Genomic DNA, 47,188 nt, shown 5'->3' with positions numbered 1-47,188 from the left:
TCTACTAACCCCACGCGACCTGATTCTTGTAACAACACATAAGCTCGCGTTGCATTGTTGGTGGCTACCAATTCTACGGGTTTATCTTCCCGGTCTGGTGTTCCTACGGGAATGTTAGCACGCAATAAATCTGAGCTACTGCCTGCTTCGATTACTGATTCGGGTGCATGGGCATTGATAATCCCAATCGCATCGGCTGTTTCTTTCGCCACTAAAGCCAGTTCCACACAAGTGGGAGTCAACTGGATTGGGGTGCTTTCTTTTTCGACAATTTCCGAATCCGTTGGTAGTGGATTCATCTGTTCTTTTTGTCGTCGAATTAAGACGATTTCAGCTTCGCCCAGAACCACTATATTGGGAACTTTGATGGCAATTTCATAGCGATTGTCTCCCAATTCAACAGAGCGTTCGGGGATTAAAATGCCGGGATAGGATTTATCTCCCACTCGAAACTCCACCGCCAAGTCTTCAAACGAACTGCCAATATCATTGAAATCGTTGAGGAAATTACTCCCATTGAGGACAACAACAGGTTCGTTATTACTAAACGTGAGTTCTGCTTGTTGCAGAACGGGTGGTGCCAGTGGGTCAGCAGGTCCAGGTGGTGGGGTATCCAGAACTGCGGTCACAGAAGGGATTCCTTCAGCGGTGAGTTCGACTCCGGCTGTTGTGACTACAGGTAAACCGACTTGGGGAATGCCGATGATTTCGAGGTCGGTTTGCAGATATTTAGCTAAGTAAGCCAACAGGTAGGTTGTGGCAACGAATTGACCGTATGTTAGAGCGGCTACACTGAACCACCCCGCATGGGCGATAAAAGAGCTAGTTGCGAGACTCAGGTTGCCAGCTAAGTTGATTCCTCCAACGGTGCGAGTTGTCAATTGACTAGCGGTGATTTGTGAGATTCCGGTTTCAACAAATCCTAAAGTGCCTAACCCGGCAGAAGGCCATGTCAACACTGCATACTGACCGCTGGCTAAAATCCCATTAAACGGCCAGGAAGTGGTTCGGATGGTGCCTTTTTCGTCTACGACACCTGCTTCTTCAATCGACCAAGTAGGATTCCATGTGCCGGTTTCATCTGGGAGGGAGCTTTTTCGCAGGAACAACACTTCGCTACCAGCAGACAAACCAGCAGGAGCGGGAATTGCCAGTTGAGCGGGTTGAGTGAGGGGTTCATCACCTAAATTCAAGCTGAAGGCACCCACTAAATCCAAACTTTCCGGTAGGGGTAGTGAGAGAGACTCTCGAAGTAAGGGGGTGAGACTGACAGCGGTTTCGGCTTCTAACCCACCGGGAGGAATCATCACCAGTGAGCCATCAACGGCTTCAACGACTCCCCCTTCTTCTCCCAATGTCACGGAACCGGCTAAGGGTTTCTGGATTGAGATGGGTATTGTCACCATCTGCGCTCCATGAATCATCGTAATGGTGGCCTCTCCTTCATCGAGTGCGGTGACTAAGCCATCTTCATCCACTTCCAGCAAGTCCGGATGGCTCACAAAGTAGCGGGTTCCGGTTTCTGTGGCGGTGATATTGGGTCGTGATTCCAACTCGTTAATGGTGAGGGAGAGTTGTCGAGTGGTTCCGGCGACTAGAGTGAGACTGTCGGGATAGGGGTCTAACCCATAAAATTCAGCTAGTGCCTGATTCAATTCTGCATCGTTTTCTGGGACTAAATTACCGACCCGAATGGCCTTGACTCCCATTAATCTGCCCGCATCTTCGGAAATTAAGTGGAGTACGTGACTGTTTCCAGCCAGGGAATTTCCCAATATTTGTTCTAAAGTCTGACGGTCTAACTCAAAACTTCCATCGGCTTGCAAGTATGCAGTTATATCGACAAATTCCTCTACTGGAGTTTCATCAAATCCAGCCCGTAACCGGATAATTGGACTGGCATCGGTAATACTTCCTCGTACTACTGGATTGAAGGGTTCGTTGCCACTATTGTCGGAGAACAATTGTGCTGTAACTATCGGGGGTTCTTTATCTGAATTGGGCGGTTCTATCTGAACTTCATTGAGGATTTCCCGTCCCACCTCAGAATCGCGCCAATCTGAATCCGGAGCAATCACTTCATACAGGTTAGTCACGATTCCGGTAGCACCAGACATCTTGAAGGTGATATCGTTAAAGTCAGTATCTCCTCCAGGGGAGCGTAAATCTTCCCAGGCAAATAAGCTTCCATCTCCAGTAACATCAACGAGTTGAGTTTGATGCAACGCGCGTTCGGGGTCAGTGGGAGTTAACGAAAGGAAAGGTTTTTTGCTCCCAGTTGCTTGCGGGTTGTCAAAGAGTTCTTGCAGAGAGCCATCGGGAATTAAAATTAACCCAAACTCGGTTCCTTCAGGTAAAGAAAAAGTTTTCTCTCCTTGTTTGATGCCGCGATTCCAATTGTACTCTTCTAATTTTCCATCGAGTTTGGCTGCTTCTGTAGAGTCGTCCAGGAGAACGTAACCTTCCTCAGAATTGGACAGGGAACGTCTGGCAATTTCTTGGAAGAATTCAGGAGACCCCCATTCATACTCCGAGAGTCCAGCCATATTGAACAAACCCACCGTGCTTTGATAGTAGCCGCCATCGAAGATGTATTCGATGTTAATCGAACCCGTTTCTCCTACGAGGAAAACCCCTTGAGAGAAGTTAGGGAAGGTCGGTTCGATTTGAGGAGCTACAGTTTGAGCAACGACGTTGATGGCGATAGAATTGTTAGAAGAGGGCGATTCCCCATCTTCTAGAACCACTGGTGCGGTTTCTATTGTTGACGATTTGGTTATCGATGAGTTAGATTGTGAAGGGGTATCGATAATAAATTCCGTTGAAGCTGATGGAGTTGTAGAGGTTACTAAGTCTGACTCAGATGAATGGAGAGATGTACTTTCATCTAAGTTCAATTCAGTTTCGGTGGAAATGTCTGAAGAAGTAATTTTTGTGGGATTGAGGGAAGATTCAGAAGAGTCAGAGGTTTCTTCTAAGACAACTGAGTTGCTTGATTCGGACGAAGCGGTAGATTCACCCAGTATATCCTCATCCGATTCGGTGGCGTTAGATTTTGGTTGTTCGCCGCTTTCATCAGGAGATTCGGTCGGCTCAACTGTATCGGAATCGGACTGAATTGAGAAGGAAGTTTCTAAGTTGGATTCGGTCGGTTCAACTGTGTCGGAGTCCGTTCCAGAGTAAGTTTCATCAGAAGATTCGGTTGGTTCAGATGTTTCAGTTGAAACTGAAGTGGATTCTGTTGGATTGGATGTGTCGGAGTTGCCAACAATTGACGGTGAGGTATCGGTTGAAACTGAGGTGGATTCTATTTCGTTGTTGGTCTCGTCAAGTAAGAAAGTTTTTGATTCAGTTTCTTCGAGGCTTGAAGTGGATTCAGTTGGCTCAACTATTGTTTCGTCAGAAAAAATAGTTTCTGATTTAGTTGGTTCGGCAATTGAGGTGGATTCTACTCCACTGTCAGTGTCATCAATGTCAAGGGTTGAATCGGACTGCGCTATTTCCTCACTACTCGGTTCTAATGCGTTCGTTGTTTCTGAAACTTCTTCTAAATCGCTCTGATGTGTCGGTTGGAATAAAGCGGATTGTTCTTGAACGTAAGTGATGATTTCCTGAGCAGTGTCAGTCGTGCGCCAATCTAAATTAGGATTGATTAATTCATCAAGAACTGTGACGGTTCCGGTGGCTCCAAAGAGGGAGAAGATGAGGTCATTGTAATCGCGATCGCTTCCCACATCCACTCGCAAATCTTCCATGACAAATAGGTTGCCTTCTCCAGTGACGTCGGCAATTTGTCCCACATGAAAGGCATCTAATGGATTGGCGGTGGCGAGGGAAAATAAGGGTCGTTTGTTCCCAGTTATTTCGGGATTTTCTTGGACTTCTTCAATCGTTCCATTAGGAACGAGAATGATGCCAAATTTATCTCCAGGCTGCATGGAGAAAGTTTGATTTTCTGAGATTTCTCCTCGATTAAAATTGTTGACTTCTCCTAAGTCTCCGGTAAATTTGGCAGCTTCGGTGGCATCAGAGATGACGATGTAACCTTGTTCGGAATGACTTAATGCTCGCTTGGCGGCTTCTTTAATAAATTCTGCACTTCCGGGGATGAGTGTTTCCATCCCGGTCAAACTAAAAATGCCAATTTCACTTTTGTAAGCACCTCCATCGTAGAGGAATTGGATGCTAACTTTTCCGGGATTGCCAACGAGGAATGTTCCGGAGGTGAAGTCGGTATTTTGGAGGGAGGCAAGTGGTTCGCCGGTGAGGGGATCGATTGCAGAATTTTGATGAGAATTGGGGAGGTTGCCTGAATTAACCCCATTCACCGCGCCTGGGTCTGAAAGCTCGGCATTCCCGACTTCATAAGGGGAATCTATGCGGGGCAAATCGCTGCCAGTTGACGGAGATTCTAAGGGTTTTATTGGGTTGTTAAATGGGTCTGCGGGCTGGTCAGCCAACCCGAATAGTAAAGGGTCTCCCTGGGAGTCAGGGAATAAAGATTCATTGTTTAAATTTGGCATGACGAGTTGCCATCCATGATTGGGGTTTAGATGGTGCTGCGTCCTGTCTTTTTTAAATAAAAAGTAGGATGCCCTGAGTGAATTTGAAATCGCTTGAAAACTACCTTAACAACTCTATTCGGTTTTTACTATCCGCAATTTTACTGAAGTTTTTTGGGAATTTTGGAGAGGTTTTCGTCACGGCGGTGTAAATTTCTCAGTGATTTTACGGAAAACAGGGGCGGTTTTAGCAATTAATTTGATAGATTTTTCTTGACGGGCTGGGGAATTGAGGCGAATTTTAATTCTTTCAAGTTAAGGCAAAGAGTGAGGGAAAACTATTTTTATTTTGGCTCGGTCAATTTTTATTGAGTAATAATACTGAAAAGTGATGCAGGATACACAATGAGTGAGAAAAGGGTGATTTAATCGCGACTGTGGAGTTGGGGGAGTTGACGAGAGAGGAACGACTCGATTGAAAAAGTGGGTGAGGTTAGCGCTCTTGGAGTCGCTTTCATTGACGAAGGATTTTGATTGCGTAAGCGATCGCCCACCAGAATGCGATCGCCCCCATGCGATCCCACCGTGAAATGTTTGCCAGTAGCCAGCTTTAGTTTCTCTTTACCTGCGACGATTCCCACCCAAGTTTGCCAACAACGACACCAGCAGGAACTGAAAATGGCAACATGAGAATCCGATCGCATCGCAACTCATCCTGTCTCGCTCGCGCCCGATATTGCGCTCCAGCTAGTGCGCTGAATCCCAAATCACTACAACCCACCCACAGCAAGCATTTCCAGGGTGAGCAGAAGTCCCCTGAAAAATGCTTTGCTTATAAATAACCCGACATCTGCTCACCCCTGCCCCAACGCATCCAGGCACGAGAGAGCGATCGCCATTGCACGGGAACGCGATCGCACGGGAACGCGATCGCCATTGCACGGATCCATCACCACATTTATGCCGATCGTCCCAACCCCGACAATGGTGCAACAAATTTCCGTCAAATCCCCGAAACCCAGTCAAAGCAATAACTTCAAGGGTGAACACAAGTCCCCTAAAAAATGCTTTCCTTATAAATACACCGACTTGTGTTCACCCTGCCTCAAAGCTGTCATGTTGGATCCTGAAGCGTGGCAACCAGAATGCGATCGCCTAACTCACTCATGGATCCACAACCAGATTCGTGCCGCCGATCGCTCGCAGCAGCAACAACGCGATCGCAACTACCCGAACGCGATCGCATCCAACAGGCGATCGCATCTCAGTCATGGCTCCACACCCAGATTGGTGCCGCCGATCGCATCGCAATAACCAGAACGCGATCGCATCAAATCACGGATCCCTTTCGCCAACATCCCCGCCGCACTCAGCCAATGGTGCAACAAATTTCTGCTAAATCGCTGTAACCCAATCAGAGCAAGCATTCCCAGGGTGAGCAGAAGTCCCCTAAAAAATGCTTTCCTTATAAATACACCGACTTGTGTTCACCCCGATCCAACGGCAAAAAACTGGCTCCCTCTTCCCACCATCACCGGCGACAACCTGCAAGACTTTGCAGTTTCCTCAGCACTCGCCTCAGTTGACCTGCCCGGTGGGTCTAAGCAAAATTTCATTCACGTTCACCCGCTGGGGTTAGGGAAGCGATCGCACTCATCACGAGGGCGCACTCAAATTAACCGCAGAGCGAACCATCAACAATTTCGGTTCAGCTTTCAGAGTGCCATCAGTGTGTTGATATTCCGGCTGCTGTTCGAGTCCTGGCAGTTCCACAAACCCCAGCTTTTCATAGAGTCTAATCGCTTCCGTCTTGCACTCGCTCACCCGCAATAGCATCGGTTTTTCGGGATACTGCCGCAATCCCAGACGTACCAACTCAGTGGCGATTCCCTGTCGCCGGTGAGTGGCTGCCACACATAAATCTGCCAAGTAAGCGCAATCGGGACTCAAACCGAACTGAGCTAAAAACTCCCAGTCCAGCCGCCGCCATTGTTGTTCGGTTTCAATCCAAGTGGGCTGACCGATGATGGAAGCGCAGGCTAACGGTTGCACTACTGCAAAAGCGATCGCCCGCTCATTCTCGAACGCCCCCAGCACGGTTCCGGTTTGGAAGTAGCGATCGAACATTTCTGCCACCGAGCGCCGCGTCCACCACTGACATGAAGGCGGTTCGGCGAACGCAGCGCGGTAGAGGGCGACCAACTCATCCAGCTTTTCTTGGAAGCGATCGCCATCCAATGTTATCCATGCAATCGAACGGGCAATCATCGGCCTACACCGGCATCGCTTCCTTAACGATTTCAAACCGGCAGACACGACCGAGGAAATCCACCTCCGCGTAGTCCACCGTGAAATCGTGCTTTTTGCGGAGCCACACCTCAGTACCCGGCTCTTTATGCCAGCGGTAGCCTCGGTTGGTATGCTCGCGCACGAGAGTATCCCGGTGAACCAAATCAGTCAACTCTCGCAGGGGTTCTTCCTCCCACAACGCCGAGATATCCTTCGCCAGCACTTCTCGCGGCGGCTTGCAGTTGGCATCGAGCGCAAACCGATTGGCTAACAGCACTTCTTGGGTGGCTTGGTCGATAATCCAGGTCGCGATATTCTTTTCGCCCAAAGCCAGCGCCGCTAACTCTGCATCGCATTCGCCAGAATGATTTGCCAACTCTGCAACTTGTTGTAAAGATAGCATATTGGTTTGACCTCCCCTATGATTTTTTTTGCGTTTTTTTGCGTTTGATTCTGATAGTTGAAAAGCTTGGAAATCTTTTGCAGTAATATTTTGGGGCGAGTCTTCCACCGTTGCCGTGCCCGGACTAACTGACATTTCCACCCAAATGGGAATGAACGGTTTGTTGGGAGTATTGTGGACGAGTTCCACCACATTCTTGCCAAAACATTTTCCCAAATTGGTCAAGTAAGGCAGATAAGACTGATTCAGCTTCCACGCTTCATCCCAACTGCCGACGCGCACCTGGAGCGTATCTCCCTTGATACCCAACCCCACGCATCTAGGAAACAACGGCGAACAAATCGAATGCTCCACACTACACCTCCTTACCGATGGCAATTTTCCGGGCAATCTTCGGAATGATTGGACTTGTCCCCAAACTGTTTTTGCCGCATCTGCTCTAGCTGCTGTACCGGAATCCCCAGCGCTGCCGCCAGCAACGTCACCTCAGTGCAAGCCGGTTCCTCTCCTCGGGCGATCGCTTTCAGCCGATGCAACGGCAAATCCACCAGACTGGCAATTTTTTCCAAGTTTTTATCGCGCAACACTTCCGCAATCGTGGGCAGCGAATCTCCCAAAATCGTCACCCGCGCTGACTCCGAACCGGCTTGCGATCGCAATCGTTCGGCGCGGTCTCGGGCAAGCGATCGCAGCGCATCGATGGTGTCAATTAACCCCTCCAAAGACAGATGCTCGCTGAGTTGTTCGATCGCACTTTGCACCGCCACCTCGGAATCCAAATCGACACTGGCCTCCCACCGTTGCGGCGTGGTGAACTCTGGAGGAATCGGGGGCAAAGCCGCCAGAAACTCGCTCGTTTCCGGGACGCCATGCAGCAAAAAGCTCTCCAATGCCGCCGCCTCCACACCGATCGCGCGAGCCAACAGCGGACGACGCGACACCCAAGGAAACTGCTGACCGAGAAACCACCGGCGCAAAGAACTCGCGCTCGTCACCGGCTCGAATCGATTCAGGTACGCCAACAACGCAGCTTCAGGAGTGCGATCGCCCGGGTGGATGCGATCGCTAAGGTAATTGAGCAAGTCGCGAAGGCGTTGCTGTTGGGATTCTTTGGACTCCACAAAAAACAAGGGCAAAAACGGCTGTTCACCCTCATTCTCTCCACAATTCGCTAAAAACGCAAAGCGCTAAAAGCACATCGGTGGTAAATCTTTCTAATTTCTTAACATTCGCCACTGCACCGCGCTCTTGCCGAAGCAGGGTGAAAGCACTCTGGTTTCCCCGTTTCTCAGGCTATTGACACTTGCACCTTTCCCGTCTAAAATTATGCCATAAACAAAAAGTGCTTTTTGCGCTTTTCGTATTTTGCATAATTGATTCCCGGTTTGAGGGATTCTCTCAGATTGCGAGTTAATTGTTTGCAACGCTTGACTCACAAAAAAAGCGGGGACTATCCCGCTCAACCAATTAAATTACTATTTCCAAACTACCATGAGCATTGCGAAATCCGCTACGGCTGTAGCGTTGAGCCAGCTTCCGCTTGATTTGCGCTTCGAGTACGACTACACCAGTTTCGGCTCGGAGATCCTGCAACGCCAAGCTCAGCAAACTCTTTCCCAGTTCCTCGGCTACGTCCGCCACACCTTCGTGACTGGCCTCGAAATCGGTCGCAGTTTCCGGCACCTTCTTCACCAACTTTGCCTGGAACGCGGCCTTACTGAAGGGGAACACCTGTTCGATCGCTGGCTGGATTCTTCCGATTTCGGTGGCTCCAACTCGATGGCGCGAGCCTTAATCCAAATTTCCGAATGGTTCGACTCGCAGCGCCAACGCATCCAACGCCTCATCCTCAACTCCGTGCAGTCCTGGAGCGTCAGTGCCCTCAAGGAACTGACGAAAATCTCTGACGACCACCTGCTTGTCAAACTCCTCAAAGCAGGCAAGCAAACCGTCAACAGCATCCGCCAAGCCCGGAGCAAATCCATCGTGCTGGGTCAGCCCGTCACAGATGCAGATTGGGAACTCGTTGTCAAGACCTTTGACGCGAACGACGATGCGATCGCCACGCTCAAGGCTGAAGCCGAACGACTCGCCCACGTTTACGAGAACCCGGTGGTGCTAACCGATTACCTCATTGAAGCGATTGGCGACCTGAGCGATTGGGACGTTTCCAAGCTGCTGGCTCCCAAACGCAGCACCCGACCCACCCAGCAAACCCAAGCCATCGCCTCGTTCATCGCCAACAGTGCCGCCCCTGAAGATGCGATCGATGACGATCGCCTGAGTTGGATCGAGCGCGGGTTGGGACTGGATGACGCCGAATCCGAGCAGTTCCGGTCTTGCGTTCAGAACTTAGCTCGTCAAGATGCCCCAGAGGAAGGCGAGGTCATCCGCCAGCACCGCCACGTCCAAAAAGCACTGCAACTGCAAAAACTCGCGCCCACCATTGCGCAACCCCAGCAGAGCGATCGCCTCGTCGAACTCGAACGGCAGGTGCGCGACCTCACCGCCCAACTCAAGGAAGCGGATAAAGCGGCGGCCATTATCAACGGACTGCAAGCCCAGCGCGATCGCCTCGAACGCGAAAACCTGAAACTGCAAGAACTCATTCAGGAGAGCGCCCAGAAAGACCTGCGGATCCACCTGCTCGAACGGCAGCTTGAGGAATTCGAGATGGCGCAATCCGATTCCGTGCTGGAGCAACTCGCCGAGCAAAACCAACAACTCAGCGCCCAACTCGAACAAATGCAGCAGCGCTACGAGGTGTTGGCCTCCGAGATGGCCGCCAAAGAGCGCAGCATGAAATACACCGACAATTCCACGTTGGTGGCTAAAGTCATGTCCTTGGAAGCGCAGTTAGCAGAAGCTCAAAATGCTCTTGTTAACAACAAGCAACAAAAACCCGTTGACCCTGCACAGCTAACCGTTGGCACCTACGTCCGCGTCGTGAAACATGACACTCCCAAATATCGCGATCGCATCGGTCAAATCCTGCAACTGCCGCTCAGTGACGACACTCTGAATCGCTACAAAGTGCGGTTCTCTGGTGAGAAATACCTCGTGACTTGTTACGCCGAGCAAATGCAGCTTGTGGATGCGTTCTTGCCGCCCGCCGACGACTATTTCACCGAAGCGCAAGTTAAGGAAAAAATCTCGCGCATCGCCGATGAAAAACAATCTCAAATCGAGCAATTGCAACAATTTTTGAAGGAAGCGCAAACTGCGATCGCGCAGTACAAAGACCCCGCGAACAACCCTGACCTGTCGCGCACTCAGCAGCAGCTTTCCGACAGCACCCTCAAGCTGCACCAAACGCACCAGCAGTTGCAGCAAATGACCGAACGGTTTAACCAATTGCAGCACGAGAATCAGAAACTCAAGGAGCAGTTGGACTGGGCATCGTCGCCGTTGGGTCAAATGCAACGGCATCAAGAGGGATAGTAAAAGTGAGAGTGAGAACGGTATAGTGAAACTCTCGCGGTGGATAACACTCACATTGAGGTGAGATTATGCAACCGATTACCCAAGCAGATTTAGCCCGATTCCAGGGCACGACGAACTACTACCGCCATTGGCTCAACCAGTTCAAATATACCGATGGCGTCAAGTATCTCGCAGATGCAGCCGAAGCGCATTGGCTGATTGATGCGATCGCCTCCTATCAACGCGACGAACGAGTGACGGGTGACGAGATGTTGCAGGAATTTCAAATCTGGCAACTTTCGGTGTCCGACGGGCGCGGCACGTTAACGCTGCTGCGCGACACCGATGACCCCGTGCTGAGCCAAGACATCGAATACACCGACTTTCCCCTAGATGAAATCAAGCTTTACCTCAGCGGTGGCGTGTTGATGCTGCCGAGCGAATACTAACGCTTTCATCCCGACATTTTCTGGCGGTTGTCTCCCCAGGCAATCGCTCCATCAACCTTGAATAAATTGCCATGAAACAATCAGAAATTAGCTGTTTTGAGACGGGCTGGCAGCAACATAGCGCACCGACTCCCGAAACGAGCATCCCTCAAATTACGCTCGTTCCTGTTGGCATTCCACCCAAAATGCTGGCGGCGTTGCAGGTGCCGAATAAACCCTCAATGCGCTACGTTTGCCTGACTTATCAAGCCACCAATTGCTATGTCGAGCATATCTGCGGTGGGCATACCAATTCGTTCTGGGTTTATTCCGCATTCATCGACCATTTTGCCGTAGCCATTCACCTGATTGGCTGCGATTTAGGCAGTGACGATAGCTATCCAACTTACGGTTTATTGCTCGACCAACAGCAAAACCAAGTGTGGTTGGCGCAGTATTCGCACATCAAAAAGTTCTTGAAAAATTGGCAAAGCTATGCGTATCCCGAACCGAAACTCACTCGCGAACAACAAGAGCAAATCTCGAAGAAAGGTTTTGAAAAGCTCATGCAAAGTGTCAAAGAATTCCGGCAACCTTCACCGAAAGAACTCTCGGCAATCGTGGAAGCGTCAATGCACCAAGAACAAGATGCGATCGCAGCGATTACCGCCTATCTGGATGCGTACCTTCCTGAAGCGATAACCATCGCCCAACGCCGAGTAGCAGCCGCAACCCAAAACCAAGATCGGGAAGTGATGAGTTACCTCAGTTTGCTGCTGGCTCGCTTCCTTAACAAGTATCAAAACAATTGATGCCAAACGTTGCAATTCTATCGTTGCTGATTGGTGTTACTTGGGTTGCCGACCTGCCGGAACCAGTGACACCAATCGCACAGGAAATCAGACCGCATAACACTCACAGAGGAAGAGGGAGAAGAGATGAAAGTTATTACCAAAAATTATCCGAGTCCGCATTTGAATCGTTGGACGACAATGGTGGTGCGTGAAGGCAAACGAGCCTGCATTTATTTGCGAGAATTGGTTGGCTTGAAACCCGGCACGGTGTTTTTGAAACTGACGGACTATTCTTCAGTGCGAGAAGCCCATCAAGCGGCGCGATAACTGCGCGTTAAACACCGCAAGAAAAACGCATTAGAAGTGATGCTGGCTCTCAAGGAAGACTTTAAAACCTTAAATCAAAACTCGAACAAAAAATCGAGAAAAAAAGGTCGATAGACAAGACCCAAACTTGATTTCGCATTGATCTGGAGAATCGCGATGTTTTGGATTGTTTATTACCTGTTTCTAATTGGCGTTGTTAGTTTAGCGATGCGGTTGCGGTTTTATCGAGGGCACTAAAATGCAACAACTTCAGTTCAATTTAGGCACTCACTTTTTGCCTGACGTTGCCGATATCAAAGGGAGCCACCAAGGATTGCATCCGGAAGCGTTACGGTTGCGGCGGGTGTGGGATGCGATCGCGTCCTCTGGGCTGGAGTATTCCAGACCAGAGCTTCCGGCTAAATTGGGAATCGGTCGCGTCCAATTTGCCAGTAGCGTTTACTGGTTGGTGGTTCTCAAGCTGGCAGAGTATCGGCAAACCAGTTTGGTGCCCACTGTTAGAGGTCGTTGGCTGTTTGAAGAGTTTGACCCCTATTTGGAATATCCAGAAACCCCTTGGCTGCTGCATTACTAGGGATTGGAACCGCCGTGCAAGATGCCAGCGTGGTGGTGGCTTTTTAACCCGTTGAACCAGCGCGAGTTTGAGGAAGATGTGGTGCGATCGCAACTGGCTGATTTCCTCCAGACCCAAACCCAACGGCGCAATTCAGCAGCCACCGCGCAGAAAGATTTGGCGATAATTTTAACTTGCTACCAACCCCCCAAACGTTTTGCTGTGGGTCGAGCGAGTTTGTTCAGTCCGCTCAAACTGATTCGCTCGACTCAACTCGAATATTTCAAGCGCTCTGGCAAGAAGGGATTTTATACTCAATATTCCTTTGCGTTCAATCAACGTCGCGTTCCTAGCAAATGGATCGCGTTGGCAACCGTGCAGTATGCCGCTCGACACAGAACCGAGCAAATCCCCCTCGCAGAACTCACCTACAAAGCGAACAGCCCCGGCCAAATTTTCAAGCTATCCGAGGATGCGATCGCCAACCATTTGGAACGAGCGGAAGGCATCGAATTAATCCTCAATGCGAATCATCGGCTGGAGGTGAAAATCTCGGATCCCTCTCGCCATATTATCGAAGAAATTCCCATAGTTTAGGAGCAATTACAATGTCTCATTCTGAATTTTCTACTGAAACTTTCGAGTCTGGCACTCGCCTCACCTGGAAGCACCGCAACGGCAGCCTGACCGAAATCAATCTCGCTCAAGGTCATGCGCTCGTTCAGTTCACCGAAGTCAGTGGCGCAAAGCATACCGTGCAACTCACCCCGGAAATGATGGCAGCGCTGGTAGCGATCGCGTCACTGGGTTTAACCTAGAATTAGGTGTTTTCTGCTATCCAGCAACAGCAGAAGCCATTGTCAGTTAACAATCTAAGGTATAAGCATTATGGCTAATTTCCAGCGAAAACGGCGCAGTCACCGCCACTCTATTTTACTCTCTCTTGGTTTACTGCTGACCGTTGGGGGCGTCAGCGCCTGTAGCCAATCCACCAACGAGGTTGGAGAAAACGCCACAACCACCCAAACCGACACCGAAAACGTTGCTAGAACTGCTGCAGAAAGCCAAGCGCCGCAAATGCCTGCCACCGCGAATCATCCTGCCCCAACCCACAACGATTTCAAATCGGTGAAAGTATTTTTTCCCGAATCTCCAGACGGGGACGGACAAATTGCCGAAGTCGAACCGGTATGGCGCAGCACCGATCGCATCGATGTGGCTGAATTTGCGATCGAGCAACTGATTGCCGGTCCGAGACCCGAAGAAAAACAACAAGGGTTAACCGACCCCTTCGAGTTTCAAGGAGAATCGAATTGTGGCGGGCAAAATTTCACCATCGGCATTTCCGAACAAGGGGAAGCCACCCTGCAATTTTGTCGCACCGTTCCTTCCGCTGGCGTAGGACAGGATGCGCGAATGACAAAGGCGATCGAAAAGACTCTCAAGCAGTTTTCTACCGTTGATTCTGTCACCATCTTGAATCAATATGGCAACTGTTTTAAAGACCTCAGTGGCAGAAATCTGTGTTTAAAAGAGGAAGACGAACGTCAGGTGAAAGTATTTTTCCCACTGACCTCGGAACAGAGCGATCGCCCCAACGAAGTACAACCCGTGTGGCGCACCACCGATCGCGTGGATGTGGCTGAATTTGCGATCGAGCAACTGGCTGCCGGTCCGCAACCTGACGAAAAACAGCAAGGCTTTATCGACCTCATCAACTTTGATGGGGAATCGATTTGCGGGAACCAAAATTTTACCATTGACATTTCAGAAGGAGGCGAAGCCACCCTGCAATTCTGTCGCACCGTGACCGCATGGGGTGTCGGTCAAGAAGCAAAAATGAAAAAAGCCATCCGCAATACTCTCCAGCAGTTTTCTACCGTCGATGCTGTCACCATTCTCGATAAAAATGGCGACTGCTTCAAGTCGCATACGGAACGGAATCTTTGTTTGGAATAATACCCGTTTTTTGTGGGATTCGTTGTTGCCCGATCGCCCAAAAAATGAGGGAGAATTGCGTGGCAACAACGAACTTTTTTCGGGATGAGAAAGACGAAATTAGTACCGAGGAACCGAGGGATCTACCATTTTTGAATAGGCATCGATTCCCCCAGCGATATTTTTAACGTCGGTGAATCCCTGCGCTTTGAGCCACTGGCACATCTGAGCCGATCGGATACCGTGATGGCACAGCACCAGGGTTTCCGCTTCCGGATCCAAGCGGCTGTAAATTTGACCGGACCATTCGGCAAATTCACTCAACGGCAGGTTATCGAACCCCGCGATCGCGCAGATCGACACTTCACTGGGTTCGCGCACGTCCACCAGTTGCAGGGTTTCCGCGCTTTTCAGCCGTTCGGCGAGTTCTTCTACAGTAATTTGGTCGATGGGTTGACGGGCAAAAGATTGAGACATGGGCTTGCATTACAGGTTAAGAGCAAACAAAACAAGTTCTTCTCTGCAATTGTGCCGCTTTTGTGCATGATTGGCTAGGGTGTTTGTGAAATAAAGCCATAAAACCCGGGCGATTGAAATCGCGCCTGGGCAGGTATTAGCGTAGCCATGCCCGAAGCGGGCTATAGTCCGCATGACAAGGACTATTTTTTAAACGATTCTTTCGGAGGCGATCTTACGCAATTGGCTGCCAATCGCTCGTTTTAACTCTAGGCGATGGTGGGCAATCCCATCGCGGGGAAAACCCGAACTATGAGGGCTGACTCTCGTTAGTTTCGCATTCAGCCAGTCGATTCGCCATTGCTTCTGCATGTCGCCACCATTTCGTGCCCCCAGACCAGACCCGGGAGGGCAAATGGCCGATTGGCGCTGTGAGAGTAAATTTTATCCCTTTATAGGGGACTGCAGGTCGGTATGTTACCCAGCCGATGCGATCGCAGAAAGTGCCGTAATTTTTCCCACATCCCTCGTAGATGCGCGCCTGCACGCTAAACCCGAACCGGGCATCGCTATATTTCACCCACAGGCGATCGATGGTGTGCAAATCCGCGCAGGGAAGTTTGGCCAAATCGTCCTCAAACAGATATCCCCGGGGCGGTTTGCCCACGGCCTGACATAACGCGGCACGAGTTTCTTCGTCGGCCAATTTCCACTTTTTCCTTGCCAACAAGTCCCGCAATTTGGTATAATCAATCCCCACTTCTGAAGTGAGAATATCGGGAGTTTCGTCCGGGGTGGATTGACCTGCCATCAGGGAGAAGAGATTGCCGATCGCCCGCTTGAAGGTTTTTATCGGTTGTGCCGGGGCAGAAGTTGGGGAAACCGGCTGAGGAGAGGGCGATCGCGTTACTGGGCGTGGGGGCGATTGTGTAGCGGGACTCGGCGAAGGAGCGATCGCGGGGGACGGCAAAGGCTCCAGGTCGCGCAACACTTGTGCCGCCGAGGCATAGCGCACGCGCGTCGCAGCTTGCACCATTTTATCCAGAATGCGACCCAGTTCGGCGCTGACGAGCTTATCGGCAGTTAAAAAATCTCGCCAAATCCAGCGATCGCGACCCTCGTCGTATAAATTGGCCGGCGAAACGCCCGTCAGCAAATGCAAGCAAGTCACCCCCAAACTGTAAATATCGCTTGCCGGAACCACCTTACCGCGCGTTTGTTCCGGTGCCATATACTCCGGCGAACCGATAATCGTCCCGGTTTGCATCATCGCCGTGGCACTGAGCAACTTAGCAATCCCAAAATCGATTAAAATTAACTGGCCCTCACCTGCACCCGCCGCACCTGTGCGCCGGATAATATTTGCCGGTTTGATATCCCGGTGGATAATTTGGCGATCGTGAATAAACGCCAAAATCCGCAGCAGATCCGCCAGCGCTTGACGAACCTGCGCCTCTTTAAACGCCCCTCGTTCTTTCAGTTCCCGAGATAACGTCGGTCCGGCGATAAACTCCTGCACTAAATAAAGCCATTGGTTCTGTTCGAAGTGCGCCAGCAGGGTGGGGATTTGCGGATGATGCCCCAACTCGTCCAGACGAACCGCCTCTTGGTAGAATAATTCCTCCGCCTTTTTGATATGGCGCGTCTGCCCTTGGTTGAAGAACAGTTGCTTGACCACGCATTTCGGTTTCGAGGGGATATCCTCATCCAGAGCCAAAAACGTGCGACCAAATCCTCCTTGTCCGATCGCCTGAATCGGACGATAGCGCTCTTTCAGCAACAGTTTGCTGCCACAGGATTGGCAAACCTTCCCCGTTGCCGGGTTTTGCGGTTGCGGACATCCGGGCATGACACAGTAGCTCATGCTGATTTACAATTGCCTGTTGTAGAGTTGATATTAAAAACCGCAGCCAAAACTGCTAGTCATTTCCATAGCATATAGGAATTGGCCGGGGTTGATAGGGTCGCGCCACCAGAGACGCGATCGCGAGGCACACCCCTAGAAATTCCCCGGCAGGCTTGACAAAATTAGACAACTATGGTAATAAACCCAGGTAGAGACCCCGAGGCTAATCTTTTTGGAACTCATAGGTGTAGAAGCTTTGGAACGCCCCCACGGTTTCAAACTGGTAAGCCGGCAGCAACGGCAAAGAAAACTCCGTTCTGTAGACACTCCACAACAGAAAATTTTGCCGTTCGGTACTCTCGCGGATCAGTTCGGCGATTTGAGGTTGCGCCGATTCCAGCGCCGCGACGCACTGACGCTGACCGAGCAGCGCCTTTTCGCAACCTTCTGCTTTTAAATATTCCGTTAGCCGTTCCGTAGCATAGTCATTATAAGCAGACGGACTGGGATTCGTGACCACCATTGCCACCCCTAGTCCCACCAATACCGCCCCTGCCACAGAGGCCACTACATTAAGATTTTTCATGGAACCTGCGTGCCACTCTCTATGCTTTAGATTACCCTAGTTTTTCCGTAAATTCCGCATCCCAGGCACCCCCGCCCAAAAAAAATTTGATTTTTTTTCAAAAGGGGTAGACCGAATCGCCAGACTATGCTAATGTAAAAAATGAACCAAATGGCGAGCGTAGCCAAGGGGTTAAGGCAGTGGATTGTGGTTCCACCATGCGCCGGTTCGAATCCGGTCGTTCGCCCTCCATCTGAAAATCAAAATAGAGACCGGGCTTGTGCCTGGTCTCTATTTTATCGATTCGATTTGCCATCGAACCTCAGAATTTACACCGTTTTTCACCGATTGGGTGAGAGAGGTTTCCGCTTCCCCCTCTTGCTTGTAGAGACGCGATTTATCGCGTCTGTGACCCAGGTCCTACTGTGACAACCTCTAACATCCCAATCGAAAAATGGTATTAGCCCCCGTCGGCGGGCGAAAGCGCGATCGGGCGGGCGCGATTTCCATCCAGTGCGTTTTATCGGCACGCCACCGGAGATGAGATTACACCCCATAATAGGAGCGATACCAGGAGACAAACCGGGGAATGCCCACCTCAAGCGGCGTCGTCGGGCGAAACCCCACATCCCCTTCCAGTTCCTCAATATCCGCATAAGTGGCGGGGACATCTCCCAGTTGCATGGGAAGAAACTCCTTTTGTGCCTTCTCACCCAGACAATCTTCCAGAATTTCGATAAACCGCAGCAATTCCACCGGCTGATTGTTGCCGATATTGTAAATTTTATACGGCACATCCACCGGTGGGGAGTGAAGGTTCGCCCCGGAGGTTTGGGGAATGCGATCGAGAACCCGCACCACCCCAGTAATAATATCGTCCACGTAAGTAAAATCCCGTTTCATCTTGCCATAATTAAACACTGGAATTGGCTTGCCTTCTAAAATCGCTTTCGCGAAGATAAATAATGCCATATCCGGACGACCCCACGGGCCATAAACCGTGAAAAAACGGAGTCCCGTAGTCGGCAACCCATAGAGATAGCTGTAGGTATGTGCCATCAGTTCGTTGGCTTTTTTGGTGGCTGCATACAAACTAATCGGACAGTCTACATTATCGCGAACGGAAAACGGCATTTTGGTATTTGCGCCATAAACCGAACTGGAAGAAGCAAACACCAAATGCTTTACATTTCCGTGACGACAGCCTTCTAAAATGTTGGTAAAGCCGACTAGGTTGCTATCCACATAGGCGTGAGGATTGGTTAAAGAATAGCGTACCCCAGCTTGAGCGGCTAAATTCACCACCCGATCCGGTTGGAACTGGGCAAACAGGTTCGCCATTCCTTGGCGATCGCTCAAGTTTAATTTGCAAAACTGAAACTGCGGGTTTTCTTGCAACTGCGCCAATCGTGCCCGTTTTAAATTCACATCGTAATAATCGTTAAGATTATCCAGACCGACAATCGCTTCCCCCCGCGCCAACAGCCGTTGACACAGATGGAAGCCAATAAAACCCGCAGCGCCCGTGACTAAAATAGGTTTCATTAACGCTTACAAACTCCAGTAGACTATTTTCTCGGGAAAAATAGTGGGTTCAAATGCCGATTTCACATCCATGAAAATCGCCTCCGGATTCATGCAGCGGATTAATTGGTTCGGCGAGAGTTCTAAATACTGGCGATGTGCCACAGCCAGAATTATGGTATCGAGAGCGAAGAGTTCTTCCCAAGGAGCGAGGGTAATGCCATATTGGCGCGAGACTTCTTCCGGATTGGCGATCGGATCGTGAACTAAAGGCGCAATGCCAAAGTTTTGGAGTTCGCGCACGATATCCGGGACGCGAGTATTGCGAGTATCCGGAACATTTTCCTTAAATGTAATCCCCAAAATCCCCACCCGAGCTTTTTTCATGGGTACGTTCTCGTAATTGCTGAGCAGTTTAATCGATCGCTCCGCGATATAGCGCCCCATGTTATCGTTGATGCGACGACCGGCGAGAATCACTTCCGGACGATAGCCCACGGATTTCGCTTTTGCGGTGAGATAATAGGGGTCAACGCCAATACAATGACCGCCCACCAGTCCCGGTTTAAACGGCAAAAAATTCCACTTGGTTCCCGCTGCAGCTAACACTTCGCGACTGGGGATATTCAGGCGATCGAAAATTAACGCCAGCTCGTTCATTAAGGCAATATTCAAATCGCGCTGAATGTTTTCGATGACCTTGGCGGATTCAGCCACTTTAATCGAAGGGGCGCGATAAACCCCCGCATCAATAATCGTTTCATAAACTGTGGCGACCCGTTCTAGGGTTTCTGGATCTTCACCGGAAACCACTTTGACAATCGTCTCCAGTCGGTGTTCTGGATCCCCGGGATTGATACGTTCGGGAGAATAGCCTAATTTGAAATCGATGCCTTGGCGCAAACCAGATTCTCGGGCTAAAATTGCGCCGCAAGTTTCTTCGGTGACGCCGGGATAAACTGTGGATTCGTAAACCACTACCACACCGGGTTGAAGCATGCGCCCGACAATTTCCGAAGCACGGATCAGCGGCGTCAGATCCGGGTAATGATTGGCATCAATGGGAGTGGGAACGGCGATAATAAAAAAATTAATGTGGGTTAAATCGTTAGGGTCGCTGGTGAATTGGAGTGTGGTGGCAGTTAAGTCATCTGCAGAGACTTCACCAGTGATGTCGATTCCCTGTTTGAGGTCGCTTATTTTTTTTGAATTGATATCAAACCCAATGGGATTGGGGAATTTTTTGGCTATGGCGATGGCTAAAGGTAGCCCCACATAACCGAGACCGATAATCGCGATTTTTTCCTGCATGATTTTTCTGGATTACATAGGGGGTTGGAAAGGTAGATGCTCCTAATCTCAGAAAAAAAACGATCGCTTTATTGCAGTTGGAGAAATGGTGGAACTGTTACAGTTCCGAACCTTCGTAAACTTGGGCAGACCGTAAGGTTTTCAATTCAGAAGCGATACCGGGAGTGGGAAAGGGAAGAGTGGATTGTCCGGTATCCGAGAGATCCACTTGCTCGAACCAGAAGAATGCCCCGATCGCCAATGTGCCGATCGCGATCGCACTCGGTAGCGCGATCGCCGGGGATGGGTTAAGGGCGATCGCCATTCCCACAACCCCACAAATGCCGGCCACTTTGTACAGTCGTGCCACCGCTTGCGGTACGCTTAAGCCAATTTTCACCAAGCGATGAGAGCTATGATCCCGACCGCCATCGGTAATTTTCAGTTGGCGACGCAGGCGCGAGAAGGTTACGAGGGTGGTGTCGAAAATCGGTACTGCCAAAATGAATATCGGCACTAACCCGATCCAGGAATATTCCGACGTGGGGGAAACCACCATCAACCCCAGTGCGGCGACCAGAAATCCGATGACCAGACTGCCGGCATCTCCCATGAAAATCGTGGCGGGATGCCAGTTAAACCGCAGGAAACCGACGGTGGCACCGAAGAGAGTCGCACAGAGTACGGAGACATGGAGCTGCCCTTGGGAGAAGGCGATCGCGCCGAAACAGAGGCAGGCGATCGCCGCCACGCCACTGGAAAGACCATCCATATTATCTAGGAGATTCATGGCGTTACAGATTCCCACCACCCAAAAGAGGGTGAGGCCGATATCCAGGGGGTCAATCCCGGTGAGATGGAGGGAAATGCCGCTGTAAATGAGGGCGATCGCCGCCACCAGTTGTCCGGCGAGTTTGGGCAGGGGATTGAGTCCGCGCAAATCGTCATACAATCCAATGCCGGCGAGCACCGTGGCCGCGATCGCCAGGGTCAACCCCTCCGACAGCAACCAGTGCGAGTCCAGAATCAATACCGTGGCCACAAATGCCCCATACATGGCGATCCCGCCCAGGACGGGAATCGGTTGGTGATGGGCCTTGTGCCGTCCCGGTTTGTCCAGCCACCGAAACCGATTTGCCGCATTGCGGGCGATATAAGTCCCGGCTAAGGCGAGGGAGACAGAGAGAATGAATCCCTGAGTTAACAGCCAATGTTCGTTCATAATTTTCCCCATGCTGGTACTTTTGCATAATTGGGCTGGTGTGAGGGGGCTGGGGGTCAGAGAAAACTGGTTAAATTAATCTAAAAAAAAGATTGATTCTGCCCTTTGAGTGTGGTATAATTCAATCTTCAGGTTAGGCTTGTGCGCTACGCGACAAAGGTTTGCGAGGTTGGCAGATGGCCAAGTGCCTTGTGGGCGCGATCGCATGGTTTCAACTCACCCCGGTTGGGCATCTGGCTCGCTCTATCCATTATATTTTTCGGGATAATTTTGTGAAGCCAGTTTTCTGACACCTGCACCCAGATGATAGCTCGTTCGTCTCATTGGAAGAGAGTCCGTGACTTTTTTCTCCCAAAAGATAAATCGATTGCCAGTAATTTCCCGGTAGATGCAGTCCAAACCTCTCACTTATATCGCAAATCACCCATTGCCTGTCCGTAAATCCACGATGGCTTCATTTCTGTAGGCTGGGCATTGCCCACCACAACCTAGATAGAGAGACTAACCCTTCTGGGTTCTCAAGACGAACTGCGTTTTGATGCGGATGCGTTCCCTGTGGCCAATTGACGATGCTGGGGCAGGTGAAGTAAAGTTTTGTAAAGCCCGTCCATGTCGGTGACTAAGCGCGCTGAGTTATATTTTTTTACCGTAAGCGTTTGTGCCTGCTGTGCCATTTCAGCGGTACGGGTTGCCTCGGCAAACCGATTGAGAATCGCGTTTGCTAAGGCGGCGGGGTCGCGCGGGGGCACCAGACGCCCGGTGTCGCCATCCCGGATCAAATCCGGAACGCCGCCGACCCGGGTAGAAATCACCGGACAACCGGCAGCCATTGCTTCAATTAACGAAGCTGGGGTGCCTTCATTATCCGAGGAAATCACCACCGCATCTAAGTCCGCATACACTTGCGCCAAATCCCGCCGCCATCCGGTGAAGATGACCGCCTTCTCCAGATGGAGTTGTTGGACGTAGGTTTCCAGGTCCGCGCGCAGTTCGCCGTCGCCGACGAGCAAAAAGCGGAGGTTGGGGTTGTGTTGATGGGCGATCGCCGCCGCATCCAGGAATAGATGCAGGTTTTTAATCGGCACCATCCGCCCCACTGCACCCACTAAACCGATATCGGGGGTTAAGCCGAATTCGGCACGAAACCGATTTGTTTCTGAGACTGCTTTGAGGCGATCGAGTTCCAAGCCTAAAGGAATGACTTGGATGTGGGTGGGATGGGTGATGCCAAACTCGAGGATTTCCGATTTGAGGCGATCGCTAATGGTGATAATGCGACTGCTGAGCTTCGCACAAATTTTCTCTAACTCGATAAAAAAACGAGTTTTTGCCCGACCGAAATATCCGTGAAAAACATGGCCGTGAAACGTATGCACCACCAGAGGCACACCCGCCAACCGCGCCGCAAGTCGCCCCACAAACCCCGCCTTCGCCGTATGGGTATGGACGATATCCGGTTTCCACTGTCGCATCAAGCGATAGAGTTTCATCAAGGTGACGATATCCTGACGGGGATCGATGGCCCGTCCCAGATCCGGAATGATTTCCATCGAGAGGTGACGGGCGGCGAATTCATCTTTCAGGGTGCCTTCGCGACTGGTTTCCATTCCCGTGACCAGGAGACATTCGTAACCGAGACGAGTTAACCCTTCATTGAGTAAGGTGACATGGGTAGCAGGCCCACCGATATTCATGCGGGCGATAATTCGCATCACGCGGATGGGGGGGGAGGGAGAGGAAGAAAGCATGGTTATGTGGAAGTTATTAAAGGTAGTTTGAAAACCAGACGGTTAGTAATGAATTGGGAGGAAAAGATTCTCCCGGGTTCAATATTATTTATTTTTGGCTAGAAATTCCCAACACCTCCTCGTAAACGGCGATCGTTTTTTGTACCATGCGTTCTACAGTAAATTCTTGTTCCAATCTTTGCCTTCCAGCTATGCCAAATTGCTGGCATAAACTTGGATTTTCTATCAGCTTTAATAGTGCTTGCGCTAAGGCATCAGCGTTGTCCGGGGGCACCAGCAATCCCGTTTTTCCATCAATAACAATTTCAGGGATCGCCATAACATTGGAAGCAACGACGGGTTTACTCACAGCCATTGCCTCTAGCAAAACCAATCCAAATCCTTCGCCAAAAGTAGGAAAAGCAAAGATATCAAACTCTGACACCACGGCACTTAGTCTGGGTTGATGGACATAGCCAAGAAAATGAGTCTGTTCTGCAATTCCCAAGGTACGAGCTTGTTCTTCCAATTTGGTGCGATATGGCCCGTCCCCAACAATTACGAGAGAAGCTTGTGGGTGCTGTTCGAGACATTTTGCAAAAGCATCAAGCAGAACGTGGACGCCTTTTTGGTGCAGCAGACGGCTGACTGTGCCGACGATCGGTTTGGGAAGGTTAACCAGTTCTGAATTACCTTGAGTTCCCGCCAGGAATTGTTCCATTTCTAGGGCATAGTGAATCACCCGCATTTTTTGAGAGGGAAGTTTTTCGGTTTGCACCAGCCATTCACCGATCGCTTGAGAGATAATGATTAATTGTTGTTGCCATTGGGCAGCCATTCGGTCTAAAAAACCGTACAGTTTTTGAGAACGCCAAGGATTAAAACCATGCTTCGTGGAAACAATGGCTTGAATCCCTGCTAATCTTGCCGCCAAAGTACCGTAGATATCGGCATGAAATAAATGAGTGTGGATTAAGTCAAAAGAGTTGGATCTCAAATAGCGTGTTATCTGTGTCACGATAAGGGGGTCTATATCTCCCGACATAGAAATTAGATGAGTCTGAATTCCAGAAGCCTGCATTTGTTCGATGAAAGGTTCGGGACGGTCTTCTGAGTCCGCCAGCACTAGCATAGTTTGCTCGTAACCGTGCTTTTTGATCTGGGGAAGTAAGGTTAGCAGGTGGTTTTCCGAACCGGCAACGCCTGCGACTTTTTGAATGTGTAAAATATTCGCCATATATAGCGAGCCTAAATCAGTTGTGCAAAAATTTCGTGTTTTTAAAATTATAACGATCGAAAATATTAAATTTAAATAAAGTTTGTAAAATTTGTTTAATTATATAAAAAATTGTGCATACAGGGTAAATAATTCGGATAAAATTTTTAACTTGCAACCAGATTCCTTCGACCGTATTTTATTTGAGAGCATAAGGATCAAAAAGTTCACAAGCGATCGACCTTTTTTTATCTTTACCGTCATTTTCGGCTCTCAAAAACTCTTTCATTTCTTATCCTCTATGATAGCTGGCACCCTCCCCAATCAATAAAAACTTCTGGTGAGGCGGATGATGTTTTTTAAGTTCCTCTAAAAATTTCACTGTGTTTTTTCCATTGCCTCCTTCATAAGGACTCACAATAAAGTTGTTGGTCAGCAAGTTTAAGGCTTTATAATAAGTTTGACGATCGCGTTGATTGGGTATGTCTACAAATCCTCTATCTTTTTTATCTGCCCATAGGTATCCAACCCCATCATCTCCCAAGAGGTGACATTCATTTACTGAATACACAGCAAGCTCTCCAGACTCTATCTGTGGTTTTAGTTCTTCCAGTAAATCAGCTATTTCTTGATTTCTTGCTCTGACCTGTTCCGGATCCTGTCTGGGATGCTTTTGATTGGCTTTTTGCCAAGTTATTCTGGCAGATTTTAGAATGTTATAATAACTTCCTCTTGATTTAAAGACTGCATCATACTTTTCCATAATATACTGTTATATCTCAAAAATATTTTGTCTCCATGAAAGCTCTATAAGCCAGTGAATATTTTTTATTTTACCTTGCTTTGAATAAAGTTTTTACCTATTGCAAGCAAGTTTAAGTCCGGAAATACTTCGTTTTTCATCGTTTTTTTGCTGGACAATAAAGCTCTGGAACACTCTTACTCTCTCTTTATTTTTTTTATAAGAGAAGCCCGAACATCTTAGTCTAACTGCCTCCGCTCTCTTCCATTTTCTGATATCTTTACAAGTGGAAAGAAACTTTTCCACTTCCTGAATATGTTCTTGTACATCGAGATAATCCTTTTCACCAACCATGTTGCACCCTAAAAAAATCACTCGATCTTCTATTGTATTAGACTCATTCCCAAGTTGCATAAGTGATTTTGAATCGCTATAATTTAGAACTTGGTTACAATATAAATTGCAGAATAAGCAATGGCTGCGATCCACCATCCCTTGAGAATAAAGTTGTATTTTTGGCTAGTTTCTTGACCCACACTAGACAAAATGTATAAAAGAGCAAAATGAGGTATGCTTTGACGATGTATAGTCAACCCCAACATCAGAGACAAACCAATCGTCACTTGCATGGCTATTTCTACTAGACCAACAACACAAAACTCACTGTTTTTCCAAAAGCATAAAATTCCTTTTAAAAAAAATGGCATCATCAAATATTGAGTCAACCCAATTAAACCAATTACAAACGTAGAAAAATTGAAGTCTCCAAAAATCACCAGAGGAGATGGAGAAAAAGGAGCGCGACTTACTTGAATCAGAATATTTCTCAAAGACCAAGGCTGGTCAATATCGAGGAAAGACCTGGTTACTGATGAATTGGCTGTTTGCAAAGTGCCCCAAGAAGCTGTAGCACCGATAAAGATTCGATTATTAATGTGTTCTATAGCCGTATTTAAAAAAGGTCGCATTACAAAAAAAACTACTCCGCCAACAACCGCTATCATTAAAATTCGTTGCCAAGATAAAAAATTACGAATTTTCCATTCTCCTTGACCAAAAATTAAATAAAAAACCACAGCTATTAGAGGAAAAAGTGCCCAGCCCCCCCGGATAAAAGCAGTGATTCCTACGCAGAGCAGCGCAAAAATCAGGCGCGTTCCCAGCATCCAAGAGGGCACTAACAGTCCCCACAATGTTAGAATTAGCAGGAAAGCACAAGGCAATTCCTTGAGGTTCATGGCAGAATAAAATAACAGCGGCGGAAGAAAAATGCAAAAATTCAGCGCTCGACTGGCAGAGTTTATATCCGGATAAATTTTATAAGTTATATCGCAAATAAAAAAAGGCATCAGACTGCCCAATGTTGAATTGAAAATTTTGGGCAGCAGCAAGTTAGATCCGAACGCTATATATAAAAGTGAAACCACTGCAACATATCCATCTCCTAAGACATCTGTAAATGACAGGGAAAGGAGGTCTGTTGCCTTTTCGTGTAATATCTGCTCATCTTGTTCTTGATAAGCATAGGTTAACAATAAGCTAATAAGAATTCGCAAGAGAAAGGCAATTGTGAACAAATCTAGGGCATTTTTGGGCGATCGGCGACTGGAGACAATTCCCAATCCAATAGAATAGGCAAGTATTAGAGGCACAATTGCACCTTGAATAGAGATTTCTGTAGATGGCAGAAATGGAGACTGGGGATGTTCAGCAAAATGGGCGGCCATCGTTACTACTATCAGTACAAATCCCACCCACAGTGAAAACTTGGCAACTTTTCCGATCGCTTTGTTGAACATTCGATTAAATATGCTCGCTCGAAGATGGTTGGACAAATTTCAGCACTTTTTGAGTTCGTTCTATCCAGGTATATTCTCGGACTTGCCGTCTGGCGTTTTCAACGAATTTTTCACCAGTAGAGCGATCGCTCAAGATAGTTTTTAGAGCATTAGCCAATGCTAAGGCATCTCCTGGTTTCACTAACCAGGCATTTTCTTTATGTTGCAAGACTTCGCGAATTGATGGCAAGTTGCTGGCAACTATCGGTACTCCTGCTGCCATATATTCAAATAGTTTCATTGGCGAAGTAAAATAGGCGGAAAATTCCGTCCACTGCCAAGGAATTGTTACTACGTCACAAGCACGCATCCAAAGAGGCACCTGATTATTGGGGACGCGATCGACAAACTGAAGACGATGTTCGGGAACGCCTAAACGATGAGCAAGCTCAAGATAACTGGGGACAGCTTCCATCGGGCCACCCACGCATAACAGTAAAGGTTCTTGACCATCGAGAAGTGGCAACTGAGCCATTGCCTCTACCAGTTCCGGTATGCCTTTTTCCATTTCCATTGTGCGAAAGCGTCCGATGTAGCCAATAATCGGACGTTCTAAGGGAAGTCCGACGCGTTTTCGGCATTCTTGTTTATCTGGCAAATCGGCAAATAGAGACAAGTCCACTGCATCAGGATGAACGATAACTTTTTCAGCAGGAAACCCCATTGCCACAAATTCTTTTTTGATAAATGAGGTGAGTACGACCACAAGCTGCAATACTGAATTTTGAGTGAGTTGACGTAGGAGCGCTCGTTGCCCTCTTTTTGGAACCACATGAGCTTCGTAAATCGTTGGTAGTCCTAGTCGCACTAACCAGAAAGCCAGACTAATGTCGCGGGTATAATACAAATCTGCTTTTTCTCGGCCAGCTACCCAGGCAGCATAAAATGCCCACAGAAAAGCATGAGTAAAAAAGAACAGTGCAAAAGCTCGATCGGGAATAAATTTAATTAATCTAACCACGTCCCAATTAGGAAGCGTCTGGATCTTAAATGTGGATGTAATCCCGTAGTAATCAAACACGCTGGTAGTTTGCAGACTGCTATTGGGTTGATGGCGATCGGGGTGCAGTAGTAGCACATCTAAACCTTGCTGTCCGAAGGCTTCGCACATTTTGCAAATTTGATAACCGTGTGCTTTTTCCGTTGGCATTCGAGCATTTGCAATGTAAACCAGTCGTTGGGAAATCATACTTTTTTTGAGATAACAAATAGATGGTGGATTGGGTTTGAAGGAACTCTGTAATGGTTTTGTAACTGGAGAGATTCAACTGCTGCGATTTCCCTCAAAATTGTTGCTAACGAACACCCCGGACGTCCGATTTCCCAATGATGGTCTTTGGCACTTTGTGGAACCTTCAGGACTCTGTTAGTTAGTCTAGGAAAACTGACAATTTGTCGGATAGCGTTACGACTGGAAAAAATTCTGAGATCCAGACTCAGAAACCAACGCACATCTGGAACGCTAAACAATAGGTATTGTTTAGAGACTCTTAACATTTCTATTAAACTCGGTTGAAGTAGTTCAAAGGGCTGATGTTCTAGTACCTGAAATGCACATACGCAATCAAATTGGTTTTCTTTACAAGGTATTTGAGTGACATCACCAACATATGTAGGATTGGTTTCTGTTATGATATCTAAGGTTTCAACTCCAATGTTTCTTTGAGATACATAGTGACTCATAAAATTGTTTCCTGGCCCTACCTCTAAAATGGTTTGCCCAGGATTAACTAAAGTGAAAATCTCATTAATTTGATGCCAATATGACCCAAATCTACCTTCGTAGTCGTAGCTTTTTTTTAAATAATTATTTTTCTTCATAATAAATCGCTCCAACTAACGTATCGCCAATAGTATATAGTATAATAAGATTCACGAATTTATTATTTTATTTTTTTGCTGTTAAGTAGTACATAAGCACCCATCTGTTTTCAAAATTACTTTTTTTGAGATTTTTAAGTACATTATCTAAACCAATTGCACAAGTTCCACCTATAGTATTTAAAATTTTGCCTTTAAATAACGGGTGGATTATCTGAAATGCTGATTGGAAAATGCCCCCCAATGGGATTACATCAATTTTGGCAAAACCAGCGTGTTTGAACAATTTATTTAGGCTGCTTTCAGTGTATCGAAAATAATCATGAGGATCGCCATGAATATTAATAAGGAATGGCACCATCACTTCACAATTACCTCCGGGTTTTAGTATTCGGTACATTTCGCCAATCAACGGCTGGTGATTGTAAATATGCTCTAGAAGATTAAACGCAATGACAGCATCAAACTCAGAGTCTTCAAAAGGCAGAGGTTGTTCGAGGTTGCATAGGACTGTTGGTTTATTATCAGGCACAATATCAGCCGTGACCCATTCAGTTACTTGAGATTCTAACAATAGCCGATATGACGGTCGATCGCCTCCACCCAAATCCAATATCCGACCCTGTATTTTGACTCGTTCGCGAATAATCGAGTTCATTCTAACACGGGCGATTGACTTGCCTTTCCATAGCCAGTAAATAACTTATTTAAATTTCATAAAAACCCCTCAAATAATTTTGATTATTTTTTCATGTGACAAATTGTTCAATTAAATTTGCTACTAATCCAGTTAGGCTGTGATGAGTAACTACGATATTTCTCAGTTTTGTAGCCATTTCATTTTGGTAAGTTTCAGTCATGGATAATAACAGCAAGAGGCGATCGCACAATTTTTCTGTACTTCCATCAATTACCCAGGTATTCGCTAATGCTGTTCCCATAACTCGAATAAAGGTCTGATTAGCGACAACAACAACTAATTCGCAACTCATCGCCTCTAAAACCGCCTTATCCATCCCACCAGTAGGGCACAAGTTGACAAAGCAGTCAGCTTGTTGATAGTAATCAACGACTTGGGGAAAGGGGATACTTCCCGCCCAAAACACTGTATCTTGCAACTGATACTGCTCCACCTGATTCTTTAATTCATCTTCATAAAGTTTGTCTGACTCGCTTGCTGGTCCCCCGACGATTTTTAGGCAAACAGACATATCGGGCTTTTTTTCGCGCAATAAAGCGATCGCTTCAACCAGTAACTCGACTCGTTTGATAGGGGACAGACGCCCCACGGTCAGAATTGTAAAAGGACGTTGCCTTGAACTTCGATCCCCCCCTAGCCCCCCCTTTGGAAAGGGGGGAACAAGAGGCACAGACAAATGATCTCGTTTAGGAACAAACTTTTCTGTGTCGATGCCATGACCAATAACTCTAACTTTACTGCTGGGAATCCGAAAACTTTCTTTGGAAGCCGTGACCACGCGATCGACACAAACTGTTGCTAAACGTAGAATTGGCGTTACTGATTTATGGGTGTACCATAAAACGGTATGAATCTTTTTTAAGCGAAGAAAAGGAGCGGCCATCACCGCAAATAGAGGCATCATGTGAGCAAAGCAAGCATCATAATGCTGCTCTGCTAGTAACCTGCCTAAAATACGATAGAATTCGATCGCCCTTCGGGGTTCGCTATATCCTTTTTCCTTACCAACGGAGTGTACCCAGACATTTTGCGGAACTTCAATCTTGCCCGATCGCATGGTAATCACGTCAATGGACTCCACGTGTTCTGCCAGGGCCGCTATCCAACGAGTGGCAAACCCTAAAATGGGGTCATCAACATCAGTTGCCAAATTAAAAAGTAGAAGGCGCATGATTCATTCCTCCTTGGTTTAGCAACTCTTGTGCGGCCTCAAAAATCTTGCCATATCCTTGCACGTAGCCTTCTGTGGAAAAGAATTGCTCTGCAAAAGCACGAGCATAGCGTCCCATTTCTTTGGCCTCAGTGGGATGTTCTAGCATCCAGCGCAAGCGTTCGGCGAGAGCTTTTTCATCTCCTGGAGGCACGAGAAATCCATTAATGCCTTCCTGCACTATGTCGGGAATCCCACCCACCTTACTGGCGATCGCAGGTGTCCCAGTTGCCATTGCTTCTAGAACGACTCGTCCAAGTCCTTCCGAGAGGGAGGGCAGCACAAAAACTGACGCCTGACTCATGTACTTTGCTAACTCTGGCTGCTCCAGTTGCGAGATAAATTGAACCTGACTTTCTAACCCCAACTTGCGAACTTGCGCTTTCAACTGGTCAGCATAGGTTTTGTCATCCTCACGTCCAATAATTACTAACTTTGTTTGCGTAAAATCTTGGGCAATACTGGCAAAAGCGTTGACTAGATGAGTAAGACCTTTTAAATAAGTTAAGACGCCAGCATAAACAACTTTTGGGGATTCAGGCTCATTCCTTGGAACGCTAACATTTAAAAATGTTTCTATGTCTGTCCAGGTAGGAAATTGTACAATTGACTTGTCACTCAACCATCGCTGTAATTGTTGCCCCGTAACATGAGACACTGAGCGGAGTAAGTCAGCACTGTTCAGGGTAAAATTCGCCGCATATCTCATCAATAAGCGATAAATGCCCGTGAATCGAATCTGCTTTTGTAAAAATAGGCTTTCTTCAAAATCACCGTGGCTTTCCACCACTAACACTACCTTTCGCCCAAAGCAACTAGCCATCTTTTTTGCTAAAGCAGCGGCCACCCCTTCATAGGGACTTTGAGCCACCAAAATTTGTACCCGATTTCGGAAAATTATCCACAGAGTTAGAATTGTCCCCAGAATTAACATTTCTGCATAGCGCAGGATAGCCCAAGGTAGCTGAGGCATTAAATAAAAGTGAGCGTGTTCGGTAAACTGGCGCGGGAGAATGTTTGGAGAAAAGCCGATTATAAATAACTCTCCTAATGGCTTGAGAGCGCGAAATTTTTTTTCGCTCGTTTTATCTAGGGGATGGCTATAGCGAGCGCCACCTATCCAGCAACAAGCTATGTTTGGGGAATTTTTGCTGTTTCCCAAGGTTTGTGTGCGAACATATTCTTGATTTTTCACGGCTTTATTTGGCGATATTAGCTTTAAATTAAGTTAAACAAATTATCTAGTTTACGCTATAGATTGATAAAGATTAACGTAGGATTCAACTACTTTGTTCCACGACATACTTTGAGCGAAATTTATGGCATTACGAGACATTGAAGACCAGTCAAAACTAGGGTCTAGTAACTTCATCATGGATTGCGCGATCGCATCAGTATTTCCTTGCTCTACTAAAAAGCCACTGTATCCATCTTTAATCGCATCTTCATTGCCGCAGTCTAACGATCCTATAGAAGGCACTCCAAATGAATTTGCTTCTAAGTGAACCAGACCAAACCCTTCAAAACTATTACCGACATTCATCGAAGGCATCACCAGACCGCGAACTCTACTGTAGTAGTAATTGAGTTCTTCTGTGGAGACAGTTCCTAAAAAATATACATGGTTTTCAAGATTGTTTTCATTAATCTTATTTTTCACTTGTTGGACATAGTTGGTCTGAGCAATAGAGCCAGCAATATACAGTTTAGCCTCTGGAAACTTCTCAACCACTTTTGCCAGGGCTTCAACAGCTTGCAAGGTTCCCTTCCTGGCTTTGACTTGACCGACTGCTAAAAAAGCGTTCTCGCGTTTAGGGAACTGCTGATGGTTGGGAAATAACTGAATATGTTCTGTGTTGACTCCTAAAGGAATTACTTGTAATTTATCCGCAAATTCTGGTAGTCGTTCGTTTATTAGTCTGGCGACATAATGACTGATAGTCGGAATACTCTCTGCTAATTTATAAGCTTGGTAGTAGAGATTACTATTTTTTTGATTAAGACTAGAGAAAGCATAGGTTCCGACTGCATTAACCAGCAATTTTTTTGGATTTCTTGAAGCCGCAAGATAGGCTAAAGGCATAAAGGGTTCGGCAAAACAGTGGACTATGTGACAGTTGCTAATTTTGGAGCGAATTTTCAACCAGTCCCATTGTAAATTAATCGGTTTGCGGATGCCGTTGGAAAAGGAACGGAGAACGGAGTAGCTTTTGAACCCATCTTGATTGGCTTTGGGAGCAGAAATATCCAGAAAAACGACAGGTTCTATTCCATAGTCAGGAAGCCGTCTAATAATTTCGTAGGAATAACGCCCCCATCCGTTATCAAGGGACAAGCTGGTGGTCAGACAAGCAATTCTCATGGTTTCATTTCAGCTAAAACTGCTCCTAAAATTTTGAGGATGAATCACTGATGCTTTTCTTGTAGCAAACCGCCATACTGCCATAGCCAAAGTTATGCAGTAACGGTCGATCGCGATATGTATCTATAGCAATCTGAACCGACTGCAATGGCGGAATATATTGTGTTAGGTAAGGAAAAATAAGTGGCCCTGCTTCAAACTTCTCAATTTGGAAACCAACACTTTCTATTTGCTGACGCATGACCCAAGGGAAGCGCCAAATATGGGGTAACTCGTTATTTCCTGCATATCCTTCATCGGGACCTTCTTTTCCTGATAACCAAGCAACAATTGTTTTACTCAAGCCAATGGGCATTGCCATGAGCGATCGCCTGCCTAATTTCCAATAGCGATCGCCACCCAGCAGTACCCAACAAGCCGGATTTAAGCAAGTAGGCATGGCAATCAGCGCCACACTCCGGGTTACACGGTACAACTCGCGCAATCCCTGATGCAAATCGGGTAAATGTTCGAGTACGTGGGAACTAATTACTACATCAAAGCTATTGTCTGAAAAGGGGATATTTTCCGCGTCTCCTTGCAAAAACTTAGGGTTAACATTCCACTGATAAGCTAAACGACCAGCCGCCTCGATATTGGGTGCAGATAAATCAACTCCAACCACATCAATCCCTTGCTGTGCGATTAAGCAACTGAGTACGCCTTCTCCACAACCGGCATCAAGTACCTGCATCCCTTTTTTGAGATAAGGTAAAAATTGGTCATAAATTTGGCGGTGAGTATAGCTTCGCAGCCAGTAAGGCGAATTGTATCTTTTATCAAAAATGCGATCGGGATAAGTTTCGTAGAAGTTTTTGACTTTTGCGCTCATTTTAACTCTCCAGGAACAGCAGTAGCGTTTTTCCACTTGTAAAGAAGATAAATGGTGGCAAATAAATGCCCTCCCAACCCACCAGTAATCAGCCATACCCATGCCAAACCAACATATCCGCCTAAAGGAATTGCCATCGCAAATCCTGCTAAAGTAAGTATCACAACTAAGGCGGAGTTACTCGCCCAAAATTTCATTTCACCGGTGGCCATAAACACTGGTTTTAGCCAAAAGAAGGTTAGCCAAATCGCGGCACCTAAAAATAAAAGCTGGATAGCTTGAGTAGCCGGTTGGTATTCATTCCCAAAAAATATGGTTAATCCCCTAGGTAGGATTAGGGTGAAAGCCAAAACAGTCAATCCCAAGGGTATTCCTATCTGAAAGGCTAGTTTTTTAACTTTATTTTGAATAGCAGATATCTTGCCTAAGCCGGAAAGTCTTGATAATTCTGGATAGGTGACAGATTGTAATGGTCCGACAAAGTAGCTAACGATGCTGCTTAATTTTTTGGCTAGTTGATAGTAGCCAACTTCTAAGGGACTGCGAAAGTAGCCTAATAATAAAGTATCGATTTGCTTGGGAATAGTTCCTATCAGAGCTGTGATATTGTTGTAGAACAAAAATTTGAATATTTCTTGACTCTGTTGTTTGAGATGTTGTAATTTTCCTTGAGTCAGGAATGCCCCCCAGTGGCGATAAATCATTAACCACCCGATCGCCCCTTTAACTAATCCCATTACTGCCATAGCAATGGTATTTCCCCAAACAACGCCTGCCACTTGCCAACCAGCGCTCGCTAACCCCAAAACTAACATCACGCGCAAAAATGTGGTGAAAGTTTCTATCCAGGCAATCAAAGGAAATTTTCCCAATGTCACCAAAACTGCACGAGAAGTACCGACTAATCCTCGGGGAATAAATGCCGCTGCATAGATGACAATGAGTCCCACTGCTTCTGGACGATGAGCAATGGCTTCAGACGCCCAAGTCGCGGTGAATAATATGGTTAAAAAAGCTATACAGGCAATTCCCAAATCAATTAGATATCCTAATTTGCACATCGCCAGCACCCGATCGCGATCGCCTTGAGCATGAAATTCGCTTAGGTATTTGACAGATGCCTCAGAGGATCTCGCATCAAAAAATGTAAATACCAAACCCGGATAGGTCATCACTAATGCCGTTACTCCATAAAGTTCTGGCCCTAGCCATCGGGCAATCAAAATTCCCTGAGCAAAACTTAACCCCGCTCCTACAAAGTTGGCGATCGTCAACACTCCCACATTTCGCACAAATTTGCGTCCAATTACTTTGGCGTAGAAGTTTGCACAGATTGCTCTGAGTGAGAACCAGAGTTTTCTCATTCGTTTGATTGTCCTGGTTTCCGCGTTACTAGCCGATAAGCAAAAGCAGCGGGTCGGTTGTGATTTTGTGTAAATCGCCGATCTAACCAATTGCATCCTGCTTTAATCAGTTGCTCTATAAGTTGAAATCCGAGTCGCTTTGCAGCCTCGGTAACGGCTGAACCAACAACGGTAAACACCCATAAGGGACTATCAAACGAAATTATTTCAAACTCATTGAGCAAATGCTGCAATCCTAATGGGCTATATCGCCAATAATCATCCCCATGAAAAGGATGCATCCAAGGAACCCAAATAATAAATAATCCTCCCGGTTTTAAAATTCGATACACTTCTTTCACTGATTGAAACGGATCCAAAAAATGCTCCAAAGTATCCTTACTTATCACTAAATCAAAGCTGGCATTTTCAAATGGCATGGCATGAGCGTCGCCGACTATTGTCGGTTCTCCATTGTCAAACTTTCGAGTATCAAGGTTGATATAAGAATAACCTAATTTTTCTAAGGGTTCTCGAAGTTTGCCTCTACCGCCTCCTAAGTCTAGCGCATCTCCCTTACCGGAAGGAATTACTTCTAAAATTAACGAATTATCTGTAGTCATACATCTTTAACGATAGTTGTAAGTTTCCTTTCCAGCAATGTTGCACAATCGTCTACCATTTTCTGTAAGCTAAATTCTTCCATAGTCCGTTTTGCTCCTTCAGCAAGCTGCTGTCTTTGGGAAGTGGATTCAATTAATTCGGCCACAATTTTTCCAAAAATTTGATAGCTTTTCGGGTCGGTTAACCGTCCGTTTTCCCCATCCCTGACTAATTCTGGGGTTCCGCCAACGGCTGTTGCCACTACGGGCAATCCGACACTCATGGCTTCGAGTACCACATGGGGCAAGCCTTCGTAAGTGGAATAAAGGACAAATAAATCCGACGCAGCCATGAAGCCCAGCATTTCTGTTTGACTGCGTTGTCCGGCAAAGTACACCCGATCGCCCATCTCCAAATTTTCCACCAAGCGTTCTAAACCTCCGCGTTCTGGCCCATCTCCAATGACAACCAATCCGACTTGCTTCAACGGTGCGATCGCTTCAACAATTTTATCCACCTGTTTCCAGGGAACCAGTCGCCCCACCGTCACCACCTTAATCGGTGTAGTCAATGGCAGGTTACCGGGGTGAATTTCTGGAAATTGCTTTACCGCATTATAGATAACAGAAATCCTGTCTTTATCCACCCCCCACCCAGCAACCCAGCGAGCCAAGTAGCAACTCGGAACGATAATGCGATCGGCTTGTCGGACACTCCAAGAGCGCATCCACTTGAGTGTTTCTACCTTCAGGTTATATCTGTGTTGTTGAAACTCCTCAAAATTGTCCTGCACCCAACCTCGATTGGTCGCTCGTTCCCACGCCGGATCGCCAACCACCTTCATCACCAACGGTTTGTGCAATCCCCAATTTGCCACTGCGGTTTCCCAAAATATCCCATTGGCATAGATGACATCTACATCCGCTCCATAATGCCGAATCTGCTGGATATACTCCCAAGGTCGTCGCCACAGGGGCACCCGGCGATTCATCCGCACCACTGGAAAGGGATACTCGCGCTCATCGTGAGAAAGATTCTCCGGTTCGCTGGTGGTCAAAACCCGCACTTCGTGACCGCGTTGCATCAATCCTTTGGCGATCTGCGGCACGTAGGTAGCTGGACCGCCAATATCTGGAGGAAAGATGCCGGTGATTAGCAAGAGCTTCATGCGATAACCACCGTGTTTTGAGTCTGAAAACTCTCGATCGCATCCTCCAAAATCTCATCCAGCGATCGCGTCGGTTTCCAGCCAAGATACTGCTCAATTTTGCTAATATCCGGGAAGCGTCGCTGCATATCTTCAAACCCAGGGGCATACGCTTGCCCATAGGGAATCACTTCGATTTCAGACCGCCGGTCATCTCCTTGAGTTCCCACGCGATCGATAATTTGCTGGGCTAAATCCAGAATCGAAATCTCCTGTTGTGACCCCACATTAAACACTTCCCCGATCGCCTCGGGAGACTCCGCTAAGCCAATCAGCGCCCGTACTGCATCCTCTACGTGCAAGAAACAGCGAGATTGTTGTCCGTCTCCATAAACCGTCAGGGGTTCTCCCCGCAGTGCCTGCTGCACGAAGCGCGGAATCACCATCCCATAGCGCCCGGTTTGTCGCGGTCCGACGGTATTAAACAGACGGGCGATCGCGACTGGCAATCCTTTCTCGTGATAGTACGCCAACGCTAAAAACTCATCCACCATCTTCGACGCGGCATATCCCCAACGGTTGCGACTGGTTGGCCCGAGGACTACATCATCGTCTTCGCGAAACGGAATGCTGTGTCCTTTCCCATATACCTCTGAGGTGGAGGCAATTACCACCTTCGCTTGATAACGATGGGCGGTTTCTAGCACTTTTTCCGTCCCCATAATATTGGTCTGAATGGTGTGAACCGGATTTTCCACTACCAGCTTCACCCCCACTGCGGCAGCTAAATGAACGATAACATCCGCTTCTGATGCCAATCGGTCTAAGACCATTTCGTTTGCGATATCGGAATACGCAAAGTGAAAATCCGGGCGATCGAGTAAATGTCGAATATTCTCTAGGCTGCCGGTGGATAAATTATCGATAACCAGCACCCGACAGCCTTTAGCCAAGAGGGCTTCCGCTAGGTGAGAGCCGATAAAGCCCGCGCCGCCGGTGATTAAATAAGTGGGGTTTCGCTGTTTATAGTCATTTAAACTCATCGGAGTACCATCTCTTTTCTATTTCATCAGAGCAATTTGTCGCACCCGATTGATTCTAACCCTGCGGTTAGGCTTCTCTAAAACTGACATAAAATTCGGCAATTTTTGTGACAAATCGTGCTTATAAACTGCAAGATATGCAGTTTGTTGTGCGCGATTCCTTTATAGTACAGTCTTGACTCTTCGTTTCTGGAAAGGTTCCGAGCAGCCTCAGAAAATTTTAGGGAGACTCCATCGGTAAAAAGACTCCTTAATATAAAGGCTCCCATACGGCTTTTGACTACCTCAATTATCGTATGGTACAGCTTTGACTTTGAGTTTCCGGAAAGGTTCCGATAAAAATTCCTTACCTCGACATTTACGGTGTCAAGCATTCACTTAAAAAGTAAAAATATGGTAACTTTCCGGTCAGAATAGCATAGAAAATGCTTTTCGTCTATTAGCCTTTAGGCAAGTTAACCAAACATCACCGACGATTACTGTTAAGTTTTGTGAATTTTTCATGTAAACTCAAAACAAATATTTTTTTGTCATGGAAGTAATGTATGCCAGCCTCTTACCTGCCTGCACAACCCCTGATTTATTTTCAGAAGAGCTACAAAAAAGTAACAAGTTTAACAAAAACAGTTCGGTAAATTACTCATTACTTTTTTCTCTATACAAGTAAATTTATAATGGTAAACTAACGATGCCATTGGGGATATTTTACTCTAAGATTGAGAAAATATATGGGTATAAGTTTTTCCAATAGCAGCATGGAGAAGTCTGGATAAAAATTGCATTTGATTTGCCTGTTTTGTGAGGGTGAAAGGAGCCATAACGAAACATTTTCCCGATAGTTACCCTCTATTAGAGTATGAGTGGTTAGCCGAGCCACCCGAGAGGAAGAAGGAGATCGGGGAAGACATCGTAATCATTTATTTTTTCCTTTTCAATTTATCGGCATGTTTATCTCTGATTAACAGAAATACTGAGATTATGCGACTTGTACTTGCTACGGCTACCCTATTTACCGTTGCTTTTCTAGCAACATCAATGTCGAACACCGAAAGTGCGGATCGCGCCAATGCGAACCTCGCGGTGAGTCCGACCACTGATGATGAGATGGCTGCGGCACCAGATGAGGAGGATCCGGCGTTAATGGCATCATCTGCAACCCAGGTGTCCTCGCCTGAGCCAGAGAATGCCACGGATCTCGCTTCGTCTGTCGCTGCTGCAACAAATAAACAGACGGCTCAGCAAATGCTTGCCGAGTCGCTTCGTCGAGACCTAGATAGCGTTCGAGAGATTCGCTTACAAGGCGAAAGCCGTTCTCCGGTGTTCATTCCAGAGTTTAGCGCCGCTTCTCCTTGGGCGAACGTGGCACCTCCGGAAACCCTGGGTGCCGAGCCATTGCAGGAGAGTGGTGCCTTGGCTCGAAATTCGCCGGTATCTAGAGCAACGGTGGCGATGCGAGACCGAGGCGTTTCCCCCAGAGCTGCCGCACCAGCCGTAACGAATTCCGTACCTGAAATCATGGAACGGCCTGGGGTGAAAGTCGAGCGGGTTAGATCGGGGGATGCTAGAGATTTGCTGCGAGTTCCGCAACGTCGCGCGAATCCCGCACCGGCGATCGCTGCCGTTCCGGATAACCAGAATTGGGTTCAGCCTGCCGCCTCCACGCGGGTTGCGGTAAGACCGAGCGATCGCACCCGGGTATTGCCGGTTCCGGAGCGTCCGCCGAGTTCCTTACCCACCCTTTCATCGGGACAATCGATTCCGGTGCCGACGCCGCAACCTGCCCCAGTGAGCGATCGCGCCAGACAAGGCAGTGCTAAAGACCTTTTACCCATCGCCCAACCCGAATCCAGATCCGATTCATCGGCGATCGCTGCCGTACAATCTACTCCCGATTACTCAGAAACCATAGCACAAACTCGCACCGATATCTACCGTCCCGATCCACAAGCCGTTCAAGTTTTTGAACAAGAAGTGCAAGAACTGCAAGAAAATGCCGTGGTTGAGGATATTATTGAAGCCTCACCGTCGCTCACCATTGTCAATCCCACGGGATATGGTGCCGATCGCAACACCGGCTATCTTTCTGCCACCTATCAACAACGGGTGCGAAACACCGAGTCCGATGATGCAGCCTTTGCCCTGGGGTTTGGATTTGGTGATGCTCGGGAAACCGTTGGGGTGGAACTGAGCTACACCTTTGCCAGCTTGGGAACGCGGCGAGACTTTGGCACCGGTGGATTCAACGTCAAGGTGCATCGCCAATTTCCCGATGATTGGTCTGTGGCGGCGGGATGGAATGGTTTTGTCAGTATAGGCGACGATCTGGATGGATTTGAAGATTCGGTCTATGGCGTCGTTAGCAAAGTGATTCGCACCCAAGAATCCATTAGTTCCCCCTTTAGTCGAGTTGCACTGAGTGCTGGAGTTGGAAATGGGCAATTCCGCACTGCAGATGCACTGGAAGATGATGAGGACGGAATCGGGGTTTTTGGCAGTGTTGCCGTGCGGGTGGCTAAACCCGTCAGCGTCATTGCCGAATGGACGGGTCAAGATTTAGCGGTGGGGGCTTCGATCGCCCCGTTTAAAAATGTTCCATTTGTGATTACACCAGCCGTGCGCGATATTACCGGGACAGGGGATGGAGCGCGGTTTGTATTGGGTGCTGGGTTGGGTTTTCGCTTTTAAGGAGAAAACATAGGAGAACAGATGACGATGAAACTTTACAGAAAGTGGGCGCTGGGTTGTTCTGCGATCGCAGCCGCTATGTGCCTGGTCACTGCTAGAGCGGTTTTTCCCCAGTCCGATGTGACCGGCACCAATACCTGGAACGATACGACTCCTATCTTTGAAATCGAGAGCCAACTCGATCCGGAAACCCTCGCGCAAGCCCGAGAATTTTCACAAGCCTTAAATGACGCTTATGCAGCTTGTGTTGCTTCGGTGGAAGAGGTCTCTACTCTTCCCCGACGGTTTACGAGACAGCCAAGGGAAGAAGAGGGCGTCTGTATTAGCGCCGAGTGCGTTGAATACAATCGCTTGCTTGAAGAAGCGAAAACTTTCTTGAGTCGTCTCGATATTCCCGAAGAAGAACGACTCAGAGCAATTCAAAATTTACGGACTTGGTAACCAAAAGGAAGTGTAACATCATGCAATGTCACCTTGGGTTGAAACGCACCATAAGCCGAGTTGCGATCGCCTCGGTTGCTGCGATTTGCTCGTTCAACACTCTTTCTGCTCCTGCATTCGCTGAAGATAGATTTAACAATAATAGCATCCTGTTTGAACTCGATACCATTATTGAATTTGAATTTCTCGAATCCAACGGTGCCTATCAGTCCACCTTTGGAGTGGTTAATTTAGAAACCGGGGAAAAAACGCCCCTGCTGGTGGAAGTTAGACCCTCCGATCGCATACAGAGTGTGGAGCGCCCATCTAACTACCAGGATGACGCAGGTCAAGCCAACCCCGATGACTTTAAAGGCACTCCCGGAAATGCCGTTCCCCAGCCCTTAGTCGCTTTTGAATTTAAGGCCAATACCCCCTATGCATTTTACCTGGAATCTTCCTTAAACGGTCGCCCGGTGGGTATTCTTTACTCCATCAATCGGGAAAATCCGGGTGGAAACCAGCAAATCAGATTTCAGGGGAACTTTACCGACTTGGGAGACGGTGGAGTGCTCCTGCGTTGGGACGATACCGGCTCGGCATTAGTCAGAAGTGATTTACAAGACGTTGATTTTGATGATTTTATTATCGGTGTAGGCGGTTATTTAGACTGTCCGTTTTAGCTAATTAAATCTGAGCCTTTTTGAGTAGGGTGGGCAGTGCCCACCCTACTCAAATTCACCGCCCCAGTCCACTTACATTGAAGTTCTATTGATTTCGTTTAAATTCACCCTTTTACCTTGCAATATTGACCCCGTAGCCCTAGTTAACACTGACGCTTGAATTATGGATACAGAAGCGAATTCTCAACCTTTACTCCCTCAGTGGAACGGCCACCCGTCTCCCTCACAATCGCCGATGTCTGGGATGATGTTGCCGCCCCTGAATGAAGATGTGGATGCGTTAAATCTTCATCATTTGCTGTCTGTGGCGCGTCGTCGGTTCTTTTTGCTGGCGGGCGTCAGTATCGCTGTTGCTTGTGGCGTTGTGATGAAGGTTTTGACCCAAACTCCGATTTATGAGGGACACTTCCGTCTGTTAGTGGAGCCAATCAAGGGACAAGAAAAATTCGATAAAATCAATCAAACTTTAGCCATATCTGGGCAACCTGGGGAAAGCCTGGATTACGAAACCCAGATTCAGGTTCTCTCTAGCGAGCCAGCGATCGATGCAATCCTGCCCAACATTCAAGCTCGCTATCCGGAGGTTAACTCAGAAACCATTGCCAGTCAAGTCAAAATTCAACGATTGCGCGATACAAAAATTTTAGACATTCGCTATCAAGATACGGATCCAGAAAAACTAAACTTTATATTAAAAAAATTGGCAGATGGATACATAAGCTATTCCGAAATAGAGCAGCAAACAAGCTTGCGGCAGGGCTTAGAATTTGTTGACGAACAGTTGCCTTTGTTGCAACAGCGAGTTGACGCCTTGCAAGAATATTTAGAAGAATTTCGGCAACATTATAATCTCATCGACCCGGAACAGCGCGGCCAGATTTTATCGCAACAAATCGGAAGTCTGGTGAACGAACGACAGCAAACCGAATCGCAAATCGTGCAAACGCAAGCCTTGTATGGAAAATTGCAAGGACAGTTGGGGTTAGAGGTGGAGCAAGCGATGTTAGCGGCGTCTCTGAGCGAAGCACCTCGCTATCAAGCATTGCTCAACCAGTTACAAGAAATTGAAGGAAAAATTGCCCGGGAGTCCACGCGGTTTACGGGGCGCAGTCCAGCGGTACAAGCTTTGATCGCTCAGCGGAATAATTTATTACCGTTATTGCAGGAAGAAGCATTATTGATTTTAGGCCGCAATGCTTCTCGAGTGCGCGGAGATATTCGTGCCATCTCTTCGCCGAATTCGATTCGCCTGGATCTGACTAATCAGCTTATGGAAGCTGTGAACCAGATGGAAGTGCTTCGGGCGAGACAATGGGCGATCGCGCAAGCGGAAAAGCTGATGCGCCAGCAAATGCAAGAACAAGCCACCCTGATGCGGCAGTACACGGATTTACAACGGGAACTGCAAGTGGCTACCGAGAGTTTAAATCGCTTTCTGGCAGTGCGCGAAAACCTGCAAATCGAAGCGGCGCAAAATGCCATGCCTTGGCAACTGATTTCCGCACCGGAAGTCCCGGAAAATCCGATTTCGCCTAACGTGCCGCGCAGCATACTCCTCGGCGCGATCGCTGGCATCCTTGCCGGCATCGGTGCTGCTTTATTAGCCGAAAAACTTGACACCAAATTTCACTCTCCCGAGGACATCAAAGACACGATGGGCGTTCCGCTGTTGGGCGTTATTCCTTTTCAAAAAGAACTCAAAGACCGATCGCGAGGCGAAATCTCCGACGGCGAACCGTTACTTCCCTCTACTGGCGGCTATCTCTTTTCTCGGTTTTTGGAGGCATTCCGATCGCTCCATGCTGACCTCTATTTTATGAGTCCGGATAAGCCCCTGAAATCGGTGGCTATCAGTTCTGCACTGCCAGCAGAAGGGAAGAGTACGATCTCGATGAATCTCGCCCAAGCTGCTTCGTCAATGGGCAATCGGGTCTTATTAGTGGATGGAGATTTGCGCCGTCCGCAAATTCATCACCAGATGGATTTGCCCAATGTGTGGGGACTGAGCAATTTGATTTCTACCGATTCGCTCAATTCTAATGACATTATTCAGCGATCGCCCCATGACCCCAACTTGCATGTTTTAACCGCCGGCCAAGTGCCGCCAGATCCGGCGCGACTGCTCTCGTCCCAACGGATGAAACAATTAATTCAAGAATTCCAAAGCGAATTCGATTTGGTGATTTTCGATACCCCACCATTGGGAGTGATTGCCGATGCCAAATTTATCGCGGCTCATACCGATGGATTGGTCATGGTAGTCGGCATCGGACAAAGCGATCGCGGGCTTTTGCGCGAGGTTTTCGAGGGCTTAAAAATGTCTCGCACTTCCGTACTCGGCATTGTCACTAATGGGGTTAAACGACATATGCCAACCTCCTACAACTACTACGATCGCTATTACCTTTCCGAGGATCGGGAAGTCCAACGCCAGTAAGCAGCACTTTGCAATTTGCTCAAAATAATCGGCAACGCCTCTCTCTGGAAAAAACCAACCTAGAGACGAGAAATTTCTGCATAATACCCTTTTTCTCAAACCTCGCTCGCGATCCACCGCCTGTAGGGATATGGCATGCCATATCCCTACATTTCATCTGCATCCTTCCTACATGAAAAACGCTATAGCCTCATTTTTACCTCCCTTCCACAGCACAGCAGTGCGTGGCAATCCCGTTGATTCACCCGGTGAAATACCCGGAATATTTGTGGGGGGAAACTTAATCGGTGGCGCAAGTTATAGACATTATGCGCCACAAATAAAACATCCTAGTTCACCCGCTCCGTCAACAGGTTTGCAGCGGAAAGGAATCGAGCAAAATTCAAGTGAATTGCTGGTGCATGACCTGCCATTTTAGAAGCTACCAATCAGATGAGTGCAAATATATTTATCTAGGTAAAATAATCAATTTTCGCCATTAAACTTAGAGTAAAAACGCAATTAACAAAAGTGTAGACAACCCAAAATTAAACCAAATAGTCTTAAATTTATGAATTGTATAAGTGCCGGATAATATGTCGAAGCAATTAGTCGTTATTTCTTGTCTAAAAACATCCAATAGTTTTAGGAATCAAAAGCCGATTCTAATAAATATTAAAAACGCCTAAAATTTAGGTTACGCAAAAAGTATTTACAGATATGTCTTAAGCTTTCTTAGCGGGGTATCGAAGTAAGCAGGGGGATAAATTATTTTGCACATTTATTGGGGGGAGGCGGAGGGGTGGGACGTTCCCAGGCAGGAGCCTGGGAACGAGTTAAACGAGTTAAGCCTGGGAACGAGTTAAAGGAGTTAACGAGTTAAAACCTGCAAATTATTTTGCATAAGTGCTTAGCATCTGATGATGCCGATGAAACCATTTTTTTTAATGGCGATGCGTCTTCAAATTGCCCTGGCATATTTGTAGGAGAACGTGGCGTTAGACACTGAAGAAGAGGGGGAGTAAAAAATTTGGGGCGATCGCGTTCCTCGGGGACAAACATCGAGTAAAATGGTCCTGCATCCGGCACTTACACCTTCTGTTAACACCCATGCATTCTGATTATCTCGAACGAATCCTCAATGCCCGCGTGTACGATGTTGCCCAAGAAACGCCCCTAGAGTTTGCCCCCAACCTCTCGGCGCGACTGAACAACCAACTCTTGCTAAAGCGAGAGGATATGCAGTCCGTTTTTTCCTTCAAGCTGCGCGGCGCGTACAACAAAATGGCGCAATTGCCACCGGAACAGCTTGCCGTGGGCGTCATTGCTGCCTCGGCGGGGAACCACGCCCAAGGGGTTGCTCTGGGGGCCTCGCGCCTGGGAACCCGGGCCATTATCGTCATGCCGGTCACCACGCCCCAAGTGAAGGTGGATGCGGTGAGGTCCCGAGGCGGGGAGGTGGTGTTGCATGGGGAGACCTTCGATGATGCCTATGGTTACGCGCGTCAACTGGAGGCGGAAAAAGGCTTAACCTTTATTCATCCCTTTGACGATCCAGACGTGATTGCCGGACAGGGAACCATCGGCATGGAAATCCTGCGGCAATACCAAAAACCGATTCATGCGATTTTTGTGGCGATCGGTGGTGGCGGTTTGATTGCCGGCATTGCGGCATATGTGAAACGCTTGCGCCCGGAAATCAAAATTATTGGGGTCGAACCGGTGGATGCGAATGCCATGTATCAATCCCTGCACGCCGGAGAGCGGGTGCGCTTATCCCAAGTGGGGTTATTTGCCGATGGGGTAGCGGTGCGCCAAGTGGGAGAAGAAACGTTCCGGGTCTGTCAGGAGTACCTGGATGATGTGATTTTAGTGGGAACGGACGACACCTGCGCGGCGATTAAAGACGTGTTTGAGGATACGCGATCGATTCTCGAACCGGCAGGGGCCTTGGCGATCGCCGGTGCGAAAGCTTACGTGGAACGGGAACAAATCCAGGACGAAACCTTAGTTGCGGTTGCCTGCGGCGCGAACATGAATTTCGATCGCCTGCGCTTTGTGGCAGAACGCGCCGAACTGGGGGAACGCCGGGAAGCGATTTTTGCCGTCACCATTCCGGAAGAACCGGGGAGTCTGCGCAAGTTTTGCGATACAATGGGCACCCGAAACCTCACAGAATTTAACTACCGGATTGCCGATCGCCAGGTGGCTCACATTTTTGTCGGCATGCAAATCCAAAATCGCGCCGATGCGGTGCAGATGGTGGAAACCTTTGAAGCTCATGGGTTCGAGACGGTTGACTTAACCGATGACGAACTGACTAAATTGCACCTGCGCCACATGGTGGGCGGACATTCTCCCCTGGCACACCACGAACTGCTCTATCGGTTCGAGTTCCCCGAACGGCCCGGGGCTTTGATGAAGTTCGTCAATTCCATGAGTCGCAACTGGAATATCAGTTTGTTCCATTACCGCAATAATGGATCCGACTATGGGCGCATTGTGGTGGGCATGCAGGTTCCACCGGCGGAAATGGACGAGTGGCAGAAGTTTCTCGATACCCTGGGCTATCGCTATTGGGATGAAAATGACAATCCGGCGTATCAGTTGTTTTTGGGATAAGGGAGGTGGCTGACGCCTAACGTTTCTTTCCCGGGTTCCTCAACCTTCAGACGGCGCAGCCCCACGATTGGATGAGTCAGTCCCTTTCTGCAAAGCTAATTTGACTGATTTTGCGAAAATATTGCTCATAGCGGGGTACAATACATTCCGTTTGTCGCCTAGATTTGGCGCTTTCACCT

General features: G+C 47.8%; 40 protein-coding genes, 1 tRNA gene and 1 pseudogene. 14 read left to right on the top strand and 28 right to left on the bottom strand.

The genetic code is table 11. From position 1 onward, the window contains the following. From LKK83_RS21925 to LKK83_RS21915, 3 genes are all read right to left on the bottom strand, one after another. A partial coding sequence (locus LKK83_RS21925) for a DUF4114 domain-containing protein (RefSeq protein ID WP_324633480.1) occupies window positions 1–4,388 on the bottom strand: 4,388 nt, incomplete at its 3' end. Between the two features lie 539 nt (window positions 4,389–4,927). Further along, on the bottom strand, window positions 4,928–5,206 hold the full coding sequence (locus LKK83_RS21920; RefSeq protein WP_324633478.1) for a hypothetical protein: 279 nt from the start codon (window positions 5,204–5,206) through the stop codon (window positions 4,928–4,930). Between the two features lie 150 nt (window positions 5,207–5,356). Continuing rightward, window positions 5,357–5,509 (bottom strand): hypothetical protein, encoded by a 153-nt coding sequence (locus tag LKK83_RS21915; protein ID WP_324633477.1) that lies wholly within the window; start codon window positions 5,507–5,509, stop codon window positions 5,357–5,359. 159 nt (window positions 5,510–5,668) lie between these two features. On the opposite strand from LKK83_RS21915, the gene LKK83_RS21910 reads away from it, so the two are divergent. Next, window positions 5,669–5,911 carry a hypothetical protein gene (locus tag LKK83_RS21910; RefSeq protein ID WP_324633476.1) on the top strand — a complete coding sequence of 81 codons (243 nt, stop codon included), beginning with the start codon at window positions 5,669–5,671 and terminating at the stop codon, window positions 5,909–5,911. Between the two features lie 247 nt (window positions 5,912–6,158). Here LKK83_RS21910 and LKK83_RS21905 read toward each other — a convergent pair whose 3' ends face one another. From LKK83_RS21905 to LKK83_RS21895, 3 genes are read right to left on the bottom strand one after another with little or no spacing between them, the layout of a single operon-like run. After that, entirely contained in the window at window positions 6,159–6,770 is a 612-nt protein-coding gene (locus LKK83_RS21905; RefSeq protein ID WP_324633475.1) for a GNAT family N-acetyltransferase, read from the bottom strand. A gap of 4 nt (window positions 6,771–6,774) precedes the next feature. Then, window positions 6,775–7,548, bottom strand: a complete 774-nt coding sequence (locus tag LKK83_RS21900) for a hypothetical protein (protein ID WP_324633473.1) — start codon at window positions 7,546–7,548, stop codon at window positions 6,775–6,777. Window positions 7,549–7,559: 11 nt separating this feature from the next. Further along, window positions 7,560–8,315, bottom strand: coding sequence for a hypothetical protein (locus LKK83_RS21895; RefSeq protein ID WP_324633472.1), 756 nt, complete (start codon window positions 8,313–8,315; stop codon window positions 7,560–7,562). 370 nt (window positions 8,316–8,685) lie between these two features. On the opposite strand from LKK83_RS21895, the gene LKK83_RS21890 reads away from it, so the two are divergent. The 7 genes and pseudogenes from LKK83_RS21890 to LKK83_RS21860 all read left to right on the top strand — a co-directional run bounded on the left by LKK83_RS21890 (window position 8,686) and on the right by LKK83_RS21860 (window position 14,678). Continuing rightward, on the top strand, window positions 8,686–10,635 hold the full coding sequence (locus LKK83_RS21890; protein WP_324633471.1) for a hypothetical protein: 1,950 nt from the start codon (window positions 8,686–8,688) through the stop codon (window positions 10,633–10,635). A 68-nt stretch (window positions 10,636–10,703) separates the two neighbouring features. Further along, on the top strand, window positions 10,704–11,066 hold the full coding sequence (locus tag LKK83_RS21885) for a DUF6876 family protein (RefSeq protein ID WP_324633470.1): 363 nt from the start codon (window positions 10,704–10,706) through the stop codon (window positions 11,064–11,066). 71 nt (window positions 11,067–11,137) lie between these two features. Then, window positions 11,138–11,857 carry a hypothetical protein gene (locus LKK83_RS21880; RefSeq protein ID WP_324633469.1) on the top strand — a complete coding sequence of 240 codons (720 nt, stop codon included), beginning with the start codon at window positions 11,138–11,140 and terminating at the stop codon, window positions 11,855–11,857. 126 nt (window positions 11,858–11,983) lie between these two features. Continuing rightward, window positions 11,984–12,166 (top strand): hypothetical protein, encoded by a 183-nt coding sequence (locus LKK83_RS21875; RefSeq protein ID WP_324633468.1) that lies wholly within the window; start codon window positions 11,984–11,986, stop codon window positions 12,164–12,166. 238 nt (window positions 12,167–12,404) lie between these two features. Beyond that, a pseudogene (locus LKK83_RS21870) lies at window positions 12,405–13,316 on the top strand (DUF4007 family protein). Between the two features lie 11 nt (window positions 13,317–13,327). Next, window positions 13,328–13,537, top strand: a complete 210-nt coding sequence (locus LKK83_RS21865; RefSeq protein ID WP_324633466.1) for a hypothetical protein — start codon at window positions 13,328–13,330, stop codon at window positions 13,535–13,537. Window positions 13,538–13,607: 70 nt separating this feature from the next. Beyond that, a complete protein-coding gene (locus LKK83_RS21860; protein ID WP_324633465.1) occupies window positions 13,608–14,678 on the top strand; it encodes a GerMN domain-containing protein in 1,071 nt (356 codons plus the stop codon). Window positions 14,679–14,777: 99 nt separating this feature from the next. On the opposite strand, the gene LKK83_RS21855 is transcribed toward LKK83_RS21860, so the two are convergent. The 3 genes from LKK83_RS21855 to LKK83_RS21845 form a co-directional block, all read right to left on the bottom strand. Beyond that, window positions 14,778–15,134 carry a rhodanese-like domain-containing protein gene (locus LKK83_RS21855; protein ID WP_324633464.1) on the bottom strand — a complete coding sequence of 119 codons (357 nt, stop codon included), beginning with the start codon at window positions 15,132–15,134 and terminating at the stop codon, window positions 14,778–14,780. Between the two features lie 289 nt (window positions 15,135–15,423). Then, window positions 15,424–16,977, bottom strand: coding sequence for a protein kinase domain-containing protein (locus tag LKK83_RS21850; protein WP_324633463.1), 1,554 nt, complete (start codon window positions 16,975–16,977; stop codon window positions 15,424–15,426). Between the two features lie 205 nt (window positions 16,978–17,182). Then, on the bottom strand, window positions 17,183–17,545 hold the full coding sequence (locus tag LKK83_RS21845; protein WP_324633462.1) for a DUF4359 domain-containing protein: 363 nt from the start codon (window positions 17,543–17,545) through the stop codon (window positions 17,183–17,185). Between the two features lie 153 nt (window positions 17,546–17,698). Here LKK83_RS21845 and LKK83_RS21840 point away from each other — a divergent pair. Then, window positions 17,699–17,771: transfer RNA gene (locus LKK83_RS21840), tRNA-His, on the top strand. 299 nt (window positions 17,772–18,070) lie between these two features. Here LKK83_RS21840 and LKK83_RS21835 read toward each other — a convergent pair. The 19 genes from LKK83_RS21835 to LKK83_RS21745 form a co-directional block, all read right to left on the bottom strand. Next, window positions 18,071–19,069, bottom strand: coding sequence for an NAD-dependent epimerase (locus LKK83_RS21835; RefSeq protein ID WP_324633461.1), 999 nt, complete (start codon window positions 19,067–19,069; stop codon window positions 18,071–18,073). Window positions 19,070–19,075: 6 nt separating this feature from the next. Further along, a complete protein-coding gene (locus LKK83_RS21830) occupies window positions 19,076–20,359 on the bottom strand; it encodes a nucleotide sugar dehydrogenase (protein WP_324633459.1) in 1,284 nt (427 codons plus the stop codon). A gap of 97 nt (window positions 20,360–20,456) precedes the next feature. Next, window positions 20,457–21,560, bottom strand: coding sequence for a glycosyltransferase family 4 protein (locus LKK83_RS21825; RefSeq protein WP_324633458.1), 1,104 nt, complete (start codon window positions 21,558–21,560; stop codon window positions 20,457–20,459). 518 nt (window positions 21,561–22,078) lie between these two features. Further along, the gene (locus LKK83_RS21820; protein WP_324633457.1) at window positions 22,079–23,308 is read right to left on the bottom strand and encodes a glycosyltransferase family 4 protein; all 1,230 of its coding nucleotides are present in this window, start codon (window positions 23,306–23,308) and stop codon (window positions 22,079–22,081) included. A gap of 88 nt (window positions 23,309–23,396) precedes the next feature. Further along, the gene (locus tag LKK83_RS21815; RefSeq protein ID WP_324633456.1) at window positions 23,397–24,524 is read right to left on the bottom strand and encodes a glycosyltransferase family 4 protein; all 1,128 of its coding nucleotides are present in this window, start codon (window positions 24,522–24,524) and stop codon (window positions 23,397–23,399) included. 271 nt (window positions 24,525–24,795) lie between these two features. After that, window positions 24,796–25,266, bottom strand: coding sequence for a winged helix-turn-helix domain-containing protein (locus tag LKK83_RS21810; RefSeq protein WP_324633455.1), 471 nt, complete (start codon window positions 25,264–25,266; stop codon window positions 24,796–24,798). Between the two features lie 93 nt (window positions 25,267–25,359). Continuing rightward, complete coding sequence (locus LKK83_RS21805; RefSeq protein ID WP_324633454.1) at window positions 25,360–25,659, bottom strand: hypothetical protein; 300 nt, start codon at window positions 25,657–25,659, stop codon at window positions 25,360–25,362. Between the two features lie 23 nt (window positions 25,660–25,682). Continuing rightward, complete coding sequence (locus LKK83_RS21800; protein ID WP_324633452.1) at window positions 25,683–27,044, bottom strand: hypothetical protein; 1,362 nt, start codon at window positions 27,042–27,044, stop codon at window positions 25,683–25,685. Between the two features lie 4 nt (window positions 27,045–27,048). Next, window positions 27,049–28,233, bottom strand: coding sequence for a glycosyltransferase family 4 protein (locus tag LKK83_RS21795; protein WP_324633451.1), 1,185 nt, complete (start codon window positions 28,231–28,233; stop codon window positions 27,049–27,051). 35 nt (window positions 28,234–28,268) lie between these two features. Further along, window positions 28,269–28,904 (bottom strand): class I SAM-dependent methyltransferase, encoded by a 636-nt coding sequence (locus LKK83_RS21790; RefSeq protein ID WP_324633449.1) that lies wholly within the window; start codon window positions 28,902–28,904, stop codon window positions 28,269–28,271. A 67-nt stretch (window positions 28,905–28,971) separates the two neighbouring features. After that, window positions 28,972–29,562: a class I SAM-dependent methyltransferase gene (locus tag LKK83_RS21785; RefSeq protein ID WP_324633448.1), complete on the bottom strand. Its 591-nt coding sequence runs from the start codon at window positions 29,560–29,562 to the stop codon at window positions 28,972–28,974. Window positions 29,563–29,653: 91 nt separating this feature from the next. Continuing rightward, entirely contained in the window at window positions 29,654–30,775 is a 1,122-nt protein-coding gene (locus LKK83_RS21780; RefSeq protein WP_324633447.1) for a glycosyltransferase family 4 protein, read from the bottom strand. After that, window positions 30,756–32,009: a glycosyltransferase family 4 protein gene (locus tag LKK83_RS21775; protein WP_324633446.1), complete on the bottom strand. Its 1,254-nt coding sequence runs from the start codon at window positions 32,007–32,009 to the stop codon at window positions 30,756–30,758. Before LKK83_RS21775 ends, LKK83_RS21780 begins: the two co-directional genes overlap by 20 nt. A 51-nt stretch (window positions 32,010–32,060) precedes the next feature. Then, on the bottom strand, window positions 32,061–33,176 hold the full coding sequence (locus LKK83_RS21770; protein ID WP_324633444.1) for a glycosyltransferase family 4 protein: 1,116 nt from the start codon (window positions 33,174–33,176) through the stop codon (window positions 32,061–32,063). 25 nt (window positions 33,177–33,201) lie between these two features. Further along, window positions 33,202–34,047, bottom strand: a complete 846-nt coding sequence (locus LKK83_RS21765) for a class I SAM-dependent methyltransferase (RefSeq protein ID WP_324633442.1) — start codon at window positions 34,045–34,047, stop codon at window positions 33,202–33,204. Next, entirely contained in the window at window positions 34,044–35,411 is a 1,368-nt protein-coding gene (locus LKK83_RS21760; protein ID WP_324633441.1) for a lipopolysaccharide biosynthesis protein, read from the bottom strand. Before LKK83_RS21760 ends, LKK83_RS21765 begins: the two co-directional genes overlap by 4 nt. Then, on the bottom strand, window positions 35,408–36,013 hold the full coding sequence (locus LKK83_RS21755; protein ID WP_324633440.1) for a class I SAM-dependent methyltransferase: 606 nt from the start codon (window positions 36,011–36,013) through the stop codon (window positions 35,408–35,410). The genes LKK83_RS21760 and LKK83_RS21755 overlap by 4 nt, the downstream gene beginning before the upstream one ends. After that, window positions 36,010–37,161 (bottom strand): glycosyltransferase family 4 protein, encoded by a 1,152-nt coding sequence (locus tag LKK83_RS21750; protein WP_324633439.1) that lies wholly within the window; start codon window positions 37,159–37,161, stop codon window positions 36,010–36,012. The genes LKK83_RS21755 and LKK83_RS21750 overlap by 4 nt, the downstream gene beginning before the upstream one ends. Beyond that, window positions 37,158–38,183, bottom strand: a complete 1,026-nt coding sequence (locus LKK83_RS21745; protein ID WP_324633438.1) for a GDP-mannose 4,6-dehydratase — start codon at window positions 38,181–38,183, stop codon at window positions 37,158–37,160. Before LKK83_RS21745 ends, LKK83_RS21750 begins: the two co-directional genes overlap by 4 nt. 978 nt (window positions 38,184–39,161) lie before the next feature. Between LKK83_RS21745 and LKK83_RS21740 the strand changes: the two genes are divergently transcribed. The 5 genes from LKK83_RS21740 (at window position 39,162) to ilvA (ending at window position 47,009) form a co-directional block, all read left to right on the top strand. Further along, on the top strand, window positions 39,162–40,868 hold the full coding sequence (locus LKK83_RS21740) for a hypothetical protein (protein ID WP_324633437.1): 1,707 nt from the start codon (window positions 39,162–39,164) through the stop codon (window positions 40,866–40,868). A 27-nt stretch (window positions 40,869–40,895) separates the two neighbouring features. Further along, window positions 40,896–41,309 (top strand): hypothetical protein, encoded by a 414-nt coding sequence (locus tag LKK83_RS21735; RefSeq protein ID WP_324633436.1) that lies wholly within the window; start codon window positions 40,896–40,898, stop codon window positions 41,307–41,309. Window positions 41,310–41,329: 20 nt separating this feature from the next. Further along, the gene (locus LKK83_RS21730; protein ID WP_324633435.1) at window positions 41,330–41,971 is read left to right on the top strand and encodes a hypothetical protein; all 642 of its coding nucleotides are present in this window, start codon (window positions 41,330–41,332) and stop codon (window positions 41,969–41,971) included. Window positions 41,972–42,134: 163 nt separating this feature from the next. Further along, window positions 42,135–44,408, top strand: coding sequence for a GumC family protein (locus LKK83_RS21725; protein ID WP_324633434.1), 2,274 nt, complete (start codon window positions 42,135–42,137; stop codon window positions 44,406–44,408). A 1,089-nt stretch (window positions 44,409–45,497) separates the two neighbouring features. Beyond that, window positions 45,498–47,009, top strand: a complete 1,512-nt coding sequence (gene ilvA / locus LKK83_RS21720) for a threonine ammonia-lyase, biosynthetic (RefSeq protein WP_324633433.1) — start codon at window positions 45,498–45,500, stop codon at window positions 47,007–47,009. The last annotated feature ends 179 nt before the right edge of the window (window positions 47,010–47,188 follow it).

Source organism: Phormidium sp. CCY1219 (genome assembly GCF_035615515.1).
In the GTDB taxonomy this organism is placed as follows: Bacteria; Cyanobacteriota; Cyanobacteriia; order Cyanobacteriales; family Laspinemataceae; genus CCY1219.
Note: the sequence above shows the minus strand (reverse complement) of the source record. Positions and strands in the feature narration are given on the sequence as shown.

Excerpts from the sequence above, each read along its gene's own strand:
- LKK83_RS21765 (WP_324633442.1), bottom strand. The coding sequence starts at position 34,047 with ATGAGCGCAAAAGTCAAAAACTTCTACGAAACTTATCCCGATCGCATT.
- LKK83_RS21750 (WP_324633439.1), bottom strand. The coding sequence starts at position 37,161 with ATGAAGCTCTTGCTAATCACCGGCATCTTTCCTCCAGATATTGGCGGT.
- LKK83_RS21885 (WP_324633470.1), top strand. The coding sequence starts at position 10,704 with ATGCAACCGATTACCCAAGCAGATTTAGCCCGATTCCAGGGCACGACG.
- LKK83_RS21815 (WP_324633456.1), bottom strand. The coding sequence starts at position 24,524 with ATGGCGAATATTTTACACATTCAAAAAGTCGCAGGCGTTGCCGGTTCG.
- LKK83_RS21910 (WP_324633476.1), top strand. The coding sequence starts at position 5,669 with ATGGATCCACAACCAGATTCGTGCCGCCGATCGCTCGCAGCAGCAACA.
- LKK83_RS21740 (WP_324633437.1), top strand. The coding sequence starts at position 39,162 with ATGCGACTTGTACTTGCTACGGCTACCCTATTTACCGTTGCTTTTCTA.
- LKK83_RS21855 (WP_324633464.1), bottom strand. The coding sequence starts at position 15,134 with ATGTCTCAATCTTTTGCCCGTCAACCCATCGACCAAATTACTGTAGAA.
- LKK83_RS21760 (WP_324633441.1), bottom strand. The coding sequence starts at position 35,411 with ATGAGAAAACTCTGGTTCTCACTCAGAGCAATCTGTGCAAACTTCTAC.
- LKK83_RS21790 (WP_324633449.1), bottom strand. The coding sequence starts at position 28,904 with ATGAAGAAAAATAATTATTTAAAAAAAAGCTACGACTACGAAGGTAGA.
- LKK83_RS21825 (WP_324633458.1), bottom strand. The coding sequence starts at position 21,560 with ATGAACGAACATTGGCTGTTAACTCAGGGATTCATTCTCTCTGTCTCC.
- LKK83_RS21785 (WP_324633448.1), bottom strand. The coding sequence starts at position 29,562 with ATGAACTCGATTATTCGCGAACGAGTCAAAATACAGGGTCGGATATTG.
- LKK83_RS21845 (WP_324633462.1), bottom strand. The coding sequence starts at position 17,545 with ATGAAAAATCTTAATGTAGTGGCCTCTGTGGCAGGGGCGGTATTGGTG.
- LKK83_RS21730 (WP_324633435.1), top strand. The coding sequence starts at position 41,330 with ATGCAATGTCACCTTGGGTTGAAACGCACCATAAGCCGAGTTGCGATC.
- LKK83_RS21725 (WP_324633434.1), top strand. The coding sequence starts at position 42,135 with ATGGATACAGAAGCGAATTCTCAACCTTTACTCCCTCAGTGGAACGGC.
- LKK83_RS21860 (WP_324633465.1), top strand. The coding sequence starts at position 13,608 with ATGGCTAATTTCCAGCGAAAACGGCGCAGTCACCGCCACTCTATTTTA.
- LKK83_RS21835 (WP_324633461.1), bottom strand. The coding sequence starts at position 19,069 with ATGAAACCTATTTTAGTCACGGGCGCTGCGGGTTTTATTGGCTTCCAT.
- ilvA (WP_324633433.1), top strand. The coding sequence starts at position 45,498 with ATGCATTCTGATTATCTCGAACGAATCCTCAATGCCCGCGTGTACGAT.
- LKK83_RS21920 (WP_324633478.1), bottom strand. The coding sequence starts at position 5,206 with ATGCGATCGGATTCTCATGTTGCCATTTTCAGTTCCTGCTGGTGTCGT.
- LKK83_RS21880 (WP_324633469.1), top strand. The coding sequence starts at position 11,138 with ATGAAACAATCAGAAATTAGCTGTTTTGAGACGGGCTGGCAGCAACAT.
- LKK83_RS21820 (WP_324633457.1), bottom strand. The coding sequence starts at position 23,308 with ATGCTTTCTTCCTCTCCCTCCCCCCCCATCCGCGTGATGCGAATTATC.
- LKK83_RS21735 (WP_324633436.1), top strand. The coding sequence starts at position 40,896 with ATGAAACTTTACAGAAAGTGGGCGCTGGGTTGTTCTGCGATCGCAGCC.
- LKK83_RS21805 (WP_324633454.1), bottom strand. The coding sequence starts at position 25,659 with ATGCAACTTGGGAATGAGTCTAATACAATAGAAGATCGAGTGATTTTT.
- LKK83_RS21770 (WP_324633444.1), bottom strand. The coding sequence starts at position 33,176 with ATGAGAATTGCTTGTCTGACCACCAGCTTGTCCCTTGATAACGGATGG.
- LKK83_RS21780 (WP_324633447.1), bottom strand. The coding sequence starts at position 30,775 with ATGCGCCTTCTACTTTTTAATTTGGCAACTGATGTTGATGACCCCATT.
- LKK83_RS21795 (WP_324633451.1), bottom strand. The coding sequence starts at position 28,233 with ATGCCAACGGAAAAAGCACACGGTTATCAAATTTGCAAAATGTGCGAA.
- LKK83_RS21875 (WP_324633468.1), top strand. The coding sequence starts at position 11,984 with ATGAAAGTTATTACCAAAAATTATCCGAGTCCGCATTTGAATCGTTGG.
- LKK83_RS21865 (WP_324633466.1), top strand. The coding sequence starts at position 13,328 with ATGTCTCATTCTGAATTTTCTACTGAAACTTTCGAGTCTGGCACTCGC.
- LKK83_RS21905 (WP_324633475.1), bottom strand. The coding sequence starts at position 6,770 with ATGATTGCCCGTTCGATTGCATGGATAACATTGGATGGCGATCGCTTC.
- LKK83_RS21745 (WP_324633438.1), bottom strand. The coding sequence starts at position 38,183 with ATGAGTTTAAATGACTATAAACAGCGAAACCCCACTTATTTAATCACC.
- LKK83_RS21800 (WP_324633452.1), bottom strand. The coding sequence starts at position 27,044 with ATGTTCAACAAAGCGATCGGAAAAGTTGCCAAGTTTTCACTGTGGGTG.
- LKK83_RS21755 (WP_324633440.1), bottom strand. The coding sequence starts at position 36,013 with ATGACTACAGATAATTCGTTAATTTTAGAAGTAATTCCTTCCGGTAAG.
- LKK83_RS21810 (WP_324633455.1), bottom strand. The coding sequence starts at position 25,266 with ATGGAAAAGTATGATGCAGTCTTTAAATCAAGAGGAAGTTATTATAAC.
- LKK83_RS21890 (WP_324633471.1), top strand. The coding sequence starts at position 8,686 with ATGAGCATTGCGAAATCCGCTACGGCTGTAGCGTTGAGCCAGCTTCCG.
- LKK83_RS21830 (WP_324633459.1), bottom strand. The coding sequence starts at position 20,359 with ATGCAGGAAAAAATCGCGATTATCGGTCTCGGTTATGTGGGGCTACCT.
- LKK83_RS21850 (WP_324633463.1), bottom strand. The coding sequence starts at position 16,977 with ATGAGCTACTGTGTCATGCCCGGATGTCCGCAACCGCAAAACCCGGCA.